The 57,671-nt window shown below is 49.9% G+C and carries 51 protein-coding genes, 1 tRNA gene, 1 pseudogene and 1 riboswitch (1 of these 54 running past the window's edge); of the genes and pseudogenes, 33 read left to right on the top strand and 20 right to left on the bottom strand.

Translation table 11 applies throughout. From position 1 onward, the window contains the following. A protein-coding gene (locus tag EKM89_RS01760; protein ID WP_125685443.1) for an MFS transporter crosses the window boundary here: on the bottom strand, positions 1 to 165 show its 5' end (the start). Its footprint begins 1,110 nt before the window's first position; the window shows 165 of its 1,275 coding nt (coding positions 1–165); the start codon lies at positions 163 to 165; the stop codon falls past the left edge of the window. A gap of 347 nt (positions 166 to 512) precedes the next feature. Continuing rightward, positions 513 to 938 carry a MerR family transcriptional regulator gene (locus EKM89_RS01755; protein WP_125685442.1) on the bottom strand — a complete coding sequence of 142 codons (426 nt, stop codon included), beginning with the start codon at positions 936 to 938 and terminating at the stop codon, positions 513 to 515. A gap of 168 nt (positions 939 to 1,106) precedes the next feature. Between EKM89_RS01755 and EKM89_RS01750 the strand changes: the two genes are divergently transcribed. From EKM89_RS01750 to EKM89_RS01740, 3 genes and pseudogenes are all read left to right on the top strand, one after another. After that, on the top strand, positions 1,107 to 1,775 hold the full coding sequence (locus tag EKM89_RS01750; protein ID WP_125685441.1) for a hypothetical protein: 669 nt from the start codon (positions 1,107 to 1,109) through the stop codon (positions 1,773 to 1,775). Between the two features lie 804 nt (positions 1,776 to 2,579). Continuing rightward, positions 2,580 to 3,657: pseudogene (locus EKM89_RS01745) on the top strand (NCS2 family permease). 3 nt (positions 3,658 to 3,660) lie between these two features. Continuing rightward, entirely contained in the window at positions 3,661 to 4,206 is a 546-nt protein-coding gene (locus EKM89_RS01740; RefSeq protein ID WP_125685440.1) for a phosphoribosyltransferase family protein, read from the top strand. 339 nt (positions 4,207 to 4,545) lie between these two features. Here the strand turns inward: EKM89_RS01740 and EKM89_RS01735 are convergent, their stop codons facing one another. Beyond that, positions 4,546 to 6,219 (bottom strand): glycoside hydrolase family 13 protein, encoded by a 1,674-nt coding sequence (locus EKM89_RS01735; RefSeq protein ID WP_125685439.1) that lies wholly within the window; start codon positions 6,217 to 6,219, stop codon positions 4,546 to 4,548. Between the two features lie 229 nt (positions 6,220 to 6,448). On the opposite strand from EKM89_RS01735, the gene EKM89_RS01730 reads away from it, so the two are divergent. Further along, positions 6,449 to 7,438: a LacI family DNA-binding transcriptional regulator gene (locus EKM89_RS01730; RefSeq protein ID WP_125685438.1), complete on the top strand. Its 990-nt coding sequence runs from the start codon at positions 6,449 to 6,451 to the stop codon at positions 7,436 to 7,438. Between the two features lie 403 nt (positions 7,439 to 7,841). Here EKM89_RS01730 and EKM89_RS01725 read toward each other — a convergent pair whose 3' ends face one another. The 3 genes from EKM89_RS01725 to EKM89_RS01715 form a co-directional block, all read right to left on the bottom strand. Continuing rightward, positions 7,842 to 9,485 (bottom strand): peptide ABC transporter substrate-binding protein, encoded by a 1,644-nt coding sequence (locus EKM89_RS01725; RefSeq protein WP_125685437.1) that lies wholly within the window; start codon positions 9,483 to 9,485, stop codon positions 7,842 to 7,844. A gap of 583 nt (positions 9,486 to 10,068) precedes the next feature. Next, the gene (locus EKM89_RS01720; RefSeq protein ID WP_125685436.1) at positions 10,069 to 10,725 is read right to left on the bottom strand and encodes an EAL domain-containing protein; all 657 of its coding nucleotides are present in this window, start codon (positions 10,723 to 10,725) and stop codon (positions 10,069 to 10,071) included. Positions 10,726 to 11,055: 330 nt separating this feature from the next. Next, positions 11,056 to 11,580 (bottom strand): GNAT family N-acetyltransferase, encoded by a 525-nt coding sequence (locus EKM89_RS01715; protein ID WP_125685435.1) that lies wholly within the window; start codon positions 11,578 to 11,580, stop codon positions 11,056 to 11,058. A gap of 209 nt (positions 11,581 to 11,789) precedes the next feature. Between EKM89_RS01715 and EKM89_RS01710 the strand changes: the two genes are divergently transcribed. Next, positions 11,790 to 12,464: a TetR/AcrR family transcriptional regulator gene (locus EKM89_RS01710; RefSeq protein ID WP_125685434.1), complete on the top strand. Its 675-nt coding sequence runs from the start codon at positions 11,790 to 11,792 to the stop codon at positions 12,462 to 12,464. Beyond that, entirely contained in the window at positions 12,442 to 14,238 is a 1,797-nt protein-coding gene (gene lepA / locus EKM89_RS01705; RefSeq protein WP_125685433.1) for a translation elongation factor 4, read from the top strand. Before EKM89_RS01710 ends, lepA begins: the two co-directional genes overlap by 23 nt. Positions 14,239 to 14,617: 379 nt before the next feature. Here lepA and EKM89_RS01700 read toward each other — a convergent pair whose 3' ends face one another. Both EKM89_RS01700 and EKM89_RS01695 read right to left on the bottom strand, forming a co-directional pair. Beyond that, on the bottom strand, positions 14,618 to 15,079 hold the full coding sequence (locus tag EKM89_RS01700) for an NUDIX hydrolase (RefSeq protein ID WP_125685432.1): 462 nt from the start codon (positions 15,077 to 15,079) through the stop codon (positions 14,618 to 14,620). 198 nt (positions 15,080 to 15,277) lie between these two features. Beyond that, positions 15,278 to 15,814, bottom strand: a complete 537-nt coding sequence (locus EKM89_RS01695; RefSeq protein ID WP_125685431.1) for a phenolic acid decarboxylase — start codon at positions 15,812 to 15,814, stop codon at positions 15,278 to 15,280. 181 nt (positions 15,815 to 15,995) lie between these two features. Between EKM89_RS01695 and EKM89_RS01690 the strand changes: the two genes are divergently transcribed. The 10 genes from EKM89_RS01690 to EKM89_RS01655 all read left to right on the top strand — a co-directional run bounded on the left by EKM89_RS01690 (position 15,996) and on the right by EKM89_RS01655 (position 27,755). Further along, positions 15,996 to 16,544, top strand: coding sequence for a PadR family transcriptional regulator (locus EKM89_RS01690; RefSeq protein WP_164510484.1), 549 nt, complete (start codon positions 15,996 to 15,998; stop codon positions 16,542 to 16,544). A 4-nt stretch (positions 16,545 to 16,548) separates the two neighbouring features. Then, positions 16,549 to 16,674, top strand: coding sequence for a hypothetical protein (locus EKM89_RS14290; RefSeq protein WP_263853914.1), 126 nt, complete (start codon positions 16,549 to 16,551; stop codon positions 16,672 to 16,674). A gap of 1,314 nt (positions 16,675 to 17,988) precedes the next feature. Further along, positions 17,989 to 19,422: an MFS transporter gene (locus tag EKM89_RS01685; RefSeq protein WP_125685429.1), complete on the top strand. Its 1,434-nt coding sequence runs from the start codon at positions 17,989 to 17,991 to the stop codon at positions 19,420 to 19,422. After that, on the top strand, positions 19,409 to 20,266 hold the full coding sequence (locus tag EKM89_RS01680) for an alpha/beta hydrolase (protein WP_125685428.1): 858 nt from the start codon (positions 19,409 to 19,411) through the stop codon (positions 20,264 to 20,266). The genes EKM89_RS01685 and EKM89_RS01680 overlap by 14 nt, the downstream gene beginning before the upstream one ends. Positions 20,267 to 20,287: 21 nt before the next feature. After that, positions 20,288 to 21,340, top strand: a complete 1,053-nt coding sequence (locus EKM89_RS01675) for an alpha/beta hydrolase fold domain-containing protein (protein WP_125685427.1) — start codon at positions 20,288 to 20,290, stop codon at positions 21,338 to 21,340. A 530-nt stretch (positions 21,341 to 21,870) separates the two neighbouring features. Beyond that, a complete protein-coding gene (locus tag EKM89_RS14155) occupies positions 21,871 to 22,197 on the top strand; it encodes a hypothetical protein (RefSeq protein ID WP_225421791.1) in 327 nt (108 codons plus the stop codon). Between the two features lie 21 nt (positions 22,198 to 22,218). After that, positions 22,219 to 24,087 carry a glycoside hydrolase family 65 protein gene (locus EKM89_RS01670; protein WP_225421790.1) on the top strand — a complete coding sequence of 623 codons (1,869 nt, stop codon included), beginning with the start codon at positions 22,219 to 22,221 and terminating at the stop codon, positions 24,085 to 24,087. A gap of 321 nt (positions 24,088 to 24,408) precedes the next feature. Beyond that, the gene (locus tag EKM89_RS01665) at positions 24,409 to 25,242 is read left to right on the top strand and encodes a histidine phosphatase family protein (RefSeq protein ID WP_225421789.1); all 834 of its coding nucleotides are present in this window, start codon (positions 24,409 to 24,411) and stop codon (positions 25,240 to 25,242) included. A gap of 1,022 nt (positions 25,243 to 26,264) precedes the next feature. Next, on the top strand, positions 26,265 to 26,816 hold the full coding sequence (locus EKM89_RS01660) for a GNAT family N-acetyltransferase (protein ID WP_125685426.1): 552 nt from the start codon (positions 26,265 to 26,267) through the stop codon (positions 26,814 to 26,816). Positions 26,817 to 27,266: 450 nt separating this feature from the next. Further along, positions 27,267 to 27,755: a GNAT family N-acetyltransferase gene (locus tag EKM89_RS01655; RefSeq protein ID WP_125685425.1), complete on the top strand. Its 489-nt coding sequence runs from the start codon at positions 27,267 to 27,269 to the stop codon at positions 27,753 to 27,755. On the opposite strand, the gene EKM89_RS01650 is transcribed toward EKM89_RS01655, so the two are convergent. Further along, positions 27,748 to 28,062: a DMT family transporter gene (locus tag EKM89_RS01650; protein WP_125685424.1), complete on the bottom strand. Its 315-nt coding sequence runs from the start codon at positions 28,060 to 28,062 to the stop codon at positions 27,748 to 27,750. The two genes, EKM89_RS01655 and EKM89_RS01650, sit on opposite strands and share 8 nt — an antisense overlap. Before the next feature lie 2 nt (positions 28,063 to 28,064). Continuing rightward, a complete protein-coding gene (locus tag EKM89_RS01645; protein ID WP_125685423.1) occupies positions 28,065 to 28,391 on the bottom strand; it encodes a DMT family transporter in 327 nt (108 codons plus the stop codon). Between the two features lie 68 nt (positions 28,392 to 28,459). Next, positions 28,460 to 28,553: riboswitch (guanidine-I (ykkC/yxkD leader) on the bottom strand. Between the two features lie 503 nt (positions 28,554 to 29,056). Here EKM89_RS01645 and scrK point away from each other — a divergent pair. The 4 genes from scrK (at position 29,057) to EKM89_RS01625 (ending at position 32,278) form a co-directional block, all read left to right on the top strand. Beyond that, positions 29,057 to 29,932 (top strand): fructokinase ScrK, encoded by an 876-nt coding sequence (gene scrK, locus EKM89_RS01640; RefSeq protein ID WP_125685422.1) that lies wholly within the window; start codon positions 29,057 to 29,059, stop codon positions 29,930 to 29,932. A 21-nt stretch (positions 29,933 to 29,953) separates the two neighbouring features. Further along, positions 29,954 to 30,955: a zinc-dependent alcohol dehydrogenase family protein gene (locus tag EKM89_RS01635; protein ID WP_125685421.1), complete on the top strand. Its 1,002-nt coding sequence runs from the start codon at positions 29,954 to 29,956 to the stop codon at positions 30,953 to 30,955. Between the two features lie 67 nt (positions 30,956 to 31,022). Beyond that, a complete protein-coding gene (locus tag EKM89_RS01630; protein ID WP_164510474.1) occupies positions 31,023 to 31,751 on the top strand; it encodes a fructose permease in 729 nt (242 codons plus the stop codon). A gap of 134 nt (positions 31,752 to 31,885) precedes the next feature. Continuing rightward, entirely contained in the window at positions 31,886 to 32,278 is a 393-nt protein-coding gene (locus tag EKM89_RS01625) for a VOC family protein (protein ID WP_125685419.1), read from the top strand. A 187-nt stretch (positions 32,279 to 32,465) separates the two neighbouring features. Here the strand turns inward: EKM89_RS01625 and EKM89_RS01620 are convergent, their stop codons facing one another. Continuing rightward, positions 32,466 to 33,860, bottom strand: a complete 1,395-nt coding sequence (locus EKM89_RS01620) for an aminotransferase-like domain-containing protein (RefSeq protein WP_125685418.1) — start codon at positions 33,858 to 33,860, stop codon at positions 32,466 to 32,468. Positions 33,861 to 33,993: 133 nt separating this feature from the next. Here EKM89_RS01620 and thiD point away from each other — a divergent pair, with 133 nt between their 5' ends. From thiD to EKM89_RS01605, 3 genes are read left to right on the top strand one after another with little or no spacing between them, the layout of a single operon-like run. Then, positions 33,994 to 34,785: a bifunctional hydroxymethylpyrimidine kinase/phosphomethylpyrimidine kinase gene (thiD, locus tag EKM89_RS01615; protein ID WP_125685417.1), complete on the top strand. Its 792-nt coding sequence runs from the start codon at positions 33,994 to 33,996 to the stop codon at positions 34,783 to 34,785. A gap of 5 nt (positions 34,786 to 34,790) precedes the next feature. Then, a complete protein-coding gene (locus EKM89_RS01610; RefSeq protein WP_125685416.1) occupies positions 34,791 to 35,291 on the top strand; it encodes an ECF transporter S component in 501 nt (166 codons plus the stop codon). 11 nt (positions 35,292 to 35,302) lie between these two features. Next, positions 35,303 to 35,860, top strand: a complete 558-nt coding sequence (locus EKM89_RS01605; RefSeq protein WP_125685415.1) for a TIGR01440 family protein — start codon at positions 35,303 to 35,305, stop codon at positions 35,858 to 35,860. Between the two features lie 82 nt (positions 35,861 to 35,942). Here EKM89_RS01605 and EKM89_RS01600 read toward each other — a convergent pair whose 3' ends face one another. Together EKM89_RS01600 and EKM89_RS01595 are read right to left on the bottom strand one after the other, a co-directional pair. Then, positions 35,943 to 36,644 (bottom strand): hypothetical protein, encoded by a 702-nt coding sequence (locus EKM89_RS01600; RefSeq protein ID WP_125685414.1) that lies wholly within the window; start codon positions 36,642 to 36,644, stop codon positions 35,943 to 35,945. Next, on the bottom strand, positions 36,637 to 36,873 hold the full coding sequence (locus tag EKM89_RS01595; protein WP_125685413.1) for a hypothetical protein: 237 nt from the start codon (positions 36,871 to 36,873) through the stop codon (positions 36,637 to 36,639). The genes EKM89_RS01600 and EKM89_RS01595 overlap by 8 nt, the downstream gene beginning before the upstream one ends. 372 nt (positions 36,874 to 37,245) lie before the next feature. Between EKM89_RS01595 and EKM89_RS01590 the strand changes: the two genes are divergently transcribed. Then, entirely contained in the window at positions 37,246 to 37,878 is a 633-nt protein-coding gene (locus EKM89_RS01590; protein WP_125685412.1) for a pentapeptide repeat-containing protein, read from the top strand. Here the strand turns inward: EKM89_RS01590 and EKM89_RS01585 are convergent. Beyond that, on the bottom strand, positions 37,865 to 38,845 hold the full coding sequence (locus EKM89_RS01585) for a LacI family DNA-binding transcriptional regulator (RefSeq protein WP_125685411.1): 981 nt from the start codon (positions 38,843 to 38,845) through the stop codon (positions 37,865 to 37,867). The two genes, EKM89_RS01590 and EKM89_RS01585, sit on opposite strands and share 14 nt — an antisense overlap. Positions 38,846 to 39,031: 186 nt before the next feature. Here EKM89_RS01585 and EKM89_RS01580 point away from each other — a divergent pair. Then, a tRNA-Gln gene (locus tag EKM89_RS01580) sits at positions 39,032 to 39,103 on the top strand. 419 nt (positions 39,104 to 39,522) lie between these two features. Here EKM89_RS01580 and EKM89_RS01575 read toward each other — a convergent pair. The 4 genes from EKM89_RS01575 to EKM89_RS13980 form a co-directional block, all read right to left on the bottom strand. Then, positions 39,523 to 40,203: a YoaK family protein gene (locus tag EKM89_RS01575; RefSeq protein WP_125685410.1), complete on the bottom strand. Its 681-nt coding sequence runs from the start codon at positions 40,201 to 40,203 to the stop codon at positions 39,523 to 39,525. 126 nt (positions 40,204 to 40,329) lie between these two features. After that, complete coding sequence (gene rihA / locus EKM89_RS01570; protein ID WP_125685409.1) at positions 40,330 to 41,262, bottom strand: pyrimidine-specific ribonucleoside hydrolase RihA; 933 nt, start codon at positions 41,260 to 41,262, stop codon at positions 40,330 to 40,332. Positions 41,263 to 41,660: 398 nt separating this feature from the next. Continuing rightward, entirely contained in the window at positions 41,661 to 43,361 is a 1,701-nt protein-coding gene (locus tag EKM89_RS01565; RefSeq protein WP_164510473.1) for an aryl-sulfate sulfotransferase, read from the bottom strand. 659 nt (positions 43,362 to 44,020) lie between these two features. Continuing rightward, entirely contained in the window at positions 44,021 to 44,161 is a 141-nt protein-coding gene (locus tag EKM89_RS13980; protein WP_164510472.1) for a hypothetical protein, read from the bottom strand. 115 nt (positions 44,162 to 44,276) lie between these two features. Here EKM89_RS13980 and EKM89_RS01560 point away from each other — a divergent pair, with 115 nt between their 5' ends. The 3 genes from EKM89_RS01560 to EKM89_RS01550 are packed head-to-tail and all read left to right on the top strand — an operon-like array spanning position 44,277 to position 47,933. Further along, a complete protein-coding gene (locus tag EKM89_RS01560; RefSeq protein ID WP_125685408.1) occupies positions 44,277 to 45,497 on the top strand; it encodes an acyltransferase in 1,221 nt (406 codons plus the stop codon). After that, positions 45,433 to 46,953 (top strand): AMP-binding protein, encoded by a 1,521-nt coding sequence (locus tag EKM89_RS01555; protein WP_125685407.1) that lies wholly within the window; start codon positions 45,433 to 45,435, stop codon positions 46,951 to 46,953. Before EKM89_RS01560 ends, EKM89_RS01555 begins: the two co-directional genes overlap by 65 nt. Then, positions 46,950 to 47,933 (top strand): aliphatic sulfonate ABC transporter substrate-binding protein, encoded by a 984-nt coding sequence (locus tag EKM89_RS01550; protein ID WP_125685406.1) that lies wholly within the window; start codon positions 46,950 to 46,952, stop codon positions 47,931 to 47,933. The genes EKM89_RS01555 and EKM89_RS01550 overlap by 4 nt, the downstream gene beginning before the upstream one ends. A 476-nt stretch (positions 47,934 to 48,409) precedes the next feature. Here EKM89_RS01550 and EKM89_RS01545 read toward each other — a convergent pair whose 3' ends face one another. Both EKM89_RS01545 and EKM89_RS01540 read right to left on the bottom strand, forming a co-directional pair. After that, positions 48,410 to 49,750: an enolase C-terminal domain-like protein gene (locus EKM89_RS01545; protein ID WP_125685405.1), complete on the bottom strand. Its 1,341-nt coding sequence runs from the start codon at positions 49,748 to 49,750 to the stop codon at positions 48,410 to 48,412. Positions 49,751 to 49,861: 111 nt separating this feature from the next. Beyond that, positions 49,862 to 50,944: a CdaR family transcriptional regulator gene (locus EKM89_RS01540; protein ID WP_125685404.1), complete on the bottom strand. Its 1,083-nt coding sequence runs from the start codon at positions 50,942 to 50,944 to the stop codon at positions 49,862 to 49,864. Positions 50,945 to 51,686: 742 nt separating this feature from the next. Here EKM89_RS01540 and EKM89_RS01535 point away from each other — a divergent pair. From EKM89_RS01535 to EKM89_RS01515, 5 genes are all read left to right on the top strand, one after another. Then, positions 51,687 to 53,012 carry a Na+/H+ antiporter NhaC family protein gene (locus EKM89_RS01535; RefSeq protein WP_125685403.1) on the top strand — a complete coding sequence of 442 codons (1,326 nt, stop codon included), beginning with the start codon at positions 51,687 to 51,689 and terminating at the stop codon, positions 53,010 to 53,012. 139 nt (positions 53,013 to 53,151) lie between these two features. Further along, positions 53,152 to 54,033: a 2-hydroxy-3-oxopropionate reductase gene (gene garR / locus EKM89_RS01530; RefSeq protein WP_125685402.1), complete on the top strand. Its 882-nt coding sequence runs from the start codon at positions 53,152 to 53,154 to the stop codon at positions 54,031 to 54,033. 83 nt (positions 54,034 to 54,116) lie between these two features. Next, complete coding sequence (locus EKM89_RS01525; protein ID WP_125685401.1) at positions 54,117 to 55,445, top strand: enolase C-terminal domain-like protein; 1,329 nt, start codon at positions 54,117 to 54,119, stop codon at positions 55,443 to 55,445. Positions 55,446 to 55,464: 19 nt separating this feature from the next. Next, the gene (locus tag EKM89_RS01520; protein ID WP_125685400.1) at positions 55,465 to 56,370 is read left to right on the top strand and encodes a dihydrodipicolinate synthase family protein; all 906 of its coding nucleotides are present in this window, start codon (positions 55,465 to 55,467) and stop codon (positions 56,368 to 56,370) included. 10 nt (positions 56,371 to 56,380) lie between these two features. Next, positions 56,381 to 57,523: a glycerate kinase family protein gene (locus EKM89_RS01515; protein WP_125685399.1), complete on the top strand. Its 1,143-nt coding sequence runs from the start codon at positions 56,381 to 56,383 to the stop codon at positions 57,521 to 57,523. The last annotated feature ends 148 nt before the right edge of the window (positions 57,524 to 57,671 follow it).

Below are 57,671 nucleotides of genomic sequence, written 5' to 3'. Positions count from 1 at the left end.
GCCCAGCAACGTTGCCAGACTCAGAACGGTGGCCGAACCAGTCTGCTTGGTCAAGTACCAAATAATGGCATATTGCACGACCATACTGGTAATGCCGGATAAAAATTGACTGGTCAAAAAGAGATAAATATTACGCCGCCAGTGCGGCACGCGTGAAGTTTCCAAGGGTCAGTCCCCCTTTGTAAAGTGCGTTAATTCAATGATAGCCGGTAGTCAGTCAACACTGAACAGCCAGCGTGTATAAATACTTCACAGGCTGTTAATATTAGCATATTAGTAAAGGGGGGACAAGAAAAAGTGCTTGTGAATTTGGTGGGTGTGGTGCCGGGGATGGAAACGGATACAGAATGTGTCTATTGTCGCCGTTTGGGTGCTAGCAAATCGGGACCACAAGACAGTAAAAAACGGCCGAGCAGGTAGCACGCGACCGTGGTGTCAAGTTATTAAATTTATGATGAGATGCAGACAACGACAGACCAATTTGGCAACCATTACTGTAGCCATAGGTGAAATTAAGCCGTTTGGTCGGTGGTTGGTTTGTCACGGAGATTGGTGGGGACAAACATGTCCGGCTTGTTGTTTTCAATAATATCTGCGTAATGGTCGACCTTAAAATTGATGGTCGACAGGTGTTTGTTGAGCGCCGTGATTTCACTCAGCGTCCGTTCCTGCTGCGTTTTCATCATCTCATAGCGTTCAGGAACGGTGCACTCCCCCTCCTGAACCAGGTCTAAGTAGTGGTGGATGCGTTCAACGGGCATCCCGGTCGCCCGCAAGCAGACGATAATGTTCAGCCACTCTAAGTCGTTGTCGTCAAAAACGCGGTTGTTGTTTTCGTCGCGTTTTACGAATGGCAACATGCCATGGTCGTGGTAGTAGCGAATGGTGTAGGTGGAAATGCCCATTTTTTGAGCGACTTCGTGAATGGTATAGGACATCTGAATCTCCTCCTTGGGGGTTAGCGTTCGACTAACTCTAATGTAATGTTTTTATGATACGTGATTCTTCCAGTCGATGCAAGAATTTTCACTCAAAATGAAGCAAAAGGGTTGCCTTCAAGTAGGTCGAAGGGGGTACACTCAAGATACTTGAGGGGGTGAGCCAACGTGAAACAGTTTAACGTGCAACGAACTGGGGCAGATTTTGTCCCATTACTGCCGTGGTCGACCGACCCGCGCGCCAGTGTTAACGCGTTGGCCGCTGGGGGAGTCGACCTATTACTTTTAGATGAAGAAAATGACTTGATGAAAATTGTTCCACAACGGACGCTGGAGGACCTGATGCCGCAGGTGGAAAAATCTGTGTACGGGCGATTGTTTGACCAAGTGGCAACCCTGATTCCCCAGGCTTCACAGGAGTTGCTGGCCGACTGGTACTTGGCAATCGACCTCGCTCAGGCCAGTCATATCAGTGTCGTGACAACGGCCGCCAACCTGGTTGCATTGGCCGTGTTACGACTCAAAGGGGTCCCGGTGACGACCGATAAAGTACAAGGCGTTGCTAGTCAGACGCAATGTTGGCTGATGCAGGCACAGATGACGGAACACCAACTCTTCTTGCCGAGTGGGAAGGAATTGCTGCACCGTTTGTTCACGCACCTTTTGGACCAACATACCGCGTGGGATACCTACACGCCAGATTACTGTAGCCCACACGCCGGTCGTTTGGCACAGGATGTGTATGCGTTGACCTGTGGAAAGCTGTTGGCGCTACAGTTGCCAGCAGCATGGTCGTTGGTGCGGGTCGCGGCGTTGGAGAATCATCTGCTTCGGTAATGACTGAGGTTGAAAGTTCCAAAACACTCATTATGACTGTCGTCACAGCAATACTGGGTCCAGAATTAGGCAACGTTATCCAACCATCGCCTTACCGGCCGGCAGATATGGGCTGGAACGGTGCGAACACAACTTGAAGCCTCGAAAGAACCGAGTCTTCAAGCTTGGTTTTCTACTAAGCCAGCAGGGAACCCACCTGCCGACTAAGTAGAACGACGCGCCTGAGCCCATATCTGCCGACCTCTCGGCTGACGTAGTTGGTCTGCGGCAACATGGATCATGCTGTCAGAAACGCTATTGCGTTATGCTTAAACCTTAGCAACGCCATGGGATTCAGTGCCTAGGATTGTCGAGCACAATCAGAGCCGGAGGAGGCCAGGGATGCAGCTAGCCGTGTCGACGATGTTAGTCGGGGTTTTTCCGGCTTACATCGTGGGACGACCTGGGAGACGCCTGATCTTGGTGGCTTTCAGGCGAGCTGGAAGCCCGTCCTTTGGCTGGAAGCGTTCCCCACAGCAAGCGGAATCCCTGGCATCCGGAGTGCGGCCATTTTAATTTTTGACCTTTAGTTAATAGTGTCAAACACGAACCATTGTGTGACCGGGTAAGTCGTGGTCACACTTTTTGTTTGGTCAAATAATAACCGAATCTAACAAAGGAATTAATACTAAATGTTCGTTAAAATCCAAAAATAGATGGACTTAAAGACTTAATTCTCGTATGATGAAATAGAAATACGAATTATAAATTATAGAATCGCCAGTAAAGTTAAGCATCTAACTACGATACAGGGAGGAACTTACTATGCATTGGTTGGCCGACTTGCTAGCTGCCATTGGGGTCGTCTTAAATGGGATTCCACAAGGGATTATGGCGATGGCGCTAGGGTTTGCTATTTTTCCAACGATGTTTTCGTTCATTTTTGCTTCAGCAGTTAACGGGGTCTTCGGGGCAGTCGCGCCACTTTCATTTCAGGCGGAATCACTAGCGCTAACGGGAAATCTGGGGCGCAACTTACGGGAACGGACCTCGATTATTTTAGGCGGCTCCATCATCATGCTGCTGATTGGGGTTACCGGCACGTTGACGAAGATTGTTGATATCCTTGGCAACAATATTATGGCCGGAATGATGGCCGGGGTCGGCATCATGCTGGCCAAGATTGCATTGGGGATGGCGAAGCAGGAGCAGTTGACCGGCTGGATGTCGGTGGCTCTCGCAGCTGTTACCTATTTAGTGACGAAGGACCTGGTGTGGACCATCGTGGTCTCCGTGGTCGGGTCCAGTCTAGCGGCCGTCTTTATTGAACATTACCGCGCAGAACTCCCGGAACACGTGACGGCGCGACGGTTTGTTTTTACCAAACCGATGCTCAGCGTTCGGGTGGTGCGGGGGGGCGTTGAGTCTGGCCTGCTTGAATATTGGCGCCAACATTTCTTACGGACTGATCACCGGGCAAATGACGGGCATCAAGCCGAACCCCGTCAACTTGAATCTGCTGACCATCACGCAATCCATTGCCGACATGGGCACAAGTCTTTTGGGTGGGGCACCGGTGGAAGCCATTATTTCCGCAACGGCCAGCGCGCCTGAACCTGTCGTGGCCGGCATCATGATGATGCTGATCATGGCTGCTATCTTAGCAATCGGTTGGCTACCAAAGTTGGGGAAATATGTCCCCAGCGCATCGATTGCGGGTTTCCTGTTTATCCTGGGAACGGTCGTGATTTTTCCAGAAAATGCTGCGACGGCTATGCAGGGTTCCGGCGCGACTGTGGCCGCAATCACGCTAGTGGTGACGGCGGTGGCCGATCCTTTTGCCGGGTTGATGACGGGAGCTGTGCTAAAATTTGGACTGCCACTTTTGGGACTGGGGGTTTAAACCATGATCAAAACGTATCAATTACAGGTTGGGCCGCTCACACGGCGGTTGCCGGTGATGCCGATCAGTGACACCATGGCAATTGCATCGTTCGTGTTGCTAGGGGACGCCGAGCTAACCGATTATGCGGCCGAGGCGTTGGCCAAAAAGGTGCCAGCTGAGTTCGACTACTTTGTCACGTTGGAAAGTAAGGGGATTCCGTTGGCTCAGGAGTTGAGCCGGTTGACCGGGCATCAGGAATACATCGTCTTGCGTAAGAGTGTTAAGGACTACATGCGGGCGCCGTTGACGGTGCCAGTTAAGGCGATTACGACCAGTGCGCCACAGATTCTAGCGTTGGATGGTGTGGATGCCGATAAATTGGTTGCCAAGCGCGTCGTCATCGTTGACGATGTGATCAGTAGCGGTGGGTCACTAAGTGCGGCGGAAGAGTTGGTAAGTCGCGCGGGGGCCACGGTGGTTGGTCGTCTGGCCATTTTGGCGGAAGGCGATGCGGTCAAACGGACCGACATCGATTACTTGGCAGAGTTACCGCTGTTTCCTCTGTAACGGTTGGTAAATCACTTAACATTTTCAGTAAACTTAGGGGCGAGACGCCCAACTAAAAGGTAGACTACAGCTAGTGAGGTGCCGCGCGTAACGTTGAAATGGTCTGACTATACATCACCCATTTGAAAGCGCTCGGCGCCATCACCAAAAATCACCTGCGCCTCACGCTCTCAGTCGTGATGGTGCAGGTGATTCTTTTGATTAACTTAAGTTGTATGAGCTGGTCGCACTGCGGTGTGGTCGTCTTATTGACCGGTAGATCTGGGCTGGAACGACGTGCCTGAGCCCATAGCAGGTAGAATTCCTGGCAGCCGCAGTGCGACCAGTGACATCATTTTCTTACTTAAACAAGTAGACCTTGGATTCGTAAGGGCGGAACGTGGTGCCTTGGTCATCGGCGTAGTTACCGATCAGCTCTTCGCTGGCGCTGCCTTGGTCGTAGTCGCGGGTCACCGTTTGGTCGGTGAAGTTGTTGATGACTAGCAGGGTCTGGCCGTTGTAGTGACGGCGGTAGGCGAAGACTTGATCGTCATCGGGGTCGAGTTCTTCGTAGTCGCCGAGGACAATGAGGTCGTGGCTATGACGCAGTGCAATCAACTGCCGGTAGTAGTTGAAGACGGAATCGTCGCGGTCAACTTCTTCCTTGGCGTTGATCGTCGTGTAGTTTGGATTTAGCGCAAACCAGGGTGTGCCCGTGGTGAAGCCAGCGTTCTTGGAAGCATCCCAGTGCATAGGTGTCCGAGCGTTATCTCGTGAAATATGGCTGAGGTATTTCAGCATGGTTGGCTTGTCAACGATTTTTTCCTTCGTGACGTTTTCGTCGTAGGCGTTCAGACTTTCCAGGTCTTCATATTGATCGAGGCTGGTGTAGTGGACGTTGGTCATGCCAAGTTCTTCGCCTTCATAAACGTAAGGGGTGCCTTGCAGCATGTGTAGCGTTGTTCCTAACATTTTAGCCGAGACGTCTCGGTACTGCTCACTGTCATTACCGAAGCGAGAAACGGCGCGGGGCTGGTCGTGGTTGTCCCAGAAGAGACTATTCCATCCCTTACCATCGAGGGCATATTGCCAGTCGGATAAGGCCTTCTTCAATTCTGTTAATTTAATCGGGGCATCGTTCCACTTGCCTAGCCGCTTATCTGGATTGGCAGACAGGCCAACGTGGGCGGACTGGAAGATCATATTCAGTTCGTTTGCGTCCAGACCGGTATAGGTAATGGCTCCCTCGGCAGTGGCTCCCGGCATTTCGCCGACGGTCATGACGTCGTAGTGAGACAGGACCTTGTCGTGCATTTCGTGCAGGTAGTCATTCAGCTTGGGGCCGTTAGCAACTACGGCCTCGACGTCGCCATAGACAGCACCGGGTGCCTTGGGTGCATCGGGGAGACCAACTGGCTTGGAAATGAGGCTGATAACGTCCATCCGGAAGCCATCAACACCCTTGTCGAGCCAGAAGCGCATGAGGTCCCAAACTTCATCGTGGACCTTGGGATTTTCCCAGTTCAAGTCGGGTTGACTAGGTGCGAAGAGGTGCAGGTAATATTGGTTTCGTTTCGGTTCAAAGGTCCAGGTCGAACCGTTGAAGTAGGAGCCCCAGTTATTGGGTTCGTGACCGTCAACGGGGTCGCGCCAGATGTAGTAGTCAGAATACGGATTATCCTTGGACTGACGGCTCTTTTGGAACCAGTCGTGTTGATCGGAGGTGTGGTTTACGACCAGGTCCATCAGAAGCTTCAATCCCAATTTATGTGCGCTGGCTAACATCGTTTCAAATTGCGCCATGTTGCCATAGACGGGCTGAACGCTACGGTAATCACTGATGTCGTAACCGTTATCGAAGTCCGGTGACTTGTAAATGGGGTTGAGCCAGATAACATCGGCTCCTAATTTCTTAATGTACGGCAGGCGTTCGGTCAGACCAGCCAAATCACCGACCCCGTCACCATCACTGTCTTGAAAACTCCGGGGATAAACTTGATAGACGACGGCATTTTGCCACCACTGTTTTTCCATGTGAAACCCTCCTAAGATTAGTTGTTGGTTCATCGCTGAATGGGTTGCGTAAAGTTCGTGCGCAACCGCTTACAAAAGTTATTCTAGCATTTTTAGTAAGCGCTGACAATGCCTTAAAACCAATTAAACAAACGTTTGCTTAATTTTAAGGATTTAGCTTTAATTTCGTATCGGAAACGGGTAGAATTGAAAACAGAATGAAAGGGTTACAAGCGAAGGAGGCGGCCAGATGGCGGCGACGATTAAGGATATTGCGCGGTTGGCAGGCGTTTCACCGGCGACCGTATCACGGGTGTTGGCCAACAAGACGGCCTTTTATGGCCCGGCAACGGCGCAAAAGGTGCAGGCGGCCGCTTTGAAACTAGGGTACCGCAAGAATACGGCGGCGGCCGAATTGGTGACGCAGCGTAGCAACGTCATCGCCGTTGTGGTCAACTCGGTCAAGACGAACTTTTCCAGCCAAATTATCACTGGAATTCAGGATACAGCGGCGGCTCACGGATTGAACGTGATCATTGTTTACGCCGGAATTGTGGACCCGGAGGCGCAGCGCAAGGCTTTATTGACGGTAATTGAACGACCGGTCATGGGTATCCTGCTCCTGTCGATCAATTTGACGCCGGAAAACCTGGCGCTGTTGCAGGGAGCGCAGACGCCATACTGTTTTCTATCGATAGCCTTTGATGACGGCGATCTACCGTCGATTGCGTCGGACGACTGGCAGGTTGGCTATGAGGCGACCCAGACACTGCTAAAGGCGGGCCACCGAAAAATTGGTTTGGCAGCGGTCGATAGCGATTCGCATACGGGACGCTTCCGGTTGGCGGGCTATGAGAGCGCGCTACGAGACGCCGGCGTGACACCGCAAGCAGATTGGGTGCAACCAGGCGTTTACAGTTATGCGGCCGGGCGTGAGGCGATGGCCGCGTACGGGGCGACGTCTGGCCTGACAGGTGTGGTTGCCGGTAGTGATATGGCGGCGATCGGTGTCCTGAATCAGTCGCGTGACCTTGGACTAAGGGTCCCCAATGACCTTTCCATCGTCAGCATTGATGGTACAGAGATGTGTGAGCTGGTCCAACCCCAACTGACCAGCGTGTCACAGAACTTTTATGACATGGGTGCGGCCGGTGTTCGTCAGCTATTAGAACCAGACAAGCAGTCCCAACAGGTCACCCCGATTCGGGTGGTCGACCGGCAAACGGTGCGGGTGCTGTGAGTGATTTAAGTGGTGAGCTAAGTCCTGCCATCGTCTTACCGGCCAGCGGGGATGCTGTCTGCTACGGGTTTCATACGACCTGATGCGTCGCTTTCTGATTTTTTGATCGGGCTGTAAAAATTGCAAAAAACAAGCCGCAACCGGAGCGCACTTCAAACGCCGGTTGCGGCCTGTTTCTTCTATTGTATATAAGCTTATTTATACCGAACGGAATTTGTCGACGGGGGAATCGCCAAATTCCGTTCGGTAGAAATCGTTGCGATATAAATTATGCTGCGATTTTACGTGGTCAAGATGTGTGCGCGTGGTCGGCTCCACTCCAGATAACCGAACGTTCCCAGTCTAGGATTATCCAGTTATCAGCCGGAATACTCGCTGGGTAAGCGCCTTTACGCATACGCGGTTACTTAGCGATGTAAGTCGTCTTGAAGTCATAAGGGACACCGGCTGGGTTGTAGTTGATGTTCTTGACCGTATTCCGTAACAGCTGTGACTTAGCAGATTGATACAGGGGAATCGTGCCTTGTTCGTTCATCAAGATCTTTTCAGCCTTGACCAACTTGGTCCAACGTTCAGTTGGCTTGTTGCCGTCTTGGTTTTCGGCCTCGTCGAGCAGCTTGTCGTATTCGGTACTCTTCCAACCAGTCGTGTTATAGCTAGAGTTGGCTTCGAAGACGTCCAAGAAGTTGATGGGATCGGCGAAGACGGATTGCCAGCCGCTTAAGGTCAGTTCATAGTTTCCGTTGTTTTGTTGCGTGATTAGTTGCACGTAAGGCACCGTCTTGATGCTAACCTTGACGTTTGGGAGCTTTTCCAGTGAACTCTGAAGGAATTCAGCGGTCTGTTTGTTGGTGTCGGTATCGGAAACGGAAAGGGTGACGTTGAGCTTCTTATCACCGGTCTGCTTCAGGCCCTTTGCCAATAAGGTTTTGGCTTGCTTCAAATTGTAACTGCTTGCGGTCTTGACGTAGGCTTCCTGGTTGAAGGCTTCGCCGGTCTTGGGGTTGTTGCCCATGCCGGATGGGACGAATCCTTTGGACGCAACGGAACCGTCTTGCAGAACATCGTTGACCAGTTGACTACGGTCGATGGCCAGTGAGAAGGCCTTGCGCACGTCAGTGTTCTTGAAGGCACTGACCTTATTTTGGTTCAAGTCAAGTCGTTCGGAGCCAGTAGGGAGGCGTTTAACAAAGTCCTTGCTGTTCTTGTTGTTCTTGATCTGTTGCCCACTCAGCAAGGTTTCGTCGGTCTTCTTGGCGTTGAAGAGGTTGTAGCTGGTCGTGGTACTTTCGGTGACGACCTCATTGATCTTGGTCAAATGAACGGCCTTTTTATCCCAGTAGGTTGGGTTCTTTGCCAAGGTCCAGGACTTGCCGGTCCCGTTCCACTTGGTTAAGCGGAATGGCCCGTTGTAAACGGTCGTGGCGGAACTGGTCCCGTACTTCTTGCCGTATTTGTTGACGGCGTTTTGGTTGAGCGGGTAGAAGAGCGGCCAAGCCAGTAGTTTTTTGAAGTAGGAAACGGGTTTGGTGAGTTGAACGGTCAGCTTGTATTTGCCAGTGGCTTTGATACCTAACGCGCTCAAGGGTTGCTTCCCCTTGTTGACGGCTTCCGCGTTCTTCACCTGGAAGAGGTAGAAGGCGTCTTGTGAAGCGGTCTTTGGGGCGACGGTTCGTTGCCAAGAATAAACGAAGTCTTTGGCCTGCACGGTATCGCCGTTGGACCATTTGACACCCTTACGCAGGTTAAAGGTGTATGTCTTGCCGCCGTTAGTGACCTTGGTGCTGGTGGCTAAGGCGTTGGCCGGGGTGCCCTTATCGTTGAGCCGGTAGAGACCTTCCTGTGTATTCTGTAAAACGGTGAAGCTGAGCGTATCGGTGGCCTGGGCGAGGTCGGAAGAGGCCAATTCGGAAGACTCGGTCCAGTTCAACACTTGACTGGCCGCGTACTTGCCGCTGGCGCTCCCACTACTGGTCTGACTGCCACAGCCAGCCAGAGTTAATAAACTTAATGCTGCAATCGTGAATAACGTTCCCTTATGTTTCATTCCAAACATCTCCTCAAAAAATATGTAAAAAAATATCGCCCTTATGCTTAAACATAAGGACGATTTCGCTCGCGGTGCCACCTTGATTTATGGGGGACTCACATCCACCATCTCCGTAACTTCTGTTGCCAAAAGTCGGAAGCGGTAACGGGCTTCAAATCGGGCAAGCAGCTTTCACTGATTGCTAGCACCCAGGCTCATCTTCGCGGTTCCGTTGTAAGCCACCTTTTCAGCTACCGGTGGTCTCTGAACTTAGCGGGAACCGCTACTCTTCCTGGTATTGCGTTCGTGTATTTCTAATATGGCTCTAATACTAGTCGGTGGACGGGGGTTTGTCAACAAAAAATCTTAAAGTTGTTTAGGGGCGGGGTGACAGCGATTGTGGATAGTCTATAGAAACAATAGAAAGTATATTGCGGCAAATATTAATATTTTTATCATAAAGTTGCCATACATGATGCGAATATTTATGCAGATAATGTGTTAGTGACCAGAGTACTAAAAATAATCAAAAAAGAAGACAATCTATCCCTAAATTAAGCACATTAGGAATAAATCGTCTTCTTTTGACATGACCACAAACCTAGCCACAATAAGGAACAGGCTTGCTGTAATAATAGCCTTGCGTTGTTTGTGCATTGTATTGCTGGGCGAGCTTCACATCATCTTGATCTTCAATCCCTTCAATCGTGAAGCCGAGTTGATACATGTCCGCAATCTTTCGCCAGGTGTTGAGGCTACCGATCAGTTCGGCTTGCCGATGTTGCAGGCGGAAGTTTTGCATAGCGAACTTGATGTTGTCCATGAAGGGCAGGACATCTTGAATCGCTGGACACCAGGCGTTGTCGGTGCCGACGTCGTCCAAGCTCAATTTAATATCGAATGCCTTGTACAGGGCCACGTAGCGGTGTAGTTCCTCTAGGGTCGGTGCCTCGGTCAATTCGACAGTCAGGTTTAGATTTTTGATGGATTTTTTCAAATGAATCAGATGGCCAATGGTCGTCCGATTCGTGAATTGTTCTCGGTTGAGGTTAAAGGAAATTTCGGGATTATTCTGATGATCCTTCAAAATATTCGTAATCTCTTGATAGGATAACGATACCTGTTGGTCCATTGGTACCGCCGTAAAGTCGGTCGGCGTCACCCAGTAGTCATGGCAATACGAACGTAAGAGTAATTCATAGCCAGCCAGTTTTTGAGTTACCGCGTTGATCTGCGGTTGAACAAAGAAACGATACATTTAGAATAAGATCCCCTTCCCATGCCAGCTAACTCACCAACATTAGTGATTATTATACATCATTGCCAAATTAATTTACAACCGTAATTGTCTAGTCATGGGGTGCTTTTGCCCCTCAATGTTCGGAATTTGTCACCTATTCACCTGATTAGTGAAAACAAATTTGGCCGTTTCCGTACTTCCCACGATAAATGTAAGCCATCCGGCCGAAGAGGGGAGAATCACCACAAGTTGTGGTCGCGGTGTTCCAGCCCATATCTGGTGGCCGGTAAGGCAATGGCTAGCCTACCTTACCCAAAAGGATCATCACTACAGAGCTTTAGTCATTGATTAATCTAAATGAAGTTCGTAGGCCCGCCGTGCATTGTCGCCAGGTTCCGCAACGTGAACGATACCGCGGAAGTGATAGCCCATGCTGGTCGCAATGGCTTGCATCCGCTGGTTCATGGCGTGGGTGTCGATTCGGAAGTTGCGGACGCCGTCGCGGTAGGCCGTACTGATCAGGTTGGAGAAGAAGTAGTGGCTGAGGTGTTGGCCAGCGTAGTCTGCACTTAACGCAATTCGGTGAATCGTGGCGTAAGGAGCCGTCGTGTTGGCCCAACCGTCGCCGGTAATTTCATGGTAGTTCGGGTCGTCGGCGACCACCTGTGCCGCCGTGCCAGCTACATGGCCGTCGACGATCAATAACCAACTTTGCAAGGCGTCAATGTCCTGTGTAATACCGGCTTTGTTTGGATAGCCGTCCTGCCACTGGGGACTGCCATCAGCCTTCAACAGGGCCTTGGCGTTCGCAATAATGGGCATGATGGCCGGTAAGTCGGCCCGGGTCGCCCGTCTGATATAAATTAAACTCATAGTTTTCCTCCCAAATATTGGTTCTGAACTGACTAGTCCGATGATTTACGCCTCATGGGGTGCTCGAATCGTGAGTCAGTACATAACGTCATGTCACTTTCTAGAATACCACTTTGACTCGTTGCTATTGACAGAAATTTAGCGCAGGGGTAAAGTAATTCATATTGAAAAATGACCATTAGTCAATTTTAAGTAAGGAGGCGTCCCCAATGGCAAATGTCCGCTCACCCGATCAGAAGAACGCTAAGGCTCAGCAAATCGCGACCGCTACTTGGCAGTTGTTTTCGCAGCACGCCTTTAGCGATATCTCAATGGCCATGATCGCCCAACAAGCTGGTGTGGCTAAGGGGACGCTGTTCAACTATTATCAGAGTAAAGAAAGTATTTTCATGACGCTACTCTTAACTGGTTATCGTGATTATTTCAGGGAATTGACCGCTGAATTGATGGCGGAACCAGTGGCAACTCCGGCACAACTGAAAATACGATTATTGGCCGAAACCCGTACATTAATCAGCGACCATGCAACCTTGGTCCGGCTTAACGCTTTGCGAGGATCAGTATTGGAATCCCATGCCGACCGCGAGCAGACCGAACAAGGGCGTCGCGACCTCTACGCGGCCAACCTTGCACTCGGCCGCGTAGTTGCCAGCCAAGTTCCGACGCTAAGCGTGGCCCAAGCTAGTCACCTCTTCGTGATTCAAAGCGCCATGATCAGTGGTTTGATGAATCTAAGTGGCCTCGACCAATTTAATCAAACGACCCTCAACGTGGACTTTCCCGCGTTTCAAATCGACTTAGCTGCCGAGGCTTGCCAGACATTTGGCTATTATCTCGACGGCATCTTTCAGGAGGAAATCAATGACTCAGAAAAACACCCGTAACTTTGCCATCATCGCCCATATCGACCACGGGAAATCCACGCTGGCTGACCGAATCATGGAGCAGACGCAGACCGTGAGTGACCGGGACAGTAAGGCCCAACTACTCGACGATTTACAGGTCGAGCAGGCCCACGGCGTCACCGTCAAATCACGAACTGTCCGTAACTATTACCACGCCGACGACGGTCAAGAATATACCTACAATTTTATCGACACCCCGGGACACGTCGACTTCACCTATGAGGTCTCCAAGAGTCTTGCCGCCAGTGACGGTGCCTTGCTGCTGATCGACGCCACGCAAGGCGTTCAGGCTCAAACGGTGGCTAACTTGCGGCTAGCGCAGGACAACCACTTGGTCGTGATTCCCGTTATCAATAAGATCGATGCGGCTGCGGCCGATGTTGACCGCACGGTGGAACAGATTCGGGCGTTGGCGCCAGAATTTGCAACCACAGAGATTCTCAAAATTTCCGCCAAGACCGGGCTTAACGTTCATGATGTGCTGGAGGCCATTCACACGCGAATCCCAGCGCCAGTGGGGGACGTGAAGCAACCGTTAAAGGCCCTCGTGTTCGACTCGCAATACGATGCATTCAAGGGGATCATCGCCTACGTTCGGCTGGTCGACGGGACGCTGGCAACCACTGATAAATTGACCTTGATGGCCAATAATCAAGCGGTTTCGGCCAACGAAATTGGTATTTTCGCTCCTCAACGCGTGGCGACGAAGCAGCTCAGTGCCGGTGATGTGGGCTACGTGGTGACTGGTTTGAAGGATCCACAGGCCTTACGTGTCGGGGATACATTGACGAGTGCCCTAGCGCCCACGGCCACGGCATTACCCGGTTATCAGCCATCCCAGTCGATGGTCTTCGCCGGGTTCTATCCGCAAGGCGACCACTACCATGAGCTGCAGATGGCCGTGGAAAAATTGGCGCTCAACGACACCTCATTTCACTACCATGCCGAGAGCTCCGATGCTCTGGGTGCCGGTTTCCGGTGTGGGTTTTTAGGTATCTTTCACCTGCAGATCATCCGTGAGCGGTTGCACGACGAGTACGGCTTGGACGTCCTGACCACGGCGCCCAACGTGACCTACCGTGTGCATGTAAAGAATGAGGACGAGCCGGTCATCGTGAACAATCCGATTGCCTTTCCCGATTACGCCAAGATTGATTTCGTCGAAGAACCGATGGCTGCGGCAACGATTACTACGACCAGTGAAAGTCTAAGCGACGTGATGAAGTTGGCGACACAGCATAAAGGAGAGTTGCAGGATATGCGCAACCAGGGGGATTTGGTCGTCTTGGTCTACCAGTTGCCCTTTGCCGAAATTGCCTATGATTTCTTCAATGCCCTTAAGTCCGTTTCTCACGGCTACGCAACGTTGACGACCGAGTTGAGTGGGTATGACATTGCCGACGTGGTTAAAATCGAGGTCCATGTGAACTACGCCAAGGTCGATGCGTTGTCCTTTGTGGTGCATCGCGAAGACGCGCCGAAAGTAGCCCAAGAGCTGGTTCATAAACTGAAATTTGTGATTCCGAGAAAGCTCAATCCGATGCCGGTTCAATCCGTAGTCGAAGGCGAGGCATTAGCCAGAGTTGATGTACCGCCATTACGAAAAAATGCGGCGGCTAACGGTGAAAAGAAGAGCACGTCAAAGAAGCAGGCACTGTTGCGCCGCCAGAGTGTCAATAAGCGCCAAGCCGCCCACAGTGACATCGAATTACCGCAAGCCGTCTTTAATGCGGTACTGGACTTGGAGAAATAAGCGTTAAAGATTGAAAGCCGCAAAAAGACTATTGTGACTGTTGGCACAGCAATATGACGGCTAAAGCTAGACAAATTAGCCCATATCTGCCGAGCTCTCGACTGACGTGGTTGTCCAGAAACAACAGGGATTATGCACATAGAAACATTATTGATTTACGCTAATTGCTAACACTCAGGCGAGCTGGAAGCCCATCCTTTAGCTGGAGGCGTTCCCTACAGCAAGCGGAATCCCAGACAGCTGGAGTGCGGCTGTTTTCACTAATTTAGCCGTGATAAGTCCTACTGTTGCAAGAGCGAGGCAAATATTTTGGTGTTCAATCTTTCGTAAGAATTAAAAACGACCCGTAGCAGAATCAATTCCGCTACGGGTCGTTTTTCTAGTCTTGCTGGTCGAAGTAGCGTTTCACCGCGGCTAACATGTCCGCTGACTGTTGGTTCAATAGCGGTGGCAGGTTGTCGAGCGACCAGTATTTCAAATCCAATGTTTCATCCGTGGCCTGCTCCAGTGTGTGCCCACCGACTGGCTGGAGCAAGTAGAGTTGCGAAATGGTCTGGGTGAGGTCGCCATTAGGATATTCCGTGAATCCCTGATCAAAAATACCGAGTGAGTCGATGATTTTCACGTCGAGACCGGCATCTTCCTTGTATTCGCGAACCATAGCGTCGGCGAACGTTTCGCCATATTCCAGGTAGCCACCAGGAAGACTCCAATTGTGTGTGTCGGTCCGCAGATTGAGCAGGACTTCGTGCTGGTCGTTGGCGATGACGCCGGCCGAGGCATTTAGAATCATCGGCTTGTGACCGACTAGCGCGCGCACTTCTTGAATGTAATTTGCCATGTGTCAATAACCTACTTTCTGACGATTTACCCCTAGTATACACGTTTAATGTGAGCCGTTTGTTCGGGGAGAAGGGCATACTAGCGAATGAGGTGATGAGGATGGCTGATACAGCAACCACGATGAAATACAGTCGTCGGCACTATGGTGTGAGTCAAAGTGAGCTGGCAATCGCAGTGCGGCCATTAAACGCCAATCTTACTTATTGATCCGCTTGTAGTTAGCGTCGAAGTACTTGCCGGCACGGATATCGTCGGGTAGGCTGGCGTAAGGGGCTTCACTGATAACGTCTTCGTTATCTTGACCGGCGTCGCCCATGTAGGTGATCTTGGCGAATTCTGGGACAACCAGCTTAGGGTAGGTCTCGTATTTTTCACGAGCAGCTTCCATCACGTCGATGTGGTCGTTTTGATAAGTGACCGTGATCTCGGGGTGGTCTTGGACCCACTTCGGGAAGAAAATCGTGCCGTTCAGTTTGCCCTCGTTTGGCACGAAGTCGAGTGCCACGTCGGTCCCGGTAGGCTCGGTCCAAGCAACCTTGTAAATACCGGGAACTAGCATCACAATGTTGGCCGGTTGGTCGGTGACCCAACGACCAGCGACCATCCCGCCGTGAATCCGGTAATCAACAGTGTGGTCGTTCTTCGCATACCATTCGTACTCCCAATCGTTATCGTAGGTGTAGATGAAGTGGGTGCCCAAGAAATCATCGAGGGTCTTGAATTCTTTAGTCATGTAAAAATCTCCTTTAAATTAAAGTAATCTATTCTATCGGTCAAAGCATGTAATTAATTACATGTTTTTATTTACTCGATTAGTTTAGTCGCTCACCGACTGACTGTCAAGAATTTTCTTGATGTTTGACGTAGGAACTGGTTCAATGAAGACAACGGTATCTGAGAAGGAGGCGGTCACCATCGGTCAGCGAAATCGACTACAGTACATTATTCTAGGCTTGTTGGACCAGCGGCCACAGACCGGTTATGATCTGACCAAGGCGTTTGACAATGAAATTGGGGAGTTCTGGCAGGCGCAGCACAGCCAGATCTACCCGCTGTTAAAGCGCTTGGAGGAGACCGGCGACATCACCCACGAGGTGACCATGACCGGTGAGAAACTTGCCAAGAAGCAGTACCAGTTGACCCCGGCCGGACACGAGAAGTTGGTGGCTTGGATCGGCGAGCCATCACCAGAATTGACGGCGTTGAAGGATGAATTTATTTTGAAATTGTACTTCATCAAGACGGTCGACGATCCGCGCTTACAGCCAATGCTAGAGGAACAGGTCTTATTACACCACCAGCAACTCCAGCACCTCTTGAATCGCCGGGAGACGGTCTTTGCTGACCAGACGGCAATCGACCAGGCGTACGGACATTATTTGATCTTGGATCATGCCATCGAACGTGAACAACACTACGTCCAGTGGCTAGAACGGTATCTGACATCCCGAAAGGACTCGTGAGAGCATGAAATTAATTGAAACGCCACACGTTGAAATCACTGTAGAAGCCCATCACTTAGGCATTGCCTTGTTAGCAATAGCTTTATTGGGGGGCCTTGTTTGGCGTCACAAACGCCACCAGGTAAATTAGATCAGCTGGCATTACGGATAGACGTTGGTAGTCAGCGCGTTTAAACTAATGACTGAAGAAAGTCAAAATGCTTATCCTACTCTTGTGACCGTAGGAATTGTCGCCACTAAATTAGGGATATTGGTCGCACTCCGGCTGCCAGGAATTCCGCTTGCTGTGGGGAACGCCCCCAGCCAAAAGACGGGCTTCCGGCTCGCCTGAAAGCCGCCAAGTCCAGGCGTCTCCCAAGTCATCCCACGATGTAAGCCGGAAAGAACGCCGACTCACGGCTAGCTGCATCCCTGGCTGCCTCCGGATCTGATTGTGTCCGGCCAATTTCAACCACTGAATCCCAGGTGGTGGCTAGGGGTTAAGCATAAAACAATAACGTTTCTGTAGGCGTAATCCGTGTTGCCTCAAACCAACTACGGTAGCCGAGAGGTCGGCAGATATGGGCTCAGGCGCGTCGTTCTACTTAGTCAGGGGGTGTTTTTTCCCGCTGGCTTAGTAGAAAACCAAGCTTGGAGACTCGGCATTTTCGAGGCTTCAAGTTGTGTTCGCACCGTTCCAGCCCATATCTGCCGGCCGGTAAGGCGATGATGGGACAACATTGCCTAATTTTAGTCTCAGTCATGATGGACAGTTCAGAACTTTCAATCTTCAGCTAATGACCAATAGGTTGAAATAATTGCTTTAAACTTCGAAAGTGTGAACAGATTGAGGTTCACACTTTTTTGATGCCTAACTATCAGCTCAAAACAGTTGCTAGTGGATGGTCAGGTAGACAGTTTTATGATGGGAAACATCATTTGGGAAAGTTAACACTTAAACTAACTGAAAAAAATGATGCTAGGAGTGCTGGCTTTTAACGCCCTTGATGGCAAGGGACAAGCTGAATCGGCAACAAGCGGAAATGGAACCGGCCGTCGTCATTATGACAGTCGTTCATTGGCTAACTACCGCGATTACGACGGGTTTAATAGCGTGAGTTTCTCTCAGGCTAAAACGGTCTCACAATAGGCGAAATCTCTGGTAACGACCGTGCGAATAGATTGGCACAATCCCCCTTTGTTAGCCTGTGCATTTAATGAGTTAGTTCGAGTTACAAATTAAGGGTCAAAACCAGTCATCCCCCCATACATCGGTTATGATAAGGTCGATAGCGGTGGTTAGTTTGTCAATTTTTGGTAACGAATCGCGCTAGGTGGGAAAGATGTTAGAAAAGGTAAGTTGCCGGTAAAGAAGGGGGATTATCGAAATACGGCCAGACCGGTATGCTATATATGTAAGCGGTTACAAGATGAGTTATTCAAAATTTTGGGGGAGGTTTTCACCATGGGTAACTGGAAACTATGGAAACAGCGGATGTTCTATGGATCCACTGATATGGCTGGAAATTTAATCTGGCAAATTGTTGGTTTGTACCTGTTGTTCTACTACTCAACGGTTTTAGGACTGTCACCAGCCTTCGTTGGAACATTATTCTTAGTCGTTCGGTTTATTGATGCGTTTGATGCCTTATTCTATGGTTACTTGATTGACCACACGCACTCCAAGTATGGGAAGTCACGGCCATACTTCTTGTGGTTCGGGATTCCTTTAGGTATTTTGACCATGTTACTGTTCTTCAACCCCACGTTTGGTGGGAACAAGGGCATTCAGATGGCCTGGGTATCCGTTATCTACACGTTATTTAGTCTGGTTTATTCCGGAGCGAACACGCCAATCACGGCCATCTTGCCAAGTCTGACCACTGACCCTGATGAACGGACGAACTTAGCAAGTGCTCGGATGGTGATGACCAACATCGGGACCGCCGTTATTGGGTGGATCTCTTTACCAATGGTTGCCAAATTGGGGAACGGTAACGCTCGTCAAGGTTGGGCGATCTGGGGTGTCATCATTGGTATCCTGATTATCATTCTGTTTATTGGGGCCTTCCTGAACTTGCGTGAAAAGTCAGCTGTGGAAACGGAACCAACGGCTGATGGCGAGCAGAAGTCAGAGATCAAGGAACATTTATCCGTGAAGGACTCCTTAAAGGGTGCCTTTAAGAACAAGCCATGGGTGCTCTTGAGTATCAGCTTTATCCTGTTACAAACCTTCTGGGTAATGCGGATGGGAACGGCGGTTTACTACCTGACCTACGTTTACCAGCGTCCAGGATTAGTTGGTGCCTTTAACGGGGTCGTGATTGTGGCCGTTATCGGGAACGTCTCAGTTCCATTCCTGAGTAAGTTCATGAAACACAAGAACGTCCTCGCACTGGCCATGGCCCTGTTCGCTGTTGGTGAAATCTTGATGCCATTGGGGATGAAGATCAACTCCATTCCACTGCTCTTCACAGGGAACATCATTTCATTGATTGCCATGGGGGCTGCCTTCTCAATTGCCTTCGTTATGATTGCCGACACGATTGAATACGCACGTTCCGAATTACACATTGACGAACCCGGCTTCTTGTCTTCCGTACCAATGGTTGGTGCCAAGCTTGGAATGGGTATCGGGGGTGCGCTCTCCGGTTGGATCCTGACGTTTGGTGGCTTCGAAGCAACTGCTAAAGTACAATCGGCTAAGGCGTTAGGCGCTATCAGCTCTAACTTCGTTTGGGTACCAATTGTCTTAGCAATCGTCGTCATCGTCATTCTCCAGATGTACAAGTTGGATGAAGATGAATTGGCTTCCGCAAAGGCATTGCAAGATGCTAAAGAGGGCGTCGTTCCTGAAACACACGATGAAAACGAGCATCTGAAACATGAGGACGCTTAACTTAAGGTTAGGCCCGCCGGATAATACCGTGCCCGTCACATTTTACCAACCGGCTGCCATCGCTGACTTTCACACGTCAGTCCGGCGACCATTGGTGATTCTCCTGCCGGGCGGTGGTTATGAGTTTCGTTCCGATCGGGAAAATGAAATTGTGGCGCTGCAATATTTGGCACAGGGATTTGCCGTGGCCGTCGTGGGCTATCGCCTGCGCGACCAACCACCGGTGTTACCGACAGCGTTGTATCAGTTGGGACACGTGGTCGCCGATTTTCACCGCCGCGCGGCATTCTATGGCATTGCGGCCGACCATATCTTGCTGGTGGGATTCTCCGCCGGGGGGCATTTAGCCGCACTGTACGCGGATCTATGGCCACAACTAGCGGTGACACTACAACTCCCGGCGAAACGGTTAAAGGTGGCAGCATTGACCTTGGCTTATCCGGTGATTGGCCTACGACTAGGGTGGCCAGCCGACCGGACAGCCTTAGCAGCCATTACGGCTGGCTGGGCGGATCACGAAGCCGACTTGCTCGTCACGGCGCAGAACCCACCGACTTTCCTGTGGGCAACGACGGATGATGAGTTGGTGCCGGTCGTCAATACGGAACGGTATGCGGCGGCACTCATAGCCGCCAATGTCCCGGTCACGAAATTGATTTATCCACATGGTCGTCATGGATTGAGTCTAGCCCGTGCTGTTACGGCCTTTCCAACTAAATTTGACGCGGCTGATCCGGCTTTTGGGGAGCAGTTCATTCGACCGGACGTCGCGAAATGGTTCGACCAGCAGTTGCGGTGGTTGGACAAGTTATGGCACCTAGATGACTTTTGGCGCCAACAATAGAACTTGAGAGGGGTAATCGAGATGTTGAATGACACGACAACGAAACAATCATTGGGGTATGATGATGAGCTTAAACGATTACAGAATTTGCACGTGACGAGTGTTGAGGATGGCGTGACCAGTTGGATCAAGAACCGCGATCCGGCGCATACGTTTGAGCCACTCGTTTGGGAAACGGTTGCGGAGATCGAAGAAAATCCACAACTACCAACCGACCTCTTTAGCCTGCGGCAGGGGACCGAAACCTCCGGGCAAAAGGACTTAACGCACGTTGAGATGAAAGTTGAAATGCAACAGATTGTGTCGATGAATCGGCGGGTGCGGGTCATCCGGATTGCACGGATGGACCATTTGACCGCGGACAAGGCGTTGATTTATTTCCATGGCGGCGCTTACTACGGTGGTACGCCGGAAGATGTTTTGCTGGCCTTGAAGTTCGTGGCCGAACAAGCTAATTGCGTGGTCTATAACGTGGATTACGCATTGGCACCGGAACAACCTTATCCAGCAGGGATTCTTGACGGGTTAGCGGTCGTAGCGGCAATGGTCAAGGACTATCGCCACATTTCAGTTGGTGGCGATTCGGCCGGGGGCTCAATTGCTTTAGCCGTGAGCCAACTGTGCCGGTCCATGGGCATTTGCGCGATCGACAGTCACCTGCTGTTCTACCCGACGCTCATTCAGGGGTCTGATTTAAATGGCCCACTGTGGGATGACGGGAGTATTGAAATTGTGCCGGAACAACGTGATGCCCTGCATCGGAGCTACCAGCTGTTTGAGCAGCTCGATACGATCATGAGTGGCTACTATGTTGCGGACCAGCCGATTGACGTGACGGCACCACTCCTGTCGCCATTACTGGCCAACCCGAAGTGCTTCAGAAACACCACGTTGCTGGTCGGTGAGTACGACCCATTCCGGCTACAGGACGAAGCGTTCATCAAACAGGTCGGCCGGGTCAATGACGACGCCAACTACTTCTGCTATGGCGGCATCAGTCACGCCTTTCTGAACTTTACGGGAAACGTGCCAGCGGTTGAGGACGCGCTGGCTACGGCGGCTCGATTACTGTAACTGCTGTCGCTGTCAGATGCCGAATACCGAATACCCGAGGCTTCAGAAACGGGTGTTCAGTAGCCAATGTGGGCGAATGATTAAATAGATTGCAGAATAGAAGAGATGTCATGGGAATGTTCGATTTACCGGGGAACCAGTTGGAAAATTAAGTGCGGTGCCCGTCCATTGCGAGTTGCTATGCTTAATTGGAAATGGTTCGCCGGTAATTTTGATGAACTGGGTGTGTCCCTTAACTTTAAATGGGATTGTGAGCGATGTGGCTGGACAGTGTGGGGCCCTTTCGCCTTATCAACTGGCAGTTTGTTCAGTTAGTACGCACAAACGTGGTTGAGCAGTTAAGTCAGTTGGTATTTCAAGAAGAGTCCCTTAGACTGGGGCCACTGTCATTGCCGAATCGGGTAGCAATGAAGTATATTTTCACTTATGGACAGTGATTTGGAGGACGGAAAGACGGGTCGACAACGTCATCATGGGCGTAACCACTGCGTTATCGACGCGGCGAATAATGGAAGACGGGGGAGATTATATTGATTTTACGGGATTATCATCTAACTTTGCAGGATGTCTCTGACCATCAGCCGGAGTACTTGGAGACGGTCTTCTCTCTGGCAAATGGCCACTTCGGGGTGCGGGCCAACGACCCCATCAGCGGGAACCCAATTACAGGGACGTTGATCAACGGCTTTTATGAAACCGCCCCCATTACGTATGGGGAAGGTGGCGTTGGTTACGCGCAGAAGCACCAGACTATTTTAAATCTGCCCGACCTGCGGCATCTCAACGTATCGACGATTACCGGTCACCGCTTCAGTGAGAGCCAACGCACGGCGGTAGATCTGGACCTGACCACGTGAACATTAGACGAGCAATACGAGTTGCAGACGCATCAAGGCGAGACCATTCAGATGGCCGTGAAGTCCGTGATCGGTCAGAACCAGACGAACTTTTGGGGAGCCAGCTATAGTTTCGTAGCGGGAAATTATGCAGGTGGCTTATTGATCAGTAAGGCAATTGCGGTTCCTGCCGAAGCCGAAGCGATTCCGTCAGCCGATCCGCGAAAGACCCGCATGGCGGGGTTGCCGGTCTGTGAAACGGAATTTATTAATCAAGGCCTGCAACGCTACCACGTTAAGACGCGCACAACCAAGCAGGCTGTAACGGCGTTCATGGGAATTATTACCCCCCATGCTAAACTCCTGCAGCAACCCTTAGATTTAGGCGATCGCCAAGCACATACGTTGGAATATGAAGCCTATGTCGGCGAAGTTGGGGAACAGAATACCATTGATCCGGCTGCCCAGTTTCTTATGAGTTCACTGTCGGCGTTGATTGCTGACAGTCGAGGCTTTTGGCAAGGCGTTTGGCAGCGTAGTGAGGTCACGGTTGGTGGCAATGATGAATTGAACCTCGCCATTCACTACAATGTCTTTCAATTGAACCAGGCTGCTGGTCGTGATGGGCGAACGAACATTGCAGCCAAGGGACTTAGCGGTTCCGGTTATGAAGGACACTACTTCTGGGATACTGAGATGTATATGTTGCCGTACTTCACCTATACCAATCAACCAATGGCTCGGCAACTCCTGTACTACCGGTACCAAACCTTACCTAAGGCGCGGGCCCGGGCCCGGGAGATGGGAGTGAACAAGGGGGCTCTGTTTGCTTGGCGGACCATTAACGGTGAAGAGGCCTCCGCGTACTTCCCGGCTGGCACCGCGCAGTATCACATTGACGCGGATGTTGCCTATGCAGTTGGGAAGTACTATGAAATCACACGAGATCTTGATTTCATTTTGCAGTGTGGGTTTGAAATGGTGCTAGAAACCGCCAAATTCTGGGAAAACTTTGGTTCTTGGCATCAAGTTGGGGCGTCCTCGCGCTTTGAATTTCATACGGTAACGGGGCCCGATGAGTACACGGCGTTAGTCAACAACAACTACTATACCAATCGCTTAGCAAAACACAACTTTGAGCTGGTTGGCTACTTGGCTAATGAGATTCGGCAACGCTATCCGAATAAGCTGGCTGACTTCGGCATTGGACCGGCTGATCTGGAAAAATTTCAGAAATTGGCTGATCACGTGTACTTGCCGTACAGCACGGACTTGCAGATCAATGAGCAGGACGATAGCTTCCTAAGCAAGCCGCGTTGGCCAGCAGATAAGTCGACACCAGAAAACTTCCCGCTGCTGTTGCATTACCACCCACTGACCATTTACCGCTACCAAGTGGCGAAGCAGGCCGATACGTTGCTGGCAGACTACCTGTTTCCAGAGGACCTGTCGATCGATCAGTTGAAGCGCGAGTACGATTACTATGAAGGCGTGACAACGCACGATTCCTCACTCTCTCGGTCGATCTTTAGCATCTTGGCGGCGCGGATGGGTGATCCAGAAAAGGCGTACAAATACTTCATGGACACAGCACGCATGGATTTGGTCAACCTGCAAAAGAATACGGCGGATGGCTTACACCTGGCGAACTTGGGTGGGAGCTGGCTAGCGTTAGTGGCCGGATTTTCAGGATTTTACGTTCAAGATGAGGTCGTCCACTTCACCAATCATTTACCACAGGAAATTACCCGGCTCACTTACCGGATGAAGATTGCGGCCAGTGTCTTGGAAATCGACCTGAGTGTTGACAAGACGTCCGTTACCGTCATCAGCGGCCCAATTCCAACGTACGGGGTCAGCGTGAACGGCGAGCGCATTTCGTTAGTGAAGAGTTCGAGTTACGAGAAATAAAATAATCGAGCAAAAACGTTCAGCGAGTATTTCACTGGGCGTTTTTTGCGCGACCAGAAAAAGTTTTCTCTGAGGTTTTTGGGGGTAAGCACGCGGGTTACTAGCCAATAGGGAAGCAAAACAAGGGCTAAATTTGATTATCAAGTGGGGCCTAAACATTTGAACACCTGTTCTTTTTAGTGATTTAAGCTTGTGGAAGCCATCAGTTTGTGCTAGATTAATACATGTAAGCGGTTCCGAAATGGGAAACAATCACACTAAGTAAAACGATTGACCCCCGACGTAATCGTCCACAACTACATACATAATCGGAGGAGATTTATGATGAAGTTCAGTAAGGTACTTGGGATTTTGGCAGTAACAGCAGGGGCAGTTGCTATGGTGGGTGCACCGTCATCCGCACAAGCAGCCAAGAAGAAAGCTGCTGCTAAGCCAGTAACAATCTACTTGACCCGGCATGGTGAAACGACTGGGAACGTCATGGGCCGTGTTCAAGGTTGGAGCGACTTCCCATTGACCAGTAACGGTGTTGCCGTTGCGAACAACTTGGGCCGTGGCTTGAAGGGCAAGACTTTCAAGGTTGCTTACGCAGGGAACTTAACCCGGCAACAAGTAACTGCTAAGCAAGCCCTCAAGTACTCTGGTAACTCGAAGGTTAAGGTCAACACGTCAAAATACTTGCGTGAAGGCGGCTACGGTAGCTTTGAAGGCGATAGTATCGCAACTGACAATGCCTTGATTGCTGGCGTATACGGCTACAAGAGCGGTGACGAAATGATGGCCGCTCAAGGTAAGGACTACTGGACGAAGTTACAAGATGCTTACTACACCTTGGACCAACAAGACAGTCAAAAGACGAAGTTAGTTGCAGGCGACCGTGCTGAAAGCTCACAACAAGTTGAAGCCCGGATGGGTAAGGAACTGTTGACCATTGCCAAGGCTACTAAGAAGCAAGGCGGCGGTAACGCATTGGTTGTTAGTTCTGGGATGTCCATCAACGAATACTTGTCAACGTTGAAGGGTGCTAACTACACAGGTGCCCCATTGAAGAACGCTGCGGTTACGCGTTTGACTTACAAGAACGGTAAGCTCCAAGTTAAGGGTCTTATCGGCTCCATGTACTACGTGGACAAGGGCGCTAACTTGGCTAAATAATTAGGTCTTAACCGTCATAGTTGCTAGGGAAAGATGAAGATGGCTTGCCCGCACATGATGATTAAAATAAGAGCCCTCACCAGTGATCATGCAGCTGGGGAGGGCTTTTTGTGTAAAAGAGTGCTACGAAGGGCGTTTAGCTGGCGAGCATTAACGGCGCTAAGTGAATACCCCTGGTTTTGGGGTGTTCGCTTAGCGTTGTTAAGCGGAACCGGCTGCCCGGTAGTGGCACGTTTCGGAAGCCGCCAGGACCTGGATATCAGCAGATGGGAACCAAGCCAAACGGTCTAACACAGTGAAACCTGAAAGGCAAACTCAGTCCGGTACTTATTGAAGTTAAGCGCAGGAACCTGCCTTGTGGCGCACGTTTCGGAAGTTGCCAGACTTGGGATATTATGTTCGAAGAACCAAGCTTAATGGTCTAAGACAGAATAGTTTGAAAGGGCAGTCCGGTGCTTAGCGTTGTTAAGCGGAACCGGCTGCCCGGTAGTGGCACGTTTCGGAAGCCGCCAGGACCTGGATATCAGCAGATGGGAACCAAGCCAAACTCGGTCTAACACAGTGAAACCTGAAAGGCAAACTCAGTCCGGTGCTTATTGAAGTTAAGCGCAGGAACCTGCCTTGTGGCGCACGTTTCGGAAGTTGCCAGACTTGGGATATTATGTTCGAAGAATCAAGCTTAATGGTCCAAGACAGAATAGTTTGAAAGGGCAGTCCGGTGCTTAGCGTTGTTAAGCGGAACCGGCTGCCCGGTAGTGACACGTTTCGGAAGCCGCCAGACTCGGAATATTATGTTCAAAGACCTAGGCCAAACTTAGGCCGCCATCTGGAACTAAGCAATTATCATTGTCTACGTAATGTCCCGTCATACAACGCTGCAAAACAAATGTGCCCGACAGTCATTGAGGGTGAGATCCATTTGATAGTTAACAAATTCGGTTTACGAACCAAAAGCCACCAAAAAGGCTATACTGAACTTAAGTAAAAGGTGAGCAAGAATCAGCAAGAGAGGAGCACGACCCATGACAGAAAAAGTAATGGCATTACCTAGTTTAGCCACCGAACGGCTGATTTTACGGGAGCGGACACTAGCCGATCTAACAGCTAGCGTAGAATTGGATCAGAGCCAAGCGGTCACGGAGTTCATTTACGGAGTTTGGGACGGGTCGCCACGCCACGTGACCTATGTAAAGCGACGAATTGAACGTCAGTATGGCAACGGCCTTGGCTACTGGTCAATTTATTCGCAGGATGATCCGTCGCAGTTTCTAGGCTGGATTATGCTGACACCGGTCGAAGGAAACCCAACATTAGTCAAAATTGGGTGGCGGCTCGTGCGCGATCACTGGGGTCATGGTATCGCGACCGAGGCGGCTCAAGCCGTGACGCAGTACGCTTTTCTCACGCTGAACCTGTCAAAATTAGCTGCCGGTGTCAATCCTGCTAATGAGCGGGGGCAACGGGTTGCTGAAAAACTCGGCTTTACCTTTAAGCAACCGATTTCAGTGGGGGATGAACAGCTTGCCCTCTATATTTTGACGCGGGAACACTGGACAGACCTTCAGCGGAAATAGCCTATTTGACGCTGTAAGCGGTCGTACTTGAGGGACGAAGCCAATTGTCACTGATGAGAACATAGGTGCTAACGAGACTGACCAGAATCATGATGACCCAGATGATGCCAACTGGTGGAAATAACGCTGAAATAATCGCTAATATGATCAACAGGAGACCTTTGTCGGTGTGAGACGACCTGGGAGACGCCTGATCTTGGCGGCTTTCAGGCGAGCTGGAAGCCCGTCCTTTGGCTGGAAGCGTTCCCCACAGCCAGCGGAATCCCTGGCAGCCGGAGTGCGACCAGTACCACTAATTTAGCGGTGACAATTCCTACGGTTGCAAGAGTAGAATAAGCATTTTGACTTTCAACCTTCAGTTAGTAGCATAAATTTCCTTGTATTCCTAGTCCATCGTTAACTTTCAAGGTATACTAATTCTGATATTAATTTTCAGGAGGTAACCGTCCCATGACACTTATTCAACCCGCACAACCACAAGATCTATCACAAATTATGACCATTGAAAATGCCGGTTTTTCGCCCGCGGAGGCCGCAACTGAAGCCAGTATGGCCGAACGAATTCAGCTGATTCCAGACACCTTTTTAGTCGCTAAACAAGGGAAAACGGTTGCTGGTTACGTGGTCGGTCCCGCGTTCGACCAGCGTTATTTAACCGACGCGCTGTTTGAAAAATCCACGCCAAATACGGCTGGTGACGCCTATCAGACAGTGTTGAGCCTGGCTGTCAGTCCGTTGCATCGTCACGAGGGGATTGCGGGTCAATTGCTGGAAGCCCTTGCGGTGGTGGCGTTTAACCAACATCGTGAGGCCATTACGCTGACCTGTCTAGAAAAATTGGTGCCATTTTACGAAAGTCACGGGTACGTCAATGAGGGCGTGTCTGCGTCCAGTCATGCTGGGGAAACCTGGTATAATCTGGTGCGACCACTTAACTAATGAGCTTCAGCCCCATAACGGCGGTCAAAATGACGACGACCCACAGCAGTTTACGCCAGTCCTTGGATTCACCAAAGAACAGCATGCCGGTAATTACACCACCGGCCGCGCCGATTCCGGTCCAAATCGCGTAGGCGGTCCCCATTGGTAAGGTTTGTAACGCCAGTTCGAGACCACCGAAACTCAGCGTAAATGTCAAAATCATCAATCCCCATAACCACCATTTTCGTTGGTGTAGGGCCCAGTTCATGAAGGTCACGCCCAGCATTTCGCTGAGTCCAGCTAAGATTAGGTATAGCCAAGCCATGGTTAGTCAGCTCCTTTCTCGGTGATCGTTTGCAGGCCACCGATGCCAATCAAGAGTAAGAGAATCAAGCCGATTTTCGCCCAACTAACGGGCTCGCCAAACGCCACCATGCCTAAGGTAGTGGTGCCCAAGGTCCCCAGGCCAACGAAGACGGCGTAGGCGGTCCCCGCCGGAATGTGGCGGCTAGCGCGGATCAAAAAGTAGAAGCTGAGGTAAACGGCAACGGCGGTCGCCCCCCATTCGAGCAGGGTGCTGGCGTGCTTGAAACCGACTACCCAACTCACTTCAAAGATGGCGCCGAGAACAACGGTGAGCCAATGTTTCCACATGATAAGTTCCTCCTTTAATTGACCGAAATTACAAAAAAGGCCTGAGAAATTCTGTCGCTAACGACAAAATCTCCCAGGCTTTTTCCCTTCCGTGTCTGTGGCAATAACCACAGGTTCCCTCTCGGACCAGACCCTTGCGGCGGAACCCTAGAGAACAAAAGTATTCGGTTTTTTTCGATGATGATAGCTTAGCACATTGGACTGGTTTTGGTCAAGACTATGCGCTTCACTGTTAAATTGGGGAGAATTGCGCGTACACCGACCGCCATATTTTTACCTGGCTGAATTATTCTGGACCTTATCAACAAACCAGTTAACTTTAAGCGTTGGTACTGAAACTTCGTCGTTCGGGTGAACGATTGATTATTCTTTAATCATATAAATAAGTTGGAACTAAAATGTAAGCGCTTCCCAAAATGACGATTTTCACGCTTGAATCCCCCGTTAAGTGACTTATATCACGAAAAATACAAACGATTACATTTCCGGCAACACGTGTTTAAACAGTCTTTTCTGAAAACCAAGGTGGCGAAAATCCCTTTAATTCGCTGGGCCACACTTGATATACTGTAAGCGATTTAAGAATGACTGTAGCGGTCACGAAGAGCGTTATTAAAAAAACTTTGCTGCGGGTCAGCTCGCTGGCAATTATGGAGGTAACAAGTATGCAACTTGGCAGTATTGAAGCCGGGGGCACAAAGTTCGTTTGTGCGGTTGGTAACGAAGACTACCGTACGCTGGACAAGGTTGTGATTCCCACGACCACCCCGGAAGAGACTTTGAGCAAATCAATCGCTTATTTTAAAAAGTTTCCCGAGATCAAGGCCATTGCGGTCTCATCATTTGGCCCAATCGAACTGCGGCATAATTCGCCGAAGTACGGCTACATTACCGATACCCCGAAGAAGGGCTGGTCGAACACCGACTTCATTGGTCGTCTGAAGAAAGACTTGGACGTGCCGATGTACTGGACGTCCGATGTTAACGGGTCGGCTTATGGCGAATACATCATGTCTACGCTGTTCAATGAAAAGATTGATTCCTTAGTCTACTTCACCATTGGCACTGGCGTCGGTGCCGGTGCCGTTATCGATGGCCATTTCGTGGGGAGCCTCGGCCATCCCGAAATGGGACACGTACGGTTGAAGCGGCACCCCGATGATTTGAACTTCCCTGGTATTTGCCCATTTCACGGCGACTGCTTGGAAGGTCTGGTCAGTGGACCAACGTTTGACGCGCGACTGGGGAAACCCGGTAAAGACGTGCCGTTGACTAATCACGTCTGGGACATCATGGCGTACTATGTGGCCCAAGCGGCCTTGCAGGAAACGTTGATGTTGCGGCCCGACAAGATCATCTTCGGTGGTGGTGTGGTTAGTGAAGCCTTCTTAGTCAAGGTTCGTGCCGAGTTCGACAAGCTATTGAACCATTACGTGGACGTTGGCAAGTTGACCGATTACATCGTGATGCCAGCGGTTGAGAACAACGGCTCAGCCACGCTAGGCGATTTCGCCTTAGCCTTGAATGAATATAACAAATAATTAAAAGGGAGCGCTTATTTTATGAAAGCCTTAGTATTAACTGGAACTAAAAAGATGGAAATTCAGGATTTGCCAGAACCAGAAGTTAAGCCTGACGAGGTCTTAGTCAACACTGCTTACGCTGGTATCTGTGGGACTGACCGGGCACTTTACGCTGGCCTTCCTGGTTCCGCTAACGCTGTGCCACCAGTCGTTTTGGGTCATGAAAACTCCGGGATCGTTGCCGCTATTGGCAAGAACGTGACCAACGTTAAGATTGGCGACCGGGTCACCGTTGACCCGAACATCTACTGTGGCCAATGTGACTACTGCAGAACCGACCGTCCTGAACTGTGTGACAACTTATCTGCCGTTGGGGTGACCCGCGATGGTGGGTTGGAAAAGTCCTTCACAGCACCTGCATCCGTCGTTTACCCTATTCCTGACAGCTTGTCCTTAAAGGCCGCTGCCACCACGGAACCTGTATCTTGTGCGGTTCACGGTATGAGCCTGTTAGACGTTAAGCCCTATCAAAAGGCTTTGGTTATTGGCGATGGCTTCATGGGGCAATTGTTCGTGCAATTACTTCAAGCATATGGCGTGCACCAGGTCGATTTTGCTGGGATCATCGACGAAAAGTTAGCCTTCAACAAGGAAAAATTCGGGGTTACCAACACTTACAACACAACGCGTGACAGTATTCCAGCTGATTACGACGTGGTCATCGAAGCCGTAGGGTTACCACAAACGCAAGAACAAGCGGTTGAAGCCACTAAGAAGGGTGCACAAGTCTTGATGTTTGGTGTGGGAAAGCCAGACCAAACCTTCTCCATGAACACTTATGAAGTTTACCAAAAGCAACTGAAGATTCAAGGGGCCTTCATCAACCCATACGCCTTCAAAGACGCCATTGCCTTATTAGCTAGTGGTGAAATGGACGTTGAATCTTTGATCAGCCATGAAGTTACGTTGGAACAAGTCGAAGACGTCTTAAACGGTAAGGTTAAAGGCGTCAGCAAGGCAGTTGTTAAAGTTAGCGACTAGTCAAAAAAGGTAAGGGATTAATGTGAGAGCTGAAGCAGCAAGCAATTTCAACGAAGGAGCAGCGCCGATGGAAGCGACAAGTGAACGAACCCTTTCAATGTCAAAGGCAATTGCCTTTTTCGTCCTGTCGTTGGTCATCAACTCGGCTGGTAACGTATTAACGCTGGTCACTAGTGCCAAGATTCACCCCTCATTTTTGGGGGCAGCGTACTGGTCCGCAGCCGAGGCCAACTTAGGGACCGCGTTTCACTGGAATCTATTCTGGGCGTTCCTGATCATGGGTTTCTTGACGGCGGTACTAAATGCCATCTTGATTCACCACTGGGATTGGAAACGAATCGCCGGTAACATGGTTTTCATGGTACCGTTCTCCGCTTTGATTCAAGTGTTTGAGGACTTCTTCGATGGTAAGTACCCGGCAATCTTTGCGGGCCTACCGGATGCGCGGAGCACAGGAATGGTTATCTTCTATGTGGCTTTGAACTTCTTGGGGGTGGCGTTTATCGCCGTGGCTATCTCCATCTATCAACGGGTCAACTTGGTCCTTCACCCGGCTGATGACTTGATGCAGATTTTGCGCTTCCGTTACTTCAAGGGGCAAGCTGCTAAAGCAATGTGGGCGTCTTACATTCCGCCGACCATTATGGCCATCGTTGCGTTGGTGATCACTCGTCAATTCACGAATTTTGGGTTGGGAACGGTGTTTGCCTTCCTCGCGCAAGGTGGCATCACGGGAATCGCTGACAAGGTTATTTTCCCTCACCTGAAGCACCAAGCCGTCGATGTCGGGAAATAGTGTTCTAGACAAGGTGGCCTGACCTGCAGAATAACAACGTTTTGGGCCAACGACTTGAAGGGGTTGTTCCGACAAGCTTGCGAGCGACTCATTAATAACGTTACCGATTGTATTAAAAAAGGAGTCAGTTAAACATGGCAGTTCATGATTTTATTACTGGAATTCAACACGTGGGGATTCCCACGGCGGATTTAGACAAGACAATGGCTTTTTACGAATCACTCGGCTTCGAACCAGCTGGCTTGTTCCCCAACGGTGAAAACCGCTGTGCCTTCATGCGGCTCGGCAACTTGACGATTGAGACCTGGGAAGGCGACCCGACTAATCCGACGGCCGGTGCCATCAACCATATTTCGCTGAACACCACCGACGTCGATGCCGCCTTTGCCGCCGCCAAAGAGCAGGGCTTAGACCTGGTCAATGATGAGGTTCAAGCCATCCCAACCTTCTGGGAAAAGGGCATTCGTTTCTTCAACATCCTCGGGCCGAACCATGAAACCATTGAGTTCTGCCAAATCTTAAAGTAGTGTGTGACTTGGGACCTCGGTCCCAATGAACCTAAATAATCAGCAAAAAATCAGCTTACCACCTCACCGGTAAGCTGATTTTTTTGTGACTGAAGTAGTTGGGTATAAACTGTGCTGGAATCTCGTCCTTTGGCTGGAGACAATCTCAACTGCAAGTGGAATCGTTGGCAGACGGCAGGTATTTATTTTACAGCAGTAGGTCGCGTAACCGCTGTTGCTGCGCCAGGTCGATGCCGGCGAAGTTGAAGCGGAAAGCCGTTTTGGGTGCGCCATATAGCGTGCCGGGTTTAACCAGGATCTGATGATCTAGCAAGTGGTCAAAGATAGCGGAATCGGTTTGCGTGACCCAAAGGTAAAAGCCACCCTGGGGTGTGATGAACTGCCAGTTGGGGCGCATTTCGCGAAAAATGGCAACGGTCGCTTGGCGTCGTTGGGCGAGCTCTTTAGTCAGTAGAGCTATCCCCGGGTCAAATGCATCTGCCGTCAATGCGAGATTGGCCATGACTTGGGCGAGCATACTGGGGACGATATCGAGCCGCTTTTGGACCTGTAACAGGCGCTGACCGATGGCGTCTGGCGCAACGATCCAGCCTAAGCGCGTACTCGACCCCAGTAATTTGGACAGGGAACTGATGTAGATCACATTCTGTGGTGCGAGTGCTTTTAGCGTGGGCAGAGCATCTTGGCGGGTACTGAGCCAGCCAAACACGTCATCTTCCACGATGGCAACCTGATACTTTTGACAGAGCTTGATGATTCGCTGCCGCTGTTCAAGCGACAGGAGGAGCCCCGTTGGATTTTGAAAGGTGGGGTTTAACAGGAGGAGCTTGATGCGATGTTGGCGAATCAGCTTCTCTAACCCGTTGATATCCAGTCCGGTCGCCGTTAACGGGATGGTAAATGGCCGAACGCCAAGGGTCTTAAAGACAGCGCTGGTTGCAAAATAGGAGGGTTTTGTGAAGGCAACGGCATCGCCAATCTTAAGCAGGCTGCTCAGAATCAGTAGCAGGGCCTGTTGTGCTCCACCGGTGATGAGGAGCGTTTGACGATCGGTATGGAACTGGTGACGCTGGGTGTGATGACGTTCTAGCGTCTGAATCAGTGGCAGGTAGCCCGCATCCTGTTCTTGGCGTTGCGCTAACAGAAAGTCTTGCCAGTTTAATTGCAGATCACCTAGCTGCGGAATCAGATTCATCGGCAGTTCATTGGCGGCCCCGTCGATCAAATGGGGATTGAGAGCCCGGGCTTGGGTGAGTTTACGTTGAATGAGGGAATGGCTGGTCGTGGTGTTGCGTAAGTATTGGCCCCAGTTGATTTTGTCGGGGAGTGTGTTGACGGTCGGAACGGGCGCGACGAAGGTGCCACTGCCGCCTTTTTTGACGAGGAGACCATTTGCCGTCAACTCCTGGAAGGCCCGACTGACGGTGGAACGGTCAACCTTGAGTAATTTAGCAAGTTCGCGTTCGGCGGGTAATCGTTGGCTGGGCAACAGACGGTCTTCTTGAATCAGACTGGTGATCAATTGACTGATGGCTAAGTATTTTGGCTTGATATCTGGGAGATCCGTGTACCAATTGGGCATGGGAAGGCCTTCTTTCAAAGTGGATGGCTGTGCTCCCTCTTAGTATAATAATTGGCTGGATTAAAAACAAGCCAATTGGCGGTTGTTGTCGCTGTAAAGTGCGCGATACTTGAGAGTGAGGGGAGGCGAGCGGATGGAAAACGTTTTGACCATTGCTGGCGCGGATAGTCTTGCTGGGGGCGGAATTCAGGCTGATTTGAAAACGTTCGAGGAACTCGACGTGTTTGGCGTCAGCGCAATCACCAGTGTTGCGAGCATCTTACCGGGGAAGGTGGCATTGGCGCAATTGGCACCCGAGGTGATTAACCAACAGTTGACGTCGATTCTGTCACAGTTACCGGTCCGTTTCGTGAAAACGGGTTTGTTGGGTGACGTGACAACATTAGATCTCGTGTGCGCGCAGTTACGACAGTTCCCAGTTTGGCTGGTCGTGGATCCCGTTTTGGTATTCAAGGAGGGCGCCACGGACTTGGCGGCGGACTACATAGCAGCATTACGACAGCGACTCTTACCACTGGCCTACGTGACCACCCCCAATCTGGATGAGGCGGCACAACTCAGTGGGTTAGCACCGATCACAACGCGCGAGCAAATGCGTACGGCGGCTCAACGCATCCAAACGTTGGGGTGCCCAAACGTGGTCGTCAAGGGCGGCAGTCGCTTGGCAGGGACGGTCGCCGTCGACTATTTACGATATGGCGAAGAGGAGTATTGGTTTGAGGAACCTAAAATTCAAAAAAAGACGACGGATGGCGCCGGGTGCACGTTTTCCGCGGCGATCACGGCGCTGTTAGCAACCGGGGTGGCCTTGCCACAAGCGGTCGCCCAGGCAAAGCAGTTTGTCCACGCGGGTATCGATCACGGCGTTGTCATCAGTGAGCAACTGGGGAGTGTCTGGCAGGGCGCAAGTCGTCGACAGGAGTAGAGAAAATGCGAAATGAAAAGTTGAAACAAACCACGTTGGCAGCCGTTTTGATTGCAATGACGGTCGGCTTATCAATTATGTTCGTGATTCCCGTGCCGGCGACCAAGGGAATGGTCACGCTCTGTGAAGTCGGTATTTACACCAGTGCCATTTTATTTGGGGGACCGGTGGGTGGCATGGTCGGTGCCGGGAGTGGTTTTTTGATCGATATTCTATCGGGGTATCCGGAATGGTGCCTGTTTTCACTAGTCATTCATGGCTTGCAAGGGTTGGCGGTCGGTTACTTCACGCCAGAACACACCAAGTCGTTTAAGACGATGTTACTTCCACTATTAATTGGAAGCGCTATTATGGTGGTCGGCTATTACTTCGCCACGGCCCTCTTATTCGGTTGGCCGGCGGGATTGGCATCGATCGTGGGTAATTTAGTTCAGGTGGGCTTCGGGATGGTCGTGACGCTCTCCATTGTTGAGAGTCTCGTGAAATTCAAGCCCAACCTGGTTTGAGGAGTGTTCATATGACAATTGATTTGGAAAAAATGACAGCGGAATTAAATATTATTATTGAAGACGTTTTGGACGCAGCAAAATTACAACCGGGCGACCTATTTGTCCTGGGATGCACGACGAGTGAGGTCGTTGGCGGCTACATTGGTAAGGATTCTAGCTTGGACGTGGGAACGCGCATCATCGAAACATTACGCGCAAAGCTAGATCCGTTAGGCATTCAGCTGGCTGTTCAGGGCTGTGAGCACATCAACCGTAGCCTGGTCGTCGAACGTGCCGTTGCTCGGCAACACGCTTTTGAAATGGTGTCGGTCGTGCCGGCGCTACATGCGGGGGGCGCCTGCTCAATGGCGGCATTCCAGCAGTTCACGGATCCCGTGGAGGTCGAACACGTGGTGGCTCAAGCTGGCCTAGACATTGGCGATACGGCAATTGGGATGCACGTTAAATTCGTCCAGGTCCCAGTCCGACCAAGCATCAACGAACTGGGTGGAGCTCACGTTACGGCATTGCGGTCGCGGCCAAAGTACGTTGGTGGCCCGCGGGCGGTGTATGATTTGGCTAAGTAGGTGTTTAAATGTTTAACAAAACCCGCTAGAAATCAAATTTGGTTTCTAGCGGGTTTTCGTCACGATTATTTTATTGGGCGAGTTAGCTGTTGGATCGAGCTTCGTAGTGTTGGGCCAAATCTGGATTGGCATTGTCCAGGAGCCGAGCGGCATCTCTGGTCGTCAGTTGGTCATGTTCCAAATAGCGCATCACATCGGTGGTTAACCGGTCGAAATGAACCAGGTGAAGTGGTCGGTCGAGAGCACTTGGGAAACTGTGGTGGGCTGTCCGCCAGGTTAACCAGTCCGCTTCTGACAGGCACAGTCGATCACTAGGCGTCAGTACCTGTAAGGCTGCTAACCGTTGCGTAACCACTTGATACGGCATAGCTGTTTGGTCGGCCAACCGTACCAGGGCCATTGCAGCCGAGTCGGATTTTCGTCGGAGTCGGTGCCAGGTCGCAATGGTGTGCCGTGATGGCAACATGATGGCGACAGTAAAGACGGTGCTAGCCGTGACGTTGGTTTGATAGCTGGTCGCGGTGAGTTCCCACAGCATCTGTGCCGCGTGATAGTACCGCTGCCGCAGGGACTGTGCTGTATTGAGAATCGCAAAATTTTGTTGTTTTAGGTGAATCGATGCGCCATAGTAAGTGGCGTCGGCCACATCGCGGTAAATTACGGTGGCCCGTTCAGCAAGTAGGCGTTCGATATCGGCGCCAATGAAGCCGCCATTAGTGGGCGTTGCGGTGAGAAATTTGGCGGCGGTCTGTTCCGCAAATAACGCCGCAATGTTGTCAGTCATAGGCGGCCTCTAGGAGTAAACACTGACGAATGTCGCGGAGAACTTTAGCGAGGTCGGCTTGACCGGAGATGTTGCAAGGAGGTTCCGTGCGGCGGGCCAAATTGGTTCCTGACTGCGTTAACAGTGTCAGATCTGGTTCGGTCATCATGGTGGTGGCCTGCGGTTGCGCCACCATTAGAGTCGGTTGTGCGCGGTGCTGTGTCTTGCGAGAAAGTTGACTGTGATCCATTGAAAGCCCTCCTAGTCGTTCAAAAGTTATTTTTAACTTCTAAGTTGCTAGCGAAAATCGCCAATCAATCGGTGTCACCAAAACCAGTTGCGCGGGGAAACTACTCCCCAGCTCTGAGTATACGAGTTGTGAGTCAAAATGCCTAGAAGAGTCGTATCTAGCGGGCTAGTGGTTAATTTGGTTGGTGAATGTTAGGGCAAATTAAAAAGCGTGTGCTAAAAGACGATTAAGTGAAATCAACGGTCTCTTGGCACACGCGACGGTTATAAAAATTGGGAATCTTCTAAATTTAAGATACACACCGCAAGTTATTGTGGCGGTCATCGGAATCGTGCTATACTATTTTTACCAAAAGCGAAAGGATGTTCCCCTATGAACCAGCCAAAGTTACTTGAATCCACCTTACAAGCGGTCGCCTTTGCTGACATCTATTCGGCAGAAGACCAGACCTTGCAGTTAGGCCATCTAAAACAGGAGACCGTGGAGAATGACCACCTTGAACACCCCACGTTTGACCAGTGTTTGCTGGAGGGAATGACCTTTTTAAACGTCGACTTCCACCGGTTGGAGATGACCGATGTTGTCTTGAAAAACTGTACGTTAGCCAACTGTCAGTTCGAAGCGGCGAGCCTCTACCGCGTCCATTTCATCGATTGTAAATTAATGGGGAGTACGCTCGACCACGCAGCGTTAAAGGATGTGACATTCACGGATTGTAGCCTAGCACTGGCCAATGTGAACGAAGCCAAGTTGACCCAAGTCATGTTTGACCAGAGTGACCTGACGGAATTCAACTGCCTAGCGAGTCAGTTGAGTAAACTCGTTTTTCGGCAGTGTAACCTGAATAAAGCTGACTTTTCTGAAACTAGCTTGAAGAAGGTTGATCTGAGTACCTGTCAGTTCGATGAGCTGCGGGCCACGACGTTTGACCTGGTCGGGTGTACGCTAAACGAAACACAGGCAGCTTACTTCGCCAGCCAATTTCTCGGGATTATTGTCGCGTAATAATTTTAGCGTCTAAGCGAATCTCTTGGGGGACAAGTTGGGAATCGGCAAGGTGGGCCAATAACCGGGCCACAACGGTTTGGCCGAGCTGTTTGATGGGCTGACGCGCCGTAACGATGGGGCGCGGTAGGAAGTCAAACCACAATTGGTCATCAAAGCCACCAAGTTGTAGATGAGGCAGGTCGAGCTCGGTCAATTTACGGAGAACCTCCTTCATAATGGTGTTATCGCCGACAAAGAGGCCATCACACTTCTGATTGATCAGCAGCTGGCGAGTCATCTGCTGCACGTTGCTGTTGTCGGTACGCGCGGCTACTTCGATGGCACTGTCGCGGGCAATACCGCTATCCCGGAGAGCCTGCTGATAGCCAGCCAGGCGTTCGGTTGCGGTAAATGAGACGGCACTGTTGATGATGCCCACGCGAGTAGCACCTTGGGCTAGTAGCTGTGAGACGATATGGCAGGTCGCTTTGACGTTGTCGACGATGACCCGGTCGTAGGGCGTCTTGATATTGGCCGGTGGCATGCGGTCGACGAAGATGGCCGGCGTGGCTCCTAGGATTTTGGCGTAGTCGGTCTGCCCACCGGCACTAGCGATGATGATGCCGTCGACTTGTTTCTCCAGCATTAAATTCAGCGCGTGCGCCTCCTTGGTCAGGCTTTCGTCCGTGTTCATGATGAGGACATCATAGCCTGCACGACCAGCAGCGTCTTCTATTTCCCGGGTTAACTGGGTAAAATAATCATTGAGAATGTCCGGAATAATCATTCCCAGCGTATGCGTCTGCTTAACCCGAATTCCGCGGGCAAGACTATTTGGCCGGTAGCCTAGGTGATTAGCGGCTTCTTGGACCTTTTGACGAGTGGACCGTTTGACGCGGGGACTGTGACTCAGCGCCCGGGAAACGGTGGCTTCCGAGACGCCAGCTGCTTGTGCCACGTCTTTGATCGTTGGTTTTTCGGACAAAGGGACTCACCTCACATTTTATTAAAACGGTTTACAAATTTTATGGTAGCGTTTTTATACCAGTACCGTCAACTATTAGCGCTAATTTCAGTGCCATTTTCCGAAAAATATCAAAAAAAGGACTTGCAATCACCCTAGATGAAATGCTAAAATTATATCCTGTTGGGTCAGTAATGACCGAATTCTTGGGCTATAGCCAAGTGGTAAGGCAACGGGTTTTGATCCCGTGATGCACTGGTTCGAACCCAGTTAGCCCAATCAGAGGTTTACAGGAAGGAACGAGCTAGTCTCGTTCCTTTTTTGATAGGTTTTGAAAGTTAAAATGTTCGCGTTACGCTTGCTGCAGCAGGCATAATAGGTGTTTTGAAACTTTCAATCTTTAGATACGTGACTAAAAAAAATTGAAGGAGTCTGGGATAAAACCCCAGACTCCTTTTGTATCTCCGAATTTACAGTGCTGAAACGGGGGACAAAAGGTAGTCGACTCCGCTTAAACCTGATAACTAAAGATTGAAAGCCCAAATGTTTGCGCTACTACTTGCTGCCAGGGATTCCGCTGGCTGTGGGGAACGCCTCCAGCCAAAGGACGGGCTTCCGGCTCGCCTGAAAGCCGCCAAAATCAGGCGTCTCCCAGATTGTCCCACTCTCTTTTTCTAAAATAAATTAATCAGACGGCCTTAGTGTTTCCACCGTCGCTGTTGCGTCTGCTGGCGAAGCCAAACAAGTAACGCCACTAAAATAAGAATTGGAATCACAACGGTAAAGCCCCGTAACGTTTTGGAAAATAATCCGACAATGGCTGCACCCAAAGCGAAGCTGCCCATGACGGCCAACGTATCGGTGGCCTTGGTACGGGCGGCCTTATCGCGGTAACGGACACCGTCAAAGAGCGACTCGGCGACCGTCCGGAAGTTGCCCGTCATCATCAGTGGCGTGAAGGGCGCGCCCTTTAATTTGCGAAAGGCCTGGAGTTCTGCAGCGGCCGTTAAAGATAGGAGGGCCGTAACGGCAATATCCGGTAAGATGCTAGTCGTGATGGCCACGCAGACCAACAGAAACAGTTCGATCCAGAGAACCGTGACCTGTAAATTACCATGTCTTTTTTCTAGAAAATGCTGGAGGCCGCGAATGAGCATGGTGCCCACCATGAAGGCAATCATCGCCGTTAAATAACGGCCGACGACGGCGACCTGGAACTTTCCTAAGCTGATTCCCAAGAGGATTAGGTTCCCCGTTTGTAATCCGGCAAAGACCTCACCGTGTTCTAGATAAGAGTAGGCGTCTAGTGCGCCAGCGACCATAGTTAGCCCACTGCCGAACAAAAGTTGTTCGTGGGCGGGGTAAGCTTGCTGTCTCAATTTTGTTCACCTCGGCAACATATTTTGTCTATTTAGTATAGCGTAATTTATATTACGAAAAACCAAGTCACTAAAAAACGTCACCACTGAACGGGGATAACCGTAGTGGTGACGTAGTTTCTAGCGTTAATTAAATGTCTTTAAAGAATCCGTGATCAGTTGAATAAATGCGGTCCGGTCGACATCGAGGAGGACATCGGTGTTTTTGGGCTTACCCGTGAGTTCGTAGTAATCGCAGACGGTCTCACCGCGAACCAGCTCGCCTTGGGTTTCGACATCGACGTTCATCAGGTCACTCTTGAACATTTCGGGATGCAGGAGCCAAGCAATCGTGCAAGGATCGTGGAGTGGTGCGCCCTTAAAGCCCCACTTAGGATTTTCATGGTACAGCTCAAAGAAGTTTAGAAGACCGTAAAAGGCGTGGGCGACCGGATTGTCGATTTGACCAATAACTTCGATTTCTGGCTTGAGAATTTGAGCCTTGTGGGTCACGTTCAGGGGGGCCATAGTGAGTGGAATCCCAGCATTCATCACGATTTTTGCGGCCTCGGGGTCGACGTAAATGTTGAATTCGACTGACGGCGTCCAGTTACCTAGGCCCATGGCACCGCCCATATAGACGATGCGGTCGATCTTGGTTTTGAGCTCGGGATAGACGCGTAGGAAGAGGGCAGCGTTAGTCATGGGACCGGTGACCACTAATGTAACGGGGTCGGCACTCTCTCGCAGCGTTTTGGCGATGAGTTCGATGGCGGTCATATCTTGAACGGCAAAATCAGGATCAGGTAATTCGGCGCCGTCGAGACCAGACTTACCGTGAACGTTACCGGCCGTTTCTAGCGGCTTTAACAGCGGCGTTCGGTTACCGCCGGCTACGGGAATCTCCTGATGGTGCATCAATGTCAGCAGGCGCATGGCATTGTTAAGCGTCTTCTCCGGTGTCTGGTTGCCGGCCGAAGTCGTTACCGCGAGCAGCTCAATTTTGGGGTTGGCGAGCGCCAACATCAGCGCAATGGCGTCATCATGGCCGGGGTCACAGTCTAAAATAATTTTTGTCATATAAAGCACTCCTCTGGAATAGATTGGTTGACGTCCGGCTAGTCAGGGTATCAGCTAATTGGTGCCGTAAACATCAACTTACTAGGTCTAGTTTACCTGAAAGTGATAGCGCTTACCAACCAGATGTGAGAATGGGTCTGGGACATAACTTAAAAAGTTGCTCCCTTCAGAATCTAACAATTCTGAAAGAAGCAACTTTTGGTTAACCGCCTTATGTCCCACTCTGGGTGACGACAATCTATGGAAGTAAGTGTGATGCAGACGAGTTTGGTTTCGCGTAGGGGGAATCATCGGTGACATGAAGCTGGCGGGTCAAGCTGAGGCTAGCCGGAGTTTCGTCCCGCAAGCTCCCCCCGGTAGATGACAGTCTCGCAGTCGCAAATCAGCGACTATCGCTGCTATTTCGTCGCGTCAAAGACGTAGCTAGACGTGTAGAATGGCACCCGGTATGCCCGGTAAGCGTAGGCCTTGGCCGACACATTCTTCATGGTGGCGTTAAAGACCTGTTCGCCGCTCTTGGTGACCTCGATGATGTTACTTTGTTGGCCCCCGGCCTTGAACCCAAAGTCAATCAGGACGTTACCGTTACTTTGTTGTTCGGCGTAACCGATAACGCTGGTGAAGTTGGTCTTGCCCAGGGATTTCCCATAGGACCAGGTAGACGTGATCGTCATCTTCTTAGCGTTAACGTGGTATTTAACGGCTTGGGAGTATTTACCAGACGTGCTCTTATCGCCATTGGTGACGTCAATGTTGTTGTCGTAGAGAATGAAGTTTTCGCTGTTGGCAGAGTTCTTACCACCGTTGTTTAGGAGGTATAAGCCGTGTTGCCCACCAGTTGTGATGGTGCCCTTGGTTGGTGTCAACACGAACTTACGGTAAGCCTTAGGCCAACTGGACTTCTTCTTGCCACTGTAGAGCCATTTGATGTGGTTGGTCTTGTAATCCAACTTCAAAATTAAATCTTGATTCCGGTTAGAGAGGACGATGGAGTTGTCATTCTTGTCGTAGTCCACGGCGTTATTGTGCAGCCAGTCGATCTTGCCATCGGAACCCTTTTTAAATTTCTCCCACATGGACTTCGGCAGAATCTTCTTCAGGTCAATGACCTTCACGATTTTTCCGGTCTTGTGAGAAACTTCGATCAGCGTGTCTTCCTTGTACTTTGAACCGTCGGAAACGGTCGCTAACAAGTTGTGGTTAGGGAGTTCGACCAAGTCATGGTGAATGACGGTCGTTTCGACCCCACCATCGGTACTACTGGTCTTGTTGGCAAAGCCGTATTCCTTGTAAACGCGGCCGAGGTAGTCGGTTTCAATTAGATCATTATAAACGTCGGAATTCACATTCTTCTTTGAAAGAATCATGATATGGCCGCTCGTCCATTGCTCGATGGTATGTTGAGAATAGTTCGTGTCGTACCAACGAACGGCGCCATCAGCGTCAATGGCAAAGGGCTGTTTTGTGGTCCGATTGATGATGGTTAATTTGTTCTTACCAATGTCCATCTTGGACTTTTTGACATTTTTGGTGGTGATGGTGGCGTCCTTGATGTACTTTGGCAAGGCGCTGGTCTTCATGGTCAGCGTCTTTGTCGTCGTCTTGCCATCCTTGGTCGTTGCGGTGATCTTGACCTTGTTGCTGTAGTCGGCGTACAGGCCAACGACGGGAACTTGGTGCGTCTTGGTATAGCCACCGTTGACCGTGTTGGTGATGGATGTCTTGTCGGTCTTACCAATAACGGTGTAGGTGACCTTGACCGCGTCACTGGTCTTAAAGATAACCAGTGCGGATAGTGGGGAAGACTTGTACGGATTGATCTTAACGTATGGCTCGCTCAGTGTATATTTGTCGTTTTGTGCAGCAGATTTATAGGTTGCTGTCAAACTCTTCTGAGCGTTTTGCCGCGTCGTGATGATCTTGGTGTCCAGATTTTTCTTGATCTGGGCGGTACTTAGCGCGACCTTGTTGTTCTTGATCTTGTAACTTGAGGATGACGCGTTACTTGAGGAACAACCAGCGAGGCCAACCGTCAGAATTGCCAGGGAGGCTACGGCAAGCGTAACTAGCCGAGGGTGTTTGAATTGCAAATGAGCCATCTCCTTCAAAATAGTAAAAAAGGGGGCACTGGTCCCTAAGTCCCAGTACGCCCCAAAAGTATGTAACAGCTATAATATACGCTTTGTATAAATTAGTTATGTTAACAAAGTTGGACATTTTAACGAAAATAATGTGATGAAATTGTGAAAACAGGAAATGCAACGATAAGTTGGTGGTTATTTGCAGACGGTGAATGAACAGAGGGGCCTGCGCTGGATTTTAATGGTGGGAGCGTCTTTCTAAGAAATTCATATGTAATCTTTAAGAAACCATCAGGACGATAGTACCACGGCGATGCTATAAATGAGACATGCTACTAAAGGTTGAAAACCAAAATGTTTGCGTTACTCTTGCGACAGTCGGAATTATCACGGCTAAATTAGTGAAAGCAGCCGCACTCCGGCGTGGGGAACGCTTCCAGCCAAAGGACGGGCTTCCAGCTCACCTGAAAGCCGCCAAGATCAGGCGTCTCCCAGGTCGTCCCACGATGTAAGCTGGAAAAACCGCCGACTAACATCGTCGACACGGCTAGCTGCATCCCTGGCCTCCTCCGGCTTTGATTGTGCTCGTCAATTTCAATCACTGAATTTCAAGTGGTCGCTAAAGTTTAGGCATAAATCAATAGCGTTTCTGGTGGTATGGTCTATGTTGCCTCAGATCACTGCGTAAGCCGAGAGGTCGGCAGATATGGACTCAGGCGCGTGTTCGCACCGATCCAGCCCATATCTGCCGGCCGGTAAGCCGATGACTGGCCATTGTTGCCTAATTTTAGTCGCAGTACTGCTGTTACAACAGTCATATTAGGTGCTCTAGAACTTTCAATCTTTAGATGCTAAAAATTAAAGATTAAAGGGTTAGCCACATCGCGACTTAGCGGGGGTTAACTTTACAATTCTGTTAGGAGAGGTGAGACCGTGGCCGAACGGAAAAAACGGCGGTATCTCCATGAAGTGGACCTCATGCGCGTCATCTTCATCGGTGGGGTGTTACTTAACCACACCACGACGGCATTTGAGTCCCGCCTCGAAGATACCTCGACTAGTCAATTGTTACTGGAAGCGACGCACTTGGCTCTCCATTTTACGCGAATGGGTTTTATGTTTATGACCGGATTGGTACTTGTCTTGAACTATTATCATCGGGATCATCATTGGCTGAAATTTTGGAAGAAACGTTACTTGGGCGCTGGAGTTCCCTACATTGGTTGGAACGCAATTATTATGTTGGTGGCGACGCTGGCAGCTGGGCCCCTCGTCTGGCCAGCGTATTGGTCGCATCTGGGCGACGCGTTACTCAAGGGAAATGAGTATTACATGTACTACATCGTCGTGACCTTTCAGCTCTATCTGTTGTTTCCCTTGATCGTAAAGTTGTTTAAAAGGTTTGCCAATCAGCATGCCTTGATTCTGGGTATCAGTTTCGTCCTCCAACTGTTGCTGGTGGTTGGCATCAAGTACTGGTTACCACACGTGGACACCACGAACTGGTGGTATCTCTTCAAAGACTACGGGGTCAACGTGTTGGTCTACCAATTCTACTTTATTGCTGGTGGCCTGGTAGCTGTCCATTACGATGCGGTGGTTGCTTGGGTCAACCAGCATCATCGCTTGCTGGGGTGGGGCACCTTGGGCCTCTCTATTGGGACGGTGGCCCTGTATTTCGGAGATAAAAACATCTTGCATCTCAGTGCGGCGGCGACGTTCTCTGTGCACCAGCCGTTTATTTTCATCTATGATGTGGTCATTATTCTCTTTGTTTTCTGGCTGGGCCTTCAGTACGTGACGGCGCGCCAAGGTCGGCTACCCGAGTGGATCGATCGTCTGATTCAGGCGTTTTCCAAGGTATCGTTTGGTATTTATCTCACGCAGAGCCTGCCAATTTTTCTACTCTATGGTATTCTGGGCCGCGTCAACGCCCCGGCTTGGGTCGTTCTGGCAGCTTTGCCGCTGGGCTATCTGCTGGTAGCGGGCGGCGCGCTGGGTATCTCTTGGTTCTGTTATAAGGTTCCGCCATTTGGCATCCTCATTGGTCGGCCAAATTGGCACCCGTTCTCGAAAGGAGCACATGCACATGTCAAAAGTCACCTTAAAATTAACCCAACAGCTAAAGCAAGCATCAACTCAGAGAATCATTAAGGACGAGGAACAAGACAAATGGTTCACCGGTGCCGAACTAGCGGCGGATGTGGATCAGTTGGTCGACCAACTCCGCGGTCTGAATATCGGCCATGGCGATGTCGTCTTTGTCTGCCTGCCCAACGCCGCGCTCTACCCGGTCTTAACGCAGGCAATTTGGGAAATTGGAGCGGTCATGAATCCAGTAGCCGCTAAGACGCCCGCTGCCGAACTCCAAGAGGAACTGGCAGCACATGATTATGCCGCTATCATCGTTTCGGAGCCACTCGTATCTGCTGCATTGGTCGGTCGCGACACGCGGCAGGCCACGTTAACCTTAAATACCGCAGCGCAAGTCACTGTGATTCGAGATTTACAGGTACCGGGGCACGTGGCCGCAACGCCGACAGAGGAGGACCTGGCACTGATTCTGCACACCTCCGGAACCACCGGTAAGCCGAAACGGGTGGGCCTGACCCACAAACTGATTCTCCATGGTGCCCAACATGACATTGCCAGCCACCGCTTAACGGCCGCCGACACCACACTGATCACCATGCCCATGTTTCACATCAACGCCCAGGTCGTTTCGGTGCTATCGACACGGCTATCCGGTGGAAAAATTGTGATTACGCCGAAGTTTAGTGCCAGTCATTTCTGGCAACAGGTCCAAGCCAATCACGTGACCTGGACGTCCGTGGTTCCCACAATCATTAATATTTTGTTGCTAAATGAACAGGCACGGACGGCTTATACGGATGAGACCCGACTGCGATTCGTCCGGTGTTCCTCGTTTTCCCTGCCGCTTGAAAAGTTAACGGCCTTTGAGGACATGTATCACACCCGTATCCTGGAGGGCTACGGCATGACCGAAACGGCGAGTCAGTGTACGTTGAATCCGTTTGACGCACCAAAGATCGGTTCTGTGGGGCAACCTGTGGGAACCGACGTGGCGATTGTTGTTGGCGATGATTTTAGCAGGGTAGCCAACCGGTCCGGTGAAATTGCGGTTCGGGGTGACCATGTGATTCAGGCCTACCTGGATCCACACCCAGAATCCTTTAAGGACGGCTGGTTTCTGACCGGTGATCTCGGTTACTTTGATGACGATGGCTACCTCTACATTAACGGCCGCAAGAAGGATATCATCAGTGTGGGCGGCGAAAAGGTTGCCCCGGCACACGTTGAGGATAAATTAAGTAAGCTAGATTTCGTGAAAGAGGTAACGGTGATTGGCACGCCGGATGAGCTCTATGGTGAGGTCGTGACGGCAGTGGTCATCCCACGACCGGATAGCGAGGAGCCAGCAAAATTGGAAACCGCCATTTATACGCAGGCCCAAAAGACGCTGGCGCCCTATGAGCAGCCGAAACGGGTCCTATTTGTGAATGACTATCCTCGCAACGCAACCGGAAAGGTTTTACGACCGAAGCTGCGGCAGCAACTCGAAGAAGAATGGTTAGGTGAAGGCGCATGAATCGAGTAAAAAAGCGACTTTTGAAGTGGGTAGTTGCCGTCGTCCTCATCGTGTGGGGCAGCGTTGCATTTTATGGCTACCAACAAACGACGGCCAGTACCAGTAGTGAGAGTGGTCTAACGACGGTTACGATTGGCTATCAAAAGGGTGATCCCGTCGACATTGCCAAGCAACGCGGTCAGTTCGTTAAAAAAATGAAGGCTAAGGGATATAAGGTTGTCTTGAAACAATTTCAGGATGGTAATTCCCTGATGCAGGCGTTAAAGACGGGCAGTATAGACTATGCGCGGACCGGAGATACACCACCGGTAAACGCCCAAGCAGCGGGGACCAAGCTAGCCTATGTGGCGGCGGGGTCGTCCAAGTCTAAGGGAACCGGTATCTTGGTCAAGAAGACCAGTAGCATCTCGTCGATCAAAGACCTTAAGGGCAAGAAGATTGCCTATACCAAAGGAACGAGTTCCCAGTATATGGTGATGAGTGCCTTGAAGAAAGCGGGGTTGTCGAAAAATGACGTGACTTGGGTCAATATGGACCAATCATCGGCCAGTGTGGCGTTTGCCAAGGGTAAGGTCGATGCGTGGGCCACATGGGATCCGTACACGGCACAGTCCCAGCTGACACAGAATGCTAAGCTGCTGACGAATGCGGTCGGGATCACCAATAATCGTGACTTCATCCTTTCCACACAGAGTTATGCGAAGGCGAATAAGCAGGTCTCGAAGTATGTGATCAAGTACCTGCAAGAGGATATGAACTGGGCCAACACCCACCATGCAAAATTAATTACGATGATGAGTAAGTCATTAAAACTCAAGAAATCGGTGGTTAAGAAGATGGTGGAACGCCGCTACTATAGCATTACGGGCATGAGTAAAAAGGTTGTGCAGGAACAACAAAAAATTGCCGACCTGTTCTACGAGGAAGGTATCCTGACCAAGCACGTGACCGTTGCGGACGATGTGACTTATCTAAAATAATTCAAAGCGCCTGATAGGGCCAAGTCTATTTACGACTTAGGCCTATCAGGCGCTTTAATGTCTGACGGAAAATGGAAAAGTTTGACGAGTAGTCGAAGCCGGCCACCGGTTGGTCGTATGTTTCGGCAATATGGGGTTGGGAATCTAAGGGAGTGAAGGATCCAGAACATCTAATATGACTGTTATTACATCGATACGGCGGCCGAAATTTGGCAACGTCGTCCAGGCATCGCCTTACCAGCCGGAGTGTGACAATTACCATTAAATTAGGGTGCAACTTTTAGTTTGGAAATACGAAGAGTCTGGGATAAAACCCCAGACTCCTTTGGTATCTTCGAATTTACAGTGCTGAAACGTGGGACAAAAGGCAGCTGACTCCGCTTAAAACTGATAACCAAACAATCCAAACCCGGGATTATTCGGTTATCAGCCTTAATGCTCGCCAGCTAATCGCCTGTTGTCCCACTCTCTGATAGTTAATGTAATAATGTCGGGGTCTTTGGATCGAAAGTCCAGTTTGGAATCAGGTACTGCATGGCCTTAGCGTCGTCACGACCGTGGAAACTAAGTTGTTCATAAAGTTCGTGAGCGGCGGCTAGCTTGGTATCATTGATATCGATACCTAAACCGGGACGCTTGGGAATAGCAATTTCGCCGTTTCTAATGTTTAAGGCATTATCACACAGTTGTTGTCCGTCTTGCCAAACAAAGTGGGTATCGATTGGTGTGATGTTGCCAGGGGCGGCTGCAGCGACTTGTGCGTACAAGGCTAACGTAATATCGAAATGATTGTTGGAGTGGGATCCCCAAGTTAAGCCCCAATCATTTAAGATGCTAGCAACCCGTAGGCTACCCTCGATGCCCCAGAAATGTGGGTCGGCCAAGACGATGTCGACGGATTTCATGAGCAGGGTGGGGTAGAGCTGTTTCCAATCGGTGGCGATCATGTTAGTTGCCACAGGTTTGTGCGTCGCATTTTGATAGAAACTGAGCACTTCACGACCGGAGAACCCATTTTCTGGTCCACAGGGATCTTCGGCGTAGGTTAACGCGTCACCATACTCTTTGGTAAGTTTAACGGCTTCATCGAGAGTCCAAGCACCGTTGGGGTCAAGGTTGATCCGCGCGTCAGGGAAGGCTTCGTGCAAGGCTTTAACGGCCTTCATTTCTTCGGCACCATCTAAGACCCCACCTTTGAGCTTGAAGCAACGGAAGCCATAACGGTCTTTCATGGCTTTGGCTTGTTCAACGATGCCAGCAACTGTTAGTGTTGGCTTCCGTCGCAACTTACCCCAAGCATCGGAGTTGTCGTCATTTTGAAGGTAAGGCAGGTCCGTTTGGGTATGATCACCAATGTAGAAGAGGTAGCCTAACATTTCTACGGCGTCACGTTGCCGACCGGAACCGATAATATCACACAGCGGAAGATTGACAAATTTACCGTACAGGTCGAGCAGCGCGCATTCCACGGCGGCTTCGGCATGGACGACGTACTGAAGATTACTGATATTTAATTGTTGAATCCCAGCACCTTTGTCGGCGTCGGGGTGAGCGACTTGACGTTTCATGTCGTTCAAAATACCCCGATATTCCGTAATTGGCCGACCGATGATAATAGATTTGAACGAATTAAGTGACTTAGTAATCACATCGCCACCATGAATTTCACCGATACCCCGGTTTCCAGAATCATCAGTAATAATCACGATGTTTCTGGTGAAATAAGGATAGTGAGCACCACTAAGGGTCAGTAACATGCTATCGTAACCAGCAACGGGAATGACTTGGACATCAGTAACTTTTGGAATAACGACCATCTTGAACAGCTCCTCACAAAGTTTAATTCTATTGTAAGCGCTTAATTGTTGGGAACAATCAGTCAAAATAACAGGATTAGAAGTTATTCCTTGTGCAAACTGGTCGAATTATTAATTAACTCGTGAGACCACGGGTTTCTTCAAGTTATGGTGGTAACTAGCGTCCTTGAAGTATAGGTAGCCGAGGTAAAGTTCAAAGAGCTCGATTGTATTGTGGGGATCAAGATCGAAATCTTCTTTAATTTTGCTAAGTCGATAGCCCAGGGTATTACGGTGAATGTGCATGGCTTTGGCGGTCTGAACCATATTGCCGCTGTGCCGAATGTACATGCCCAAAGTCTGAATGAGGTCACTACCAGATTCACTGCCATTCGCGTCCTGAAATTTTTCGACGATGGGCGTCAGTGAGAGGTGGCTACTCAACAATGTGTCAATAAAGGCAACTTGGCTATAATTAATCTGATCGGGGCGGTCGAAGACATTACTGATGCGCAGCGTTTGGAGGGCTTGGTTGACAGACAAGCCAATGTTGGCGTTGGGCAGACCAATACCTAAGCTAATTTTCTTTTTCTGACAGTAGTTCGTAAACCGCTCGATGGTGACTGATTGCCGCGTGAGAACGATAACCGTGTTAGCAGACAATGAAATTTGAAAATCAGTGGGATCTAATAAGCTCATTGGCAGTGTTTTCAACTGCACGGCAATCGCTGTACGTTCCTTAAGAATATCGATGCTTAACTGGCTGGCCTCCAGCAAAAGATCCGTCTTATTTTCGATGTGGTCGGTGACTTGGGACCACTGGTAAAGGAAACGGTTAAGCGCGGTTTCCTTTTTCTTTTCCCGCAAGTTATTTTGGTTTTGGCTCAGTAAGAGTTCTGTGGCAACACGGAGTAAGGAGGCAAGGGGTGTGACCTTTTCGGGATCACCTGTGATACCAATGACCCCAACGATCGCCTTGTCGAAGAAGATGGGCATATTGATACCCGGCTGACCGTGTTGTCCAAAGGATTTGGCCATCGGTAGCGTCTTCTTTTGTTCAATCGCATCGAGCGCACCGACGTGTAAGGTGTTAATTCTGGTCTCGTCACCACTAGCAATCACGTAGCCGTGTTCATCCATCATATTTACGTTGTATGGAATCTGGGCCATCATCTTGTTCACGATGGATTGTGCCAATACGGGATCAATTTTCATAAGTAAATTACCTACTTTCTCAATAATAATCAGGCGTGATAAAACAAAACGAGGACGTGATGAAACACAATTAGTTGTGAAAACTCCCCGTTAAAATATAGAGAAAATACAAAGAATGTGCCAGGTCAGGCACTATGTAGGGAGATGATCCCTTAGACTTAAGTGTACGCATTAATACCAAATAAGTCAGCAATTAGTTAACGTTTACCGCTAATTGACGTCACTTTTCGATTAATGGGTAAAACTTAAACGGCATATTTAAAATCTAGGCAGATGACCAACCAATCAGAATGAAAATTAGCACTGATGGCAGCCAAAATTTGAGATTAACAAATTGAAATTCAGTGAGCAACCGCAGGAAAGTATAAAATGATAGCGCTAACATTAGGACCTAAATTCGACGATTTTAACTGAATTGCAACCGATTGTGATGTTGTCATCAAGCAATTCTAAGGCATTTTCGTAAGGAACACAAGATTTTTTATCTTAGCAGTGAAAGCGTCTGTCCTCTATTTAAACGCAGATGATTATTTTTTTCAACTCCTGCACAATTGCTTTTATCGCAATATAGGAAGCGCAACCAAAATCACAAAAATTCAAAGTGGATTTTGGGCATTATGTCAGTTGTTCGGCTCTTGGATTCCGAATAGTATAAGGAGCGTAAGGCATGCTTACTTCGTTTCATTGCTCACTAAATAACATTTTGCTTAAAAAATAGTTTCGAGAAAGTTGGCGAGTTCGAATGAGTTATCCGGCAATTATTGGTTTCGTTATGATGATCGTCATTGTCTGGGTTTTGTTAAAGCAGAAGACCAGTACGATGTTTGCCTTTACGGTAATTCCAATCATCGGTGCAATCTTAGTTGGTGCGTCACCAACTGAAATTGGGGGCTACTTAACGAAAGGACTGGGGATGACCACCCCCGTTGCCCTGATCATGTTATTCTCGCTGCCATACTTCTTACTCATGGCAGATACAGGATTTTTCAACGGCATTGTCCGTCGTATCCTGAAACATATTAACTTGAGTCCAATGGTCTTGACCTGCTTAACCTTGCTGGTTGCCATGATCACTGGGTTTGATGTCAGTATCACGTCCATTTACTTAATTACGATTCCATTGATGTTACCGTTCTATCAGAAATTGCACATGAAACCGATCATTCTGGTCTTCCTGACCACGGTCGGGGCCATCAACACGTTCGATGTGCCATGGAGTGCCCGGATGTTGCGGAGTGCTTCACTGATTCCTAACGTGCCAGGTGGTGCCAATCACTTGTTCAGCATGATGTTCCCAACACAAATCATCTTTACGGTGCTGTTATTCGCCATGGCCATCTTCTTGGGCTACCGTGAACAACGCCGAATCAAGAAGGAATGTGCCACAACTGATATGACTGCCGGTAAAGTCGACATCAGCGATATCGTTGATGACCCTGAATTGGCACGGCCAAAGTTCTTCTGGATCAACGTTGCTTTAACTGTTTTAGTTATCTTGGCATTGTGCTTAATGCCTTCTGTACCTTCATACTACGTCTTCGCCTTCGGGTTAGTTATTGCGTTAGCTTACAACTTCCCTGACTTGAAGCAACAAAACAAGTTATTGAAGAAGTATGCGGCTTCCTTATTGCCAATCATGCCAGCTATCCTGTTGTCTGGGGTCGTTGTTGGGGTTATGCAATATAGTGGCATGATGAAGGCCATGGTTAATACCTTGGTCAAGATCATTCCAAGTTCCATGGGACCTTGGGTCTACATCATCATCGCCGTCTTCAGTACACCACTGATGTTCATCTTCACCAACGATACCTGGTACTATGTGCTGATGCCAATCGTTGTTTCTCTGATGAAGGCTTACGGTGTACCATCAGATATCGTTATCATCACACTGTTTATGAACATGGGGGCCTTGTTAACACCAATTGCCCAACCACAGATTTACATTGGTGTCGACTTGACTCATGGTGCCGTTGATTTGTCACAATATGTCAAATACGCGTTTATCCCGATTTGGGGCATGAGCCTTGTCTGGATTGGCTTAGGACTACTTACTGGTGCATTCCGTTAAAATTTGTAACCGGTGCCAATTTGTGCAAATGACTAAATAACGCCACGGAAGTTAGAGAGCTTGGACCATACACTTTGTGTGGTAAGTAACTTATACTTTTAACTGTAGAAAGATAGAAATTGAAAGGGGCACATTTATTATGAAACTTGGATTTATTGGATTAGGTATCATGGGTAAGCCAATGGCAAAGAACTTGGTTAAAGCAGGTCACGACTTAACGGTCTTTGACTTCAAGGAAGACGCCGTTGAAGAATTGGTTGCGGATGGCGCTACTGAAGCCAAAACTGGTAAGGAAGTTGCTGAAAAGTCTGACGTCATCTTCACTATGGTTCCTAACTCTCCAAACGTTGAAGCAGCACTGTTTAACGAAGGCGGGGTTGCTGAAGGGTTGACTGCCGGCAAGACGGTTATCGACATGAGTTCCATTAACCCATTAGCTAGCCAAGGCTTTGCTAAGCGCTTGGCAAAACTCAACGTTGGTTTCTTGGATGCCCCCGTTTCCGGTGGTGAACCTAAGGCCATCGATGGTTCCATTGCTATCATGGTCGGTGGTGACAAGGATCTTTACGAAAAGAACAAAGACTTACTTGAAATCATGGGTGGTTCTGTCACCTACGTTGGTGCCGTTGGTGCCGGGAATACGACAAAACTGGCTAACCAAGTCATTGTTGCCCTGAACATCGCCGCTGTTAGTGAAGGGTTTGCCTTAGCTAAAAAGGCCGGCTTGGATCCAAAGATGGTGTTCGACGCGATTCATACTGGTTTAGCCGGCAGTACCGTTATGGATGCTAAGGTGCCAATGATGATTGATCGTAACTTCAAGCCTGGCTTCCGGGTTGACTTACACATTAAAGATTTACAAAATGCCCTGGACACGTCACACGCTTTACACGTCGGCTTGCCTTTGACTGCTGAAGTCATGGAAATCTTGCAAGTTGTTAAGAACGATGGCAACGGTGGCGATGATCATTCCGCAATTGCTAAGTTCTACGAAAAGATCAACGACTTAACGATCGACTAATTGGCCGAGATGAAATTAAAGAAATTGGGATTAAATTGATATCCCTTTTTCTTTTACCTTAAAAGTGAAAGGATGAACAAGTCATGACGATTCCTAAAATTGTGAAAATGGATGTTTACCCGGTTGCCGGGAAAGACAGTATGTTATTGAATCTAAGCGGTGCTCATGGACCATACTTCACGCGTAATATTGTGATTTTGACAGCAGACAACGACCAAATTGGGGTCGGTGAAGTCCCTGGTGGTGAAAAAATCACAGAGATTCTTCTGAAGTCAAAAGACCTCGTTGTTGGCAAGACATTGGGCGAGTATAAGGGTGTGCTGCAAGCAATGCGCGCCAAGTTCTCCTACTTAGATGCCGGCGGTCGGGGGCAACAAACCTTTGACCAACGGACCACGATTCATGCCGTTACGGCCGTTGAAACAGCCTTCCTAGATTTGCTAGGAAAGCATTTCCACGTGCCAGTTGCCGCACTGCTTGGCGATGGTCAGGTGCGTGAAAAGATTGATGTCTTGGGCTACCTGTTCTATGTGGGGGACAAGACCAAGACGGACCTTGACTACATTAGTGACGATGATGATTCGGATGACTGGGGCCGTGTTCGTCGCGAACCCGCTTTGACACCGGAAGCAATCGTTAAGCAGGCCCAGGCCGCTTACAAACGCTATGGCTTCAAGACCTTTAAGTTGAAGGGTGGGGTCTTCGATGGTGAACAGGAAGTTGCTGCCATCAAAGCCTTGCATGAAGCCTTTCCAGAGGCTAAATTAGACTTAGATCCAAATGGTGCTTGGTCTTTAAAGGACGCTATCCACTACGCTGAAGAACTCAAGGGAATTCTGACTTACGCCGAAGATCCTTGTGGTGCTGAAGACGGCTTCTCTGGTCGTGAAATTCTGGCTGAATTCCGCAAGGCAACGTTCTTGCCGACCGCAACGAACATGGTCGATACCGACTGGCGTCAAATGGCACATGCTGTTCGTTTGGACAGTGTTTCCGTCCCATTAGCCGATCCACACTTCTGGACCATGGAAGGCTCCGTTCGGGTCGCTCAGATGTGCCACGAATTTGGTCTTAACTGGGGGATCCACTCCAACAACCACTTTGATATTTCCTTAGCCATGGTGGCCAACACGGCCGCAGCTGCTCCTGGTAATATTTACGCGATCGATACCCATTGGATCTGGCAAGATGGTCAAAACCTGACCAAGAACCCTTATCAAATCAAAGATGGTCAATTAACTGTTCCCGCTGCAAATGAAGGCTTGGGCGTTGAGATTGACCTCGATGCTATCAAGGAAGCTAACCGCGTTTATATCGAAAATAATTTGGGTGCGCGTGATGACGCCAAGACCATGCAATACTTAGTGCCAAACTGGAAATTCAACCCAAAGCAACCCGCTTTAGTCCGTTAAAGAAAGGTCGAAATAACTCATGGATATTAGTCGGATCAAAGGTATTATCGTACCATTACTGATTCCCGTAAATGATGACGAAACTGTTAATGAACCTAAGTTACGTGAAGTCGTTGATCGTGTGATCGACGGTGGCGTCCAAGGCATCTTAGCCTTTGGTAGTAACTCTGAATTCTATATGCTGACGGATGACGAGATGGAGACCATCTTCAAAATCATCGTTGACGAAACAGCCGATCGGGTGCCGGTCTTCTTCGGCATGGGGCCTATCCGGACAAGTCACGGTGTCAAATTGGCTAAGATGGCCCAACGGTTAGGTGCTTTCGGCATTTCCGTCTTACAACCAATGTTCTTGAAGCCAACGGACAAAGAATTGTACGATCACTTTAAGACGATTGCGGAGGCCGTTCCTGAACTGCCAATGTTGCTGTACAACAACCCACGTGTTGGTTACAAGTTGAACGCGTCCTTAGTTAGCGACCTCGCCCATGATGTTCAGAACATTGTTGGTGTTAAGGACTCTAGTGGTGACCTGACCTACTTTGAAGAAGTTGTGCGGTTGACCAGTGACATCGAGTTCCGACCATTTACTGGCAAAGATACGCTGATTTTCTTAGGTCTATGTGCCGGTTCTTACGGGAGTGTCTGCTCCACCGCCAACGGATTAGCTGAACAAGTTGTTGATATTTACAATAAGTTCGAAGCTGGCGATTACAAGGGTTCTCGTGAGGCCCAATACACCTTCAACCCCGCTCGTCTGGTTCAAAACAAGGCTAGTTTCCCCGTTGCAACCAAAGACATGGCCAACTTGCTGGGCATGAATGTCGGCAAGCCGATCCTGCCAAGTCAACCATCCAGCGGTGACGTTCTGGCCGGGATGAAGACGGAAATGGATAAGTTGTTGGGGACTAAAGCCGCGAATTGAGGTTTTTGCTATGACAAGGGTACTAATTGCATCAGACTCGTTTAAAGGAAGCGCAACATCGGTCGAAGTCGCCAATTATATCGCGACGGGGGCCCATCAAGCAGATCCGACGATTCAGGTGACGACCGTTCCCATTGCGGACGGCGGTGAAGGAACCGTAGCTAGTGTCCTCGCGGCTGTTGGTGGCGAGATGCGTCAAGAGACCGTTATCGGCCCCCTTGGCCAGTCGGTTCAGGCACATTGGGGCATGATTGACGCCACCACTGCCATCATCGAAGTTGCTGAAGCAGCCGGACTCAACTTGGCCAAAGACGACCTGGATCCTATGTTGACCACCACGTATGGGGTTGGCCAATTGGTCAAAGCCGCGCTCGACCAAGGGGCACAAAAAATCTATATTGGCCTTGGTGGCAGTGCCACTAACGACGGTGGCATTGGGATGGCCCAGGCTTTAGGTGGTCACTTCTATGACGCTAAGGGCCAAGAACTGGCTTATGGCGGCAACGGGATGCTGCAGTTGGACCATGTCGATTTGACTGAGCTCGATCGTCGGTTACAGTCAGCCACCATCGTGGGGCTGACGGATGTCGCCAACCCGTTGACCGGTCCGCAAGGTGCTTCAGCCGTCTTTGGACCGCAAAAGGGCGCAACCAAGGAAACCATTCAGATTCTTGATCGCGGACTTGACCACTTGAATCAGGTGCTCATGGACTATCAAAAGCGTAGCTGCGGCAATTTGCCGGGTGCTGGTGCTGCTGGTGGAACTGGATTTGGTATTCTGACCTTCTTGGGTGGTCGCCTCGAGCCAGGGATTGAACAGATTATGCGTTTGACTAAGCTCGATGATCGGATTGCGCAAGCAGATCTTGTGATTACCGGTGAAGGTCAAATTGATGGTCAGTCCTTGATGGGTAAAGCGCCAATTGGCATTGCCCGGTTGGCAAAGAAACATCAGTTACCCGTCATCCTGATTGCCGGTAGTATTGGTGATAATATTCAGGCTGTCTATAACGCGGGGGTCGATCTCGTCCTCTCGTCAACGGTCACACCAATGTCCGTCGATCAGGCTATCGCCAACGTCCAGCCACTGTTGACACAGGCTGGGTACACGGCACTGAAGGCGTTTAACCTTGATGCGGTAGTAGTGAAATAAGATATTGAATTTTACATGGTTTTCAGATAAGACGAGACTAGCCGTTCCCCCGATTCCAGGAACGGCTAGTCTTTTATATGAAATAAAGAATATTTGGGCGCACTAAAACATAACGCTCGAATCTGCGAAAAAATTCTAGTATACTTGT

This window comes from Levilactobacillus fujinensis, assembly GCF_003946335.1.
Lineage (GTDB): Bacteria > Bacillota > Bacilli > Lactobacillales > Lactobacillaceae > Levilactobacillus > Levilactobacillus fujinensis.
The sequence above is the reverse complement of the archived record's forward strand: the minus strand, read 5'-3'. Positions and strand labels throughout refer to the sequence as shown.

Excerpts from the sequence above, each read along its gene's own strand:
- EKM89_RS01695 (WP_125685431.1), bottom strand. The coding sequence starts at position 15,814 with ATGACTAAAGAATTCAAGACCCTCGATGATTTCTTGGGCACCCACTTC.
- EKM89_RS01555 (WP_125685407.1), top strand. The coding sequence starts at position 45,433 with ATGTCAAAAGTCACCTTAAAATTAACCCAACAGCTAAAGCAAGCATCA.
- EKM89_RS14290 (WP_263853914.1), top strand. The coding sequence starts at position 16,549 with ATGAAATTAATTGAAACGCCACACGTTGAAATCACTGTAGAAGCCCAT.
- EKM89_RS01610 (WP_125685416.1), top strand. The coding sequence starts at position 34,791 with ATGCGAAATGAAAAGTTGAAACAAACCACGTTGGCAGCCGTTTTGATT.
- EKM89_RS01655 (WP_125685425.1), top strand. The coding sequence starts at position 27,267 with ATGACACTTATTCAACCCGCACAACCACAAGATCTATCACAAATTATG.
- EKM89_RS01590 (WP_125685412.1), top strand. The coding sequence starts at position 37,246 with ATGAACCAGCCAAAGTTACTTGAATCCACCTTACAAGCGGTCGCCTTT.
- EKM89_RS01625 (WP_125685419.1), top strand. The coding sequence starts at position 31,886 with ATGGCAGTTCATGATTTTATTACTGGAATTCAACACGTGGGGATTCCC.
- EKM89_RS01715 (WP_125685435.1), bottom strand. The coding sequence starts at position 11,580 with ATGAGTTTAATTTATATCAGACGGGCGACCCGGGCCGACTTACCGGCC.
- EKM89_RS01755 (WP_125685442.1), bottom strand. The coding sequence starts at position 938 with ATGTCCTATACCATTCACGAAGTCGCTCAAAAAATGGGCATTTCCACC.
- thiD (WP_125685417.1), top strand. The coding sequence starts at position 33,994 with ATGGAAAACGTTTTGACCATTGCTGGCGCGGATAGTCTTGCTGGGGGC.
- EKM89_RS01565 (WP_164510473.1), bottom strand. The coding sequence starts at position 43,361 with ATGGCTCATTTGCAATTCAAACACCCTCGGCTAGTTACGCTTGCCGTA.
- EKM89_RS01540 (WP_125685404.1), bottom strand. The coding sequence starts at position 50,944 with ATGAAAATTGATCCCGTATTGGCACAATCCATCGTGAACAAGATGATG.
- EKM89_RS01635 (WP_125685421.1), top strand. The coding sequence starts at position 29,954 with ATGAAAGCCTTAGTATTAACTGGAACTAAAAAGATGGAAATTCAGGAT.
- EKM89_RS01740 (WP_125685440.1), top strand. The coding sequence starts at position 3,661 with ATGATCAAAACGTATCAATTACAGGTTGGGCCGCTCACACGGCGGTTG.
- EKM89_RS01710 (WP_125685434.1), top strand. The coding sequence starts at position 11,790 with ATGGCAAATGTCCGCTCACCCGATCAGAAGAACGCTAAGGCTCAGCAA.
- EKM89_RS01550 (WP_125685406.1), top strand. The coding sequence starts at position 46,950 with ATGAATCGAGTAAAAAAGCGACTTTTGAAGTGGGTAGTTGCCGTCGTC.
- EKM89_RS01700 (WP_125685432.1), bottom strand. The coding sequence starts at position 15,079 with ATGGCAAATTACATTCAAGAAGTGCGCGCGCTAGTCGGTCACAAGCCG.
- EKM89_RS01545 (WP_125685405.1), bottom strand. The coding sequence starts at position 49,750 with ATGGTCGTTATTCCAAAAGTTACTGATGTCCAAGTCATTCCCGTTGCT.
- EKM89_RS01620 (WP_125685418.1), bottom strand. The coding sequence starts at position 33,860 with ATGCCCAATTGGTACACGGATCTCCCAGATATCAAGCCAAAATACTTA.
- garR (WP_125685402.1), top strand. The coding sequence starts at position 53,152 with ATGAAACTTGGATTTATTGGATTAGGTATCATGGGTAAGCCAATGGCA.
- lepA (WP_125685433.1), top strand. The coding sequence starts at position 12,442 with ATGACTCAGAAAAACACCCGTAACTTTGCCATCATCGCCCATATCGAC.
- EKM89_RS01595 (WP_125685413.1), bottom strand. The coding sequence starts at position 36,873 with ATGGATCACAGTCAACTTTCTCGCAAGACACAGCACCGCGCACAACCG.
- EKM89_RS01600 (WP_125685414.1), bottom strand. The coding sequence starts at position 36,644 with ATGACTGACAACATTGCGGCGTTATTTGCGGAACAGACCGCCGCCAAA.
- EKM89_RS01515 (WP_125685399.1), top strand. The coding sequence starts at position 56,381 with ATGACAAGGGTACTAATTGCATCAGACTCGTTTAAAGGAAGCGCAACA.
- EKM89_RS01675 (WP_125685427.1), top strand. The coding sequence starts at position 20,288 with ATGTTGAATGACACGACAACGAAACAATCATTGGGGTATGATGATGAG.
- EKM89_RS01660 (WP_125685426.1), top strand. The coding sequence starts at position 26,265 with ATGACAGAAAAAGTAATGGCATTACCTAGTTTAGCCACCGAACGGCTG.
- EKM89_RS01525 (WP_125685401.1), top strand. The coding sequence starts at position 54,117 with ATGACGATTCCTAAAATTGTGAAAATGGATGTTTACCCGGTTGCCGGG.
- EKM89_RS01730 (WP_125685438.1), top strand. The coding sequence starts at position 6,449 with ATGGCGGCGACGATTAAGGATATTGCGCGGTTGGCAGGCGTTTCACCG.
- EKM89_RS01720 (WP_125685436.1), bottom strand. The coding sequence starts at position 10,725 with ATGTATCGTTTCTTTGTTCAACCGCAGATCAACGCGGTAACTCAAAAA.
- EKM89_RS13980 (WP_164510472.1), bottom strand. The coding sequence starts at position 44,161 with ATGACTGTTGTAACAGCAGTACTGCGACTAAAATTAGGCAACAATGGC.
- rihA (WP_125685409.1), bottom strand. The coding sequence starts at position 41,262 with ATGACAAAAATTATTTTAGACTGTGACCCCGGCCATGATGACGCCATT.
- EKM89_RS01535 (WP_125685403.1), top strand. The coding sequence starts at position 51,687 with ATGAGTTATCCGGCAATTATTGGTTTCGTTATGATGATCGTCATTGTC.
- EKM89_RS01650 (WP_125685424.1), bottom strand. The coding sequence starts at position 28,062 with ATGGCTTGGCTATACCTAATCTTAGCTGGACTCAGCGAAATGCTGGGC.
- EKM89_RS01605 (WP_125685415.1), top strand. The coding sequence starts at position 35,303 with ATGACAATTGATTTGGAAAAAATGACAGCGGAATTAAATATTATTATT.
- EKM89_RS01680 (WP_125685428.1), top strand. The coding sequence starts at position 19,409 with ATGAGGACGCTTAACTTAAGGTTAGGCCCGCCGGATAATACCGTGCCC.
- EKM89_RS01630 (WP_164510474.1), top strand. The coding sequence starts at position 31,023 with ATGGAAGCGACAAGTGAACGAACCCTTTCAATGTCAAAGGCAATTGCC.
- EKM89_RS01520 (WP_125685400.1), top strand. The coding sequence starts at position 55,465 with ATGGATATTAGTCGGATCAAAGGTATTATCGTACCATTACTGATTCCC.
- EKM89_RS01645 (WP_125685423.1), bottom strand. The coding sequence starts at position 28,391 with ATGTGGAAACATTGGCTCACCGTTGTTCTCGGCGCCATCTTTGAAGTG.
- EKM89_RS01725 (WP_125685437.1), bottom strand. The coding sequence starts at position 9,485 with ATGAAACATAAGGGAACGTTATTCACGATTGCAGCATTAAGTTTATTA.
- EKM89_RS01735 (WP_125685439.1), bottom strand. The coding sequence starts at position 6,219 with ATGGAAAAACAGTGGTGGCAAAATGCCGTCGTCTATCAAGTTTATCCC.
- EKM89_RS01685 (WP_125685429.1), top strand. The coding sequence starts at position 17,989 with ATGGGTAACTGGAAACTATGGAAACAGCGGATGTTCTATGGATCCACT.
- EKM89_RS01665 (WP_225421789.1), top strand. The coding sequence starts at position 24,409 with ATGATGAAGTTCAGTAAGGTACTTGGGATTTTGGCAGTAACAGCAGGG.
- scrK (WP_125685422.1), top strand. The coding sequence starts at position 29,057 with ATGCAACTTGGCAGTATTGAAGCCGGGGGCACAAAGTTCGTTTGTGCG.